We start from the raw sequence: 57,217 nt of genomic DNA on the forward strand, positions 1-57,217 counted from the left end.
TTCATCCACTGTCGTGGTGACCGAGATTGGAACCACCATGCGCACGCTGTTTCCCGCAAAGGACGCTGTTACGCCCGGAGAAACATTCGCACCAGTAATATCAGTCACAGTGTCATTCCCGGCATTAGAGACAACATCGGATGGATATTTGACGAAGAAATTTTTGATTGTCCCTTTGTCATTGATGGCGACGTTGAACTCAACAGTCGCACCCCTTGCGATCGGGTTTGAAACCGAACGAAGGTTTGTACCAAAACAAGTATTCGTAATATTTACCGTGATAGAGTTCTGTGCGGCTCGAGTCACTTGCCCCGAAAGCACAACCCCTTGGAAACCGGCCGTGCCACCCACGCCCGAGTTGACGGCTGCGGGTTCTTGTTCCGCGTGTGCGTAAACCCCGATGCCGAATAAAAGTGGCAGTGGTAGCCATCTTCTAAGAAACATACAAGCCCCCTTGTTTTCCCCTTAACGTGCCCTATTATTTACCCACATCTTGTGGACGAATAATTTGGTAATAAATCAAAGAATCCCGTGCGTTGTTTCTAGAGAAGACAACTCTAGTTACATCGGCTGCGAACAATTGACCCTTAGAAAACGTATTATTCATATAAACAGAACGCAAAAGATTGACTGTCTTCGTTTTCGGGTCTCTCTCTAAATAATACTTGATAATATTCACGGCTTTCAAGCGCACAAGAGGAGCAGCGCCCCCCATCGGCGGTATATCCCTTAAGAACTTATCTTCATCGTTGATTGTCTCATTCGGATACAAGGGATGAGTCTTATTTAAGAAACCTGTGAGGTTGAAGGGGGTCAGTCTTGATTCCCCCGGCGCGTTTACAATTCCCACGAAAATCGGAGAGCGGGCTGGCACATTGTAGTTGGGTCCTGTCGGAGTCATCTCGCGAACAGCTGCTGGAGAGTCCAACATCAAAATCGTCCCTACCTGCCAAAATCCCGGATTGGATTTTAAAACTTCATTTCCTTTGTTCAAAGACCGGAAGATTAAAGCCGCCTCTTGATTCGCACTTGCCGGAAGAGCCCCTAGATCGTAAGCCAAGGCCGGCGTGTACATCATCGTTCCCAACTTGTCGTTGGAAGTCATAAAGACAAACTCATTGCGACGACCAAACTCCAACGTCAGCTTTCTTGGAGCATCGAACTCTTGGTCTCCACCAGAATCCGAGACATAGTCGAAGAAACGAAAGCCTGTATCGTCGGGAATCAACACATTATTGAAAGAAGGTTCAGAGTATTTAAGGTCTTTAAGAATCATACGCTCAGCGATGATGTTATCAACCTTATCTTCGATCTCATTGGTGATTTGATCTTTGGTCTTTGCAGTAAAAACAAAGAAAGAAGCCGCAACCATCCCCATGATCCCGAGGAGGGCCACACCGACAACCATTTCTGCTAATGAGAAACCTTTTTGATTCAACTTCATTGTGAGTTCACCACAAACTGATAATCTTGAAAGCCATAGTTGGCTGGATTGCTAGGAAGACTTCCGTCACCTTGAGCCTGCGACCAATCTTTATGACTCATTCTTACCGTTACTAAATACAATCCCTTAAATTCTGGTGATGCCTGCACCACGAAGCCATATCGTCCCGGACATTCAGAGCATTCTTTAGCTGGCAAAATCTTGCCGTTTCCCCAGGCCATAGGAAGCTTGTCTAAAGCCAGAGCCTCGCTGCGCGATTTATCGGAAGTGGAATAGTTGATCTGGTACATACGAACATTCGGACGGATATTCTCAATCACATCATTGATCTGCTTGTACAAAGAGTTCTTTGTACCACTTTCTTTGGCGACCTTACGCATGTTGATAGTTCCTGAAATAAAGAACGAACCAACTAACGTAATCATGGCCATTCCAAGCAGCGATTCTAAGATCGAAATACCTTTTTGGTTCTTGAGTTGCGACATCATATGCCGGACTCCCGCGAAATTTCTAATACATAAAAATGAACAAGACGGTTCTTACAAGTCGTCGCTGTTCCAGTCGAACTTGAAAGACCACAGTCCGGGTCTACCGAAGTCCAACGGAACGGATCGGCCTTCGAACGAAGAGCAATCGAGTTACAGCGATAAAGATTTGCCACATTCAACATCGAAGGATAAGGGTGCCATACTGGATAACGAGCAATCGTCGAACAATCCTGCCCGTTCACACCTTTAAGCACACGTGCTTGGCGCAACTCATAAGTGGACATCGGATGATAAATCGTACTCCAACGAATTCCTTCGTTGTAGGCGGTTTCGTCGATTTCGATACCATTGGTCACAATAAAGCTCCCAATAATTCGAAGAGCTGAATTGCGTGGTTCAATCACCAACTTCTCGCACGTAAAGAAGCCCGTTACGAAATTCGCTGTGTTCTTAATAATACAGCGACGAGCCATGGACTTTACGATGAATTCAACTTTTGAAAAACTTCCCGACTTGTACGAGTTATTACCATCCAAAACAAGGTCAGCCCGCTCTTCATACTTGTCTGTGAACGACCAAGAGAATTTTGAATTCGGCGCGAACGACAGTCCCCAGTCACTCAATCCGAAGGCTGAGTTTTCTGGAGTTTTACAAATTATGTCGTAGTTTTTATAAGCGTTTTCATTCGGAAGTTCCCCACGCCATTGACCATATTGGTCACCAAGATACTGAGAACCTTTAATCGCCGTACCTTCACGACTGAACTGCAAAGTACCTACGTTATTATTGGACCACGGTCTTAAAGAATACTTCTTATAATAAGAGACGTCATACGCCTCAAGACGCATGTTCAGAGGAAGCGGATTGCCGTTACTATCAAGCAGCATCTCTTCATTTTCGAAAGACACTTCAAGATCGCGGAATGAAGCATTCCCCGTGCTGGGGGAGTTCGGATTGTTAGGATCTTGAGGATATTTTAAAGTGATATGGACTTTGGGTTGAATACCTTCTTTAGACTCAACCGCCGCCAACTGTCTTTCATAAGTCGTAATTTGCTCGGTGGCGCGAGCGAGATCCATATTTTTAAGCTCTTTCGCGCGATTGAGCTCACGAATCTGTCTTTTGATGTCTTCGATACGATCTTCAAGGCGAGCTACCCTGTCTCGATCTTTTTTATCACGCGCTTCACGTAAATTATCCTCAGCTTGCTCAAGATCTCTGTTGGCGCGAGCCAACGCATTTTCAATGTCTCTGAGATCCTGATCCAGTCTTTCTTTGGCAAATTGAGCGTCTGCTAATTTACGTTTGATAGTGTCTTTTAAGCCAGAAAGATCAATTTTCGGCTCTAACGTCACTGTTCCGTTATCTGGAATCTCACCCAAAACGACAACGGACTGACCGAAGCTCATAGTGAACTTCGCTACAGCGGCTTCTTTTTTTGTCAGGTTAAATGCATTCAGAATACCGCGGATTGCATTCGGCGCATCGACTTCACCCGTTTGCGGATTGAATCGGTTTTTGTCCGTCATACCCAGACGGTACTGATGTTTACTGCCTGTATTTCGTAAAATTTGACCACGCAGCTGACTGTTGATCGTGCTTTTCAAATCATATTTTGAAAGATTGTACTCGACACATTTTTTTAAATCCGAAGGATCCACCGTATCGCCGCTGGTCTGAAAGCCGGAAAGAAAGTCTAAACCGATGTCGCGCGCGCCATCCAATTCGACCCCTTTTTGAAAGCCACCAAACTGGCGGATGTTCGCCCAGAACTGATCTGAGTCGGCTCCCGCGCTTCGAGGTTGAAACTCGGCGTTCCTACGAAGCACCGGGCCTTCACCTAAAATGATCTTATCTTTGAATGTTACTGGCGTATAAACTGTATCAACGCCCTTTTCGTCAGACTCTAAATCAGGTGCCGCTGGTAAGCGAACCGCTCCATTTACAAACACCGGACTTTCAAAAATAAGTCCTGGAAATCTTAAACGATCATTTCTAGAAGAAAATTGTTTTAGGGCTGCATCCCCTTTTGCTTCAGGGACACCGGATCTATTCTCTTTATCTAAGTGAAGATCACCAGCCACGAGCAAAGCAAAGCTTCCCACTTCGCGAGGATATACGCCGATTTTTGAAGTCGTCGTTAATTCACTGCCGCCGACCAGAATCGGTTTCCCTGAACCATCCAACAAACTGATTTTGACCGTAAGATAAAGCTCACGGCCATATTCAGGAATAACGCCACGATTATCACGAGCAATGTCGATGCGAATCGCTTCCGTCTTATACCCCTTCAACTCAGACACAATTTTGTAAACAGGATGAAGAGCACTGAAAGTTTTTAAGTTGATCGTCTCGCCAAATCGAATCAAGGGAGCTTTTTCTGGATTTGTAACACCGGCCAAACGCAAAAAGTTCACCGTCTCGGACTTCATCAACATACGCTCGATAGAGCGCGGATGCGCAAGCACTCCGTTCATATTATCGCCGCATTTTTCCGGCATCCAGTCTTTAGAAAAACACCAACGCTGTTTGATACCAAACAACGTAAAGTCCATCATCGAATGCAACGCCAAGCGCGCGGTGATGATAGAAGCGGTCTTTGTAACTTGTTGACGATGTTTGATGACTTGAGGAGATAAGAAATAAAGCATAACGCCCACGACACCAACGGCGACGAGGGCTTGGACAAAGGCGCTGCCTTTGTTGTTCGGCTTCAAGATAGAACGTTCTAGCCAGAAGAGTGGTTTCATGGCGAATCTCCTATCTGTCCATATCGACACACAGGATATCAAACTTAAGATACAAAAGTCCGGTAGGTCCTCAGTTTTACCTGACTTTCACTCTTAGTGATTCACTATGAAACACTCCCCGTTTCGATTCGGGAATGCTACTTCGCTTTCCCTTGGTTGGCGACGGCTTCGATGGCCGCCTTCACTTCTTCAGGATCCCCGATGAATTCCTTCTTCAGGACCTTAAAGTTTGCGTCCAACTCATACATCATAGGAATACCCGTCGGCATATTCACTCCCATGATTTCATCGGGAGTCATACCTTCAAGATGTTGCATCAAGGCACGCAAGCTGTTCCCATGCGCCACGATCAGGACATTCTTTCCCGATTTGATCGTTGGAGCGATCGTGTTGTTCCACAAAGGTAAGAAACGCGCGACCGTGTCTTTCAAAGACTCTTGGCTTGGCAGAATTTTTGGGTCCACATCTTTATAACGCGGATCATGAGAAGGATGGCGAGGATCGTTCACATCCATTGCTGGAGGCGGAACATCATAACTACGTCTCCAAATTTTCACTTGGTCTTCACCATGACGAGCCGCGGTTTCAGCTTTGTTCAAGCCTTGCAGAGCTCCATAATGACGCTCATTCAAGCGCCAGTCTTTGTGTACTGGAAGCCACACTTGATCTACTTCATCTAATACGAAATTCAGAGTTTTGATCGCTCTTTTGAGCATGCTGGTGTAAGCGATATCAAAGCTAAAGCCTCTATCTTTGAGTGCTTTCCCGCCTTTTAGAGCTTCGGCTCGACCTTTTTCTGAAAGATCTACGTCTTGCCATCCGGTAAAACGGTTTTCCTGGTTCCACACACTCTCACCGTGTCGAATTAGAACTAACTTATACACAGTTTAAACTCCTTCAATTTACATAGAAAAAGAGCTATCATGGCAGGGCCTTCTTTTACATCAAAAGCTTGTGATATTGCCGCGCATTAAGGCGTGTCAAACTCCTAAGATTTTGAAAAATTAGCAGGCGTCTAAAACGTGGAGAAAACACCGTGAACAATAGCAGTGGCATCAATCGCGCCAACCTTGAATACATTGAACAGCTTTACGCAGATTTCAAATCCAATCCGGATTCGCTTGCCGTTGAGTGGAGAAGTTTTTTTGAGGGAGTCGAGTTTGCTCAAGAAGGCAAATTCGGAATGTCCGACAAAGAGCTCGCAGTTTTTCAATTGATCCAAGCCTATCGCGCTGAAGGCCACACAGAAGCGAACTTGAATCCTCTTTACGCTCCGAAAGAAAGCGAATTGCTTTCTTTGAAACGCTTCGGTTTGAGCGAAAAAGATTTGTCTGCAAAATTCCAAGTAGGCTCTTTGATCGGCAAACAAGGTGCAACACTTTCAGACATTATCGCGCAACTTAAAAAAATTTATTGCGGCACTTTGGCGTTGCAAGCCGCCGACGCTTCTCCCAAAGAAGTTCAATGGTTGCAAACAGAGTTTGAGTCCGCAAACGCCGGCAAACTTTCTTTGGATGACAAGAAAAACGCTTTGTCGTCTTTGACGAAGGCTGAGACTTTAGAAAAATTCGTGCACACACGTTACGTGGGTAAAAAACGTTTCTCTGTGGAAGGGGCAGATTCCATTCTTCCAATGATGGACACTTTGGTGAACAAAGGCACAGGCCTGCAAGTTCAAGAAGTTTTCGTCGGCATGGCTCACCGTGGTCGCGTGAATATTCTTGTGAACTTCTTCGGTAAAGGTGAAGAGTACGTTTTCGGTGACTTCAACGGACCGCTTGAATTAGCAGAACCGGTTGAAGGTTTTGATGGCGACGTGAAGTACCACTTAGGTTATGTCTCTGAAAAGAAAACAGCGAACGGCACTTGCAAAGTGACGATGGCTTACAACCCTTCTCACTTAGAAACCGTCAATGCTGTGGCGGTAGGTATGGCTCGTGCAGCTCAGGATGCTTTGGGTGACAACGCCCGTAAAAAAGTCGTTCCAGTTCTTATCCACGGTGATGCGGCTTTCGCGGGCCAAGGTATTGTGCAAGAAGTTTTGCAAATGGCGGGAGTCAAATCTCACACTGTCGGCGGAACTATTCACGTGATCTTGGACAACCAAGTTGGTTTCACAACAAATGGTTTTGATACTCGTTCTACTCGCTATGCTTCTGATGCGGCGAAAATGACTTTCACACCGGTTCTTCATGTGAACGGTGATGATGTTGAAAGTGCTGTGCGTGCGATGGACATCGCTCTTCGCTACCGTCAAGAATTCGGCAAAGACGTTGTTATCAACTTGATCTGTTACCGTAAGTACGGACACAACGAAGGTGACGAACCTGCTTTCACTCAACCGCAAATGTACGAGCTCATTAAAGCTCACCAGACAGTGCGTGAAATCTACGGCAAAAAACTTGTCGCTGAAGGCAGCTTAGATCAAAAATTTATTGACGATCTTTACCAAAAAGCGATGGATCGTTTGCAATCCATCTTTGAAGAAACAAAGAAAACAGCGCCGAAGCTTAAGAACTTCAAATTCGAGGGCCCTTGGAAAGGTCTTCGTCGCGCGACGGACGCGGACTTTGAAAAACCAGCTAATACAAAATTCGATATCAACACTCTGAAAAAGATCGGCGAAAAAATCGGTTCTTTCCCAGAGGGTTTCACTCCTCACCCTAAATTGATCAAACTTCTTGAGACCCGTAAAAATATGGGCGCAGGAAAAGATCCTATCGACTGGGGTATGGGTGAACTTCTTGCTTACGGAACTCTTCTTCACGAAGGTTCCAGCGTTCGTTTGACCGGTGAAGACTGCGTGCGCGGCACCTTCACTCATCGTCATGCGGGTATGTATGATTTCAAAACAGGCAAGGCGTACTTCCCGCTTGCCGATCTAAACCCGAAAGCCAACCTGCTTGTGGCTGAAAGTATTCTTTCAGAATACGGCGTACTTGGTTTTGAATATGGTTACTCAAACCAAGATCCTCGTTCCCTAGTTATGTGGGAAGCGCAATTCGGTGACTTCGTTAACGGAGCCCAAATTGTGATCGACCAATACATCGCGGCCGCCGAATCTAAATGGCAACAAATGAGCGGTCTTGTGATGCTTCTGCCTCACGGATACGAAGGTCAAGGACCAGAGCACTCTTCGGCTCGTCTCGAGCGTTTCTTGCAACTGGCAGCGCAAAACAATTTGCAAGTGTGCAACTTAACGACTCCAGCGCAGATCTATCATGCTCTTCGCCGTCAAATGCACCGTGATTTCCGCAAACCACTTGTCGTGATGTCACCGAAGTCATTACTTCGTCACCCGCGTGCGGTTTCAACTTTGGAAGAGTTGGCAAATGGTCAATTCCAAGAAGTGATTGCGGATACTGTTGATAAATCCAAAGTGGATACAGTGGTGTTTGTTTCCGGCAAACTTTACTACGAGTTGTTAGAAGAAAGAGAAAAAACGAAGAAGGACAATATCGCTTTGGTTCGACTAGAGCAGATCTATCCTTTCCCTGCAAAACAAGTCACTGAAGTTTTAAAGTCTTATCCAAAGGCAAAAACTTTGATCTGGGCCCAAGAAGAACCTAAAAACATGGGTGCTTTCCAGAATGTGTACTTCAAGTTTGTCGATGTGGTTGGCAAAGCCGGCATGAAGCTGGGCTTTGAATATGCGGGCCGTCCAGAGAGATCTTCTCCGGCGACGGGCTCTACATACCGTCACGCGATTGAGCAGGCTGAAATTATTAAATCCATTTTTGGCGCCTAAGGCGCAGTTTAGGACTTTGTAAATGAAACAAGAGATTAAAGTTCCTACGGTTGGGGAATCCATCACAGAAGCAACCATCGGTAGCTGGACAAAAAAATCCGGCGACTTTGTAAAACGCAACGATGTTTTAATGCTGCTTGAAACAGACAAAGCCAGTGTTGAAGTTGTCGCTGAAAATGACGGTGTCTTGACTATTCTTCCAGGCAGCGAAGCGGGAGCCGTGGTAAAAATCGGTGCGACTGTAGCTACTTTGGATACTGATGCAAAACCAGCGGCGGGCGCTGCGGCGGCAGAGCCTGCGAAAGCAGAAGCGGCTCCAGCACAAACTCAAGCGGCTCCTCAACAAGCAGCTTCCACAGGTAAAGATGCGTCGGCGCACCTTTCCCCTGCAGTACAAAGAATTGTGACTGAAAAAAATCTAGATCCTTCTTCTGTTCAAGGAACTGGTAAAGACGGTCGTTTGACGAAGGGTGATGTTCTTGATGTACAACCTCAAGCGAAAGCCGCTCCGGCAGCAGCCCCTGCGAAGTCCGCAGCTCCGCAAATTTCAGCGGCTGATGTAATGGCTGCTCGTGGTCCTTCAAAACAAGGTGATAAAAAACTTGTGGCGATGACGACGATCCGCAAACGTATCGCTGAAAAACTAAAAGAAGCACAAAACACGGCCGCGCTTTTGACGACTTTCAACGAAATCGACATGACGAAAGTGATGGAGCTTCGTGCGAAGTACAAAGACAAGTTCAAAGAGAAATACGGCTTGAACTTGGGCTTTAACGGCTTCTTCGTAAAAGCAGCGGTTGAAGCATTGAAGGCCTACCCTGCCGTGAATGCATGGATCACAGGCTCTGATATCGAATACCACAATTACTACAACATCGGTATTGCAGTATCGACGGAAAAAGGCTTGATGGTTCCCAACGTGAAAGACGCTGACACTCTTTCATTAGCTGGAATTGAAATGGCCATCCGTGATTTGGCTACAAAAGGCCGTGATGGAAAAATCACTCCGAATGATTTAGGCGGTGGGACTTTCTCAATCACAAACGGTGGCGTGTTCGGATCTCTGCTTTCAACTCCGATCTTGAATTACCCACAGTCAGCTATCTTAGGACTTCACAAAATCCAAGACCGCCCTATGGCGATCGACGGAAAAGTAGAAATCCGCCCTATGATGTATGTGGCTTTAACGTACGACCACAGAATCATCGACGGGAAAGAAGCCGTCAGCTTCCTTGTAAAAATCAAGGAGCTTGTCGAAGATCCAGAAAGACTTCTACTAGAAGTATAATAAAAACCCAAAAAAAGGCCCGTATCAAACCGGGCCTTTTTTTTATTTACCAAAATTTGTTTATAGTTAGATAAAACAATATCCGATTTATCTGACATGAAGTCTCTTTTTCAATCTTCATTGTGTTTCTTCGCCCTGACTTGTGCAGGTTGCACTGGCGAACTATCAACGGCAACATACGGCTCGATTCAGAGTCTTTACGGAAATTGGACAACGGGTTGCAAAAGCGAAGGAACCGTCTTCGCAAAAATCAACGCTCTGATGAATGAGGACGCCACTTATAGGTTGGAAACCATCACTTACTCGGACCCGAACTGCACGACAAAGCTTTTAGCTCTTGATGAAACCGGCACGTTTCGAATCACTCGTATCACGAACACGAAGCTGGACCATTCCGGAGACCTTACTTGGATACTTTCTTTAGCGACGGTCAGGCCCCTCTCCGTTGATGCAGAAACTTCGCTTAACACATCCGCCTACTGTGGTTTCACGGACTGGCAGCTCAATATACCAAAGGACATCATGGGTCAGACCTGCGATGGAAAGACCATAGGATCCACAGGAAACAAAAACTATGACCTGTTCGATGTAGCAACGACAGACAATCCCTACATAGGACGCAAAACCGGCGATCTCAGATTCGGCTATAGATCCACCGATCGCGACGGAACTTCAGAATCCCGAAGACCCAACTCTTTAAACACCAACCTCATCTATCGAAAATAATAAGGCCATCAAATCGCCCCATAGACCTATGGCATAAAACAACAAATCGCTCCACAAGCAGCTATAGCCTCGTCTACAAAAAACAACAATAATCCCCCACCCAAAACCCAAAACACTAGGACCGTTCAAAAAGGTCCAGCCGCAAGGCGGAGGGCCCCTTCTGCCGCGGAGGCGTGCTAATAGCACGTCGGAGCAGAAGAAGGGACCCGACAACGCAGCCGGATGGGCCTTTTTCAACGGTCCGGGTAATGCGATGATTCTTTGGTGACCCTTCTGCTAGTATATCGTATAAAAGCTTTAAGTGCTTTTCACTAAAGGATGCTTCTATGAGCGAGACACAATTTGATCTAATCGTTATTGGTTCTGGACCCGGTGGATATGTAGGCGCGATTCGTGCCGCACAGTTGGGTTTAAAAACAGCTGTTATCGAAAAAGATAAAACTTTTGGTGGTACATGCTTAAACGTCGGTTGCATTCCTTCCAAAGCACTTCTTGAAAGTTCTGAACACTACGTGGCCGCTCAACATGATTTTGCTGCCCACGGTATTAAAGTTTCTAAAGTGGATTTAGATCTTCCAACAATGTTGGCTCGTAAAGACAAAGTCGTAAAACAAAATACGGAAGGAATTAACTTCCTGTTTAAGAAAAATAAAATCACTCCATTCACTGGCTTCGGTAAAATCGTCGCTCCGGGTAAAGTGGAAGTGAAAGCGGACGACGGCAACACGCAAGTTCTAACAACAAAGAACATCGTGATCGCGACAGGCTCTGCACCGGTTGAGCTTCCTTTCTTGAAATTCGATGAAAAACGCATCGTCTCTAACACGGGCGCCTTGGTTCTTTCACAAGTTCCAAAAACAATGATCGTTGTGGGCGGTGGTGTGATCGGTCTTGAACTTGGCTCTGTATGGCAGCGTTTGGGCGCTAAAGTAACAGTGATCGAATACGCCAATCGCCTTGGTGGAACAATGGACCAAGACTGCATGAATGTGCTTAAACGCGGTTTAGAAAAAGAAGGCATGAGCTTCCTTCTTTCGACTAAAGTGACAGCGTCAAAAGCATTGAATGACGGCATTGAAGTTACTTACGAATCTTTGACAGATGGTAAAACATCTTCCATGAAAGCCGACGTCGTTCTGGTCGCGACGGGCCGTAAACCATTCACAAACGGTGTGGGTTGCGAAGAAATGGGTATCCAAAAAGACCCTCAAGGTCGCATCGTCGTTGATAAACACTTCCAAACAAATGTTCCGGGAATCTATGCCATCGGTGACGTTATTGCGGGCCCAATGCTAGCGCATAAAGCGGAAGAAGAAGGCGTGGCTTTAGCAGAGATGCTAGCAGGTCATGCTGGACACGTGAATTACAACACAGTCCCTGGCGTCATCTACACGCACCCAGAAATCGCGGCTGTCGGATTGACAGAAGAGCAATTGAAAGAAAAAGGCATTGAATTCAACGTTGGTAAATTCCCATTCATGGCGAATGGCCGTGCCCGCGCGAAAGGCTTCACAGAGGGATTTGTAAAAATCATCGCTGACAAGAAAACAGATCGTATTTTGGGCGCGCACATGGTCGGACCAAGTGTTTCTGAGCTCATTCATGAAGTGGTTGTCTGTATGGAATTCGGCGGCAGCAGTGAAGACCTAGCTCGCTCTTTCCATGCGCATCCAACACTCAGTGAAGCGGTTCGCGAAGCCGCCTTGGGCGTAGAAAAACGCACAAGACAAATGTAATTTTTGAAGTTCTAAAAACTAAAAAGCCTTCAGAGATCCTGAAGGCTTTTTTTATTTTATCGGCAAAGTGACTGAAGCACATCCCAACCCGGTCGAACCGCGGGCTCAATCGGAGCCTCTTCCGCCGTCGGCTCAAACTGGCTGACCAGATCGTTTTCATATTTATAACAGTCGCGACGCTTGAAGTTTTTCTGTTGAGGCAGGCTTTCTAACACGCTCACCATTAAATCCATATGCGCTTCATCCAAGGCCCCTTGCGGAGCACTGTTATCGCGAAGAGTTTTGATTTGTCCAAGCACCCTATGAACAGAGCTGAAGCGCTCTTTATTATTACGTGCTTTGACGACTTCTTTTTGCAGAAGTTCGGCGTAGCTATCCACCTGCTGACGAAGACTGCGTTGGCTCTGAATGGGAACTTCTTGGCGGATCGCTGCCGAAGCATCCAAGACTAAAAGCCAAGTAAATGCCGCTAAAAAGATACTTTTCATGCTCGCCTCCAACATTTTTATCGTATGACTTCCCGTTTTTAGCAATCTCGACTGTGGGGAAAGCCTAAATGCTGATACTTTTTTAATTAAGAACGTTTGAGGAACCACAATGAAATGTCTATTTACCATCAGTATTATTCTTTTTTCACTTGCATCAGCCGCATCAAACAAAATGGATATGGCTTGCGTTACAGAGTTCCCATCTACAAGCTTCGTTGTCCGCGAAGCTGCAGACACTGTGATTGTTGAAATCTTCAATCACAATGGTCCGCAGTACCGTCCCGTCTATGACGGTATCGTCACTCCGAACGACCTCGGTACTATTGCAAAACGCGCGAACGTTGTCAGCAAACTTCCGACAATTTTACGCTTTGAATGGCCGAGAACGAAGTGTGAATACCACGGCCCATTAGTAAAATCCTGCATGGGAACGACTGACGAACAAGATGTGAACGGCTTCAAAGTCAGCGGTTGGTCTTTCACTTCCTCAGAAGTGACGGAAAAAACTTTCGCCGGAGATTTTAAGTCGCATAAAGTGTCTGCGCATTTCAGCGTCGATGGCAGCACGTATTCCGTGCCCATGACATATCAGGAACATGATTGCGAACCGAACAGATATTTTAGAAAAGACATTCTCCAATAGATTGGACCTTTAAAAACAAAAAAGCACGGTTCAGCACCGTGCTTTTTTTTTGCCGTAAGAGGATTCTACTTACAGATAAGATCCACGACTTGGAATGCCTTATCAACATAGGCCTCTTTTTGGCTCTTATCGTAAGACTTCATCATAGACGTCACTTCTTTTTTATACTCCGGGCACTTTTTAGCCTGAAATTCTTTTTTATCTGGCATGTAAGACAAAGACTCCATGAAAAGGCTCATGTTCAGTTCCTTTTCTTCGGATTGACGTGGGTTCTTTGCACGCAAATCACTTAAGTCTTTATAGCTTTTCAAGAAAGCATCGAAACGTTTGTTCACGTCTTTTTCTTTCTTTAACTCTGTTTCTAAAGCCGCTACTTTCTTATTGAACTCTGAAAACACATCCACTTTCGCCGCAGCAACCGGAGTTCCTGCGGTAAAAAGAGAAACAGAAATTAAAGCTCTAAGAATTTTTGTTCTGTGCATGTTCCTGCTCCTAAACCTTTATCCAACACACGTGCTTGCGCTTTCACTGCTGGGATATAAATAGAATCTTTGTAAGCAAACAAGTATTGCGCCAACGTCAAAGGCTTACCACCTTTAGAGATGACTTTTGCTCGCGCTTCACCTGCTTTGAATTTACCCTGACCCGGCTCGTACCAATAGTTCATATCGAAATCGGCTTTCGTGATCGGATACTTCTTCAACGTGGCAATACGGTACTTCAACCACTCGCGGAAGAACATCGCAGGGCGGCCCGGGCCTGAATTGTAAGCCATAACAAACAGCATCTCTTTGATGGTCTCTTTGTCAAAGCTATCAATACCTGCATCCTTCATCAACTGTTCAGCACCTTTGAAGTTCGGATCTTTAGTGTCTTTGGAACGAGCAAAGGCATTGTTCGCATTGCGTTTTGTCGCATGATAAAAGATTCCGTAATACACAAGGCTGCGCAATGGATTTGGCGGAGACGAAATCGCATGGCAGCGATTGGCGTCATCGGCTTTGATATCTTCCGCATTCTTCGGAACGGCGCCAGGAATCTTCATCAAGCGTTTGCAAGACTCTTTTTCGCTGTTCGTGATACGACCTTTGAAATTTGGATAGTTTTGCTGAACGTCGACAAGGGCTTGATCCGTGAATTGACCAATACCACCGTCATTCACCAGACCAAACGCGTTCACATGCAAACCACTTTCATTTGAAAGTTTGGGTGCAATGAATTTCGCAGGCACATCAAGACAGTCAGCCACATCAATCAAAGAGTTATAAACCAAGTTAACGTAATCTTCTGTCACACAGGCTTTGTGCCCGTAACGCACAGGCGTCCCTTCTGGGTCACTATCACATTTAGAGAACAAATGCGGATCATGCTTATAATCTTTTACGTCTTTCACTTCCCGCTGTTCTGTTGGACCTTTTGTACGATTGTAAGCAATGTCGGCTTCTCTTTTTTCTTCCGGAGTCAACGCGCGGTCCTTCCAGAAACGTCTCATGATATAAAGAGCGCACTTACGTGGAAGGACTTCCGCCGTTTTAGAATAGTCACGAGTTCCAGAAAACAATCCCTGTGGATCTGCCTTCTTGAAAGCTTCGAATTTGTCTTGAAGATAGTTACGGTCTTTGCCGCAATCTTCAGGCTTTTCAAAGCTCAAAATATTAGGTGTGCTGCCAAATTGACAGTTACAAGTCATGTCTTCTTGAGAAGCCGTCATCGTCGAAACGGACTGATTCGCCAAGTTGATTTTTTGAATGACTGTTTCTTCTGCTGAAGAAGCGAAATCGCTTCCGTCAGGTCGGTAATACAAGCCATACCAGCCGAAGACTGCAAAGCAAGTAAAACAACAAAACGTGTAAAGCCAGAAGGATGTCCTTGATTGCTTCACCCTACTCTCCTTTTTGATAGTGCATCAGCTTCTTATCTGTTTATTCAAAGCAAAACTAAAGGTACGAAAGTCCAGATGCTTCCACAATTCTTGAAGAGTTCTAATTTTGAGACGGTGAAATTTAGAAACTGTAAGAGATAGCCAGGACGGCGTTCGCCCCGCCTAAGAAATAAAAAAGACCGCGCATATCTTCGTCTTCGGATTGACTGGCGCTATAAATATTCACAGCCGCAATCAAAGCATGAGTTGCGACTCGAATCCACCGGCGATTTTCCCGCAATTCGTTTTGTTTCAAAAGATATCTTTGCAGCACTTCGTTCTTCTGCGCAAGCGAGAGCGATGAACCCTCTAACGCATAATAAAAAGACGAGGTCTCGCTTCCCGCCCAATAGTAGCTGGCACCGACACCGATCGCTGCCAGTCCCACATTCGATGTTATCGCAAAAAGTGTCTGACTGAAAATCTCTTCAGAGTGAAAGTATCCTACCGTTCCACCGACAGCCGCCACCGCGCCTGAAATCATGTAACTCAATCCTTTTACTTCCTGAGCTTTTTCTTCTTCTAAAACATGTTTACGAAATTCGTTCCATTGAACGGGACCGTCATAATGTCCGTCTTCAGAAAATGATTTCAATGGGCTTAAAAGAAGAATGAGCAAGAAGAGACTCAGCTTCATAGCGTGATCCCCATCTGGATAAAGACGCCTCGACTGACTTTTTCGCTCCAGTAGGTCAAACCGCTGGTGAAGTTTTTAAATGTTAAAAGAAAACCAGCCGAATGATCATACTCAGACACACTGGCCACCGCATGAAGAATACCCAACTCGTAAGCCGCCGCCACGCGAAAAGCATCCCGGGCATTTTCAGTTTCTGAATGCAGATGAAACTGCACACCCAATTCAAAAAGCCCCAATGGCACTAAAGGTTTCACAGAAGCGCCAAGAAGTCCTTCAGGTTTGATCGGATACTCTTCGGTTTTTCTATCCGAAAAGCCCCATTGACTTAGCATCGCTGAAATCTGAGGCTGCCAAGCTAAATCTTCCCAGGCATAAAGAAGGCCCGGTTCGACGTACACCAGTTCTTGTGTTTCTGAAGCAAGTATTTCTTGAGAGTTTCCGGCAAAAGCTTCGCTCAAAGCGAAATACTGTCCGATAAATCGCACATGCGTGTAGCGCACCTGAATACCCGCATAAAGATTCTCGTACAAATAAGTTCCCGCCTGTCCTTTCACGCTTTGCTCTTCGGCTATAAGCAAATCAATCATCGGCAAAGAAGGATTTTCCATACGCGATATGGCAACGATGCGATAAGGTTCAAAAGACACGCCCCATTTCGGAGCTTGAAAAGAAGCTTCAAAAGAAAACTCTCCTTCAATATTTTCTCGGCGAGAAAAGAACTTCGCAACGGCGGCTTCGTCCTCTTTGCCTTTCAAAAGATCTTCCGCTTCTTTGATGTACTCAAGATTGCTTCCCATGAAAATATCAGCATCGAATCGACGGGCGCGATCTTTGGCGATAGCGGCAGGATTGCACGGCAGACCTTTTTGAACGCTATCCATCGTGTAACAAGAACTGCCCAATGAACGCGCCAAAAAACGAGTCGATCCATCACGCAAGGTGGATGGCAGCGTATTTGCTGAAGCCAAACAAGAAATGAAAAATAAAAATAAGATCAGCCTTAGAAGCATACTGTCTCCCGCGGCCACGGCTTGGCTAAGGCTTCCGATTTTATTCTCTCAATGTCGTTTTGAAGCTGCTCACAATCTTTTTGTCTTTCAGGAAAGGATTTTTGCACATCCTTCACTAACAACTTCACAACATCTAAAATATTTAACGACCATGCAAAGAAGGGTCGTAACTCTTCGGTGCACACTTGACCTTGCGTGGTGATGAGATAGTTCCGCAGACCTTCGCTCACTAGGGACTTGATATACACAATTCTTAAGGTGGCGGAATACAACGCAGCTCCTGGCTCTGTGACGTCATGAAGAACTTGCAGCGCGCGCGATATATCTTCCCTAGGAGCGGAAGAAAGCTCTGGCACTTTTTCCCAATGCGCAGACATCTGGCGAAGCACATTTAAAAGTCCCGTTGTCGGTTCTGTAGTCTTCGAGTGCGCGATTTCTATCTGGGGAATTTCTTTGACGGCGACAAACGAATAAATCTTTTCGATCTTCACACCCGCCCGCGCAGCATAGGCAGATGCTAAAGCCAACTTCACATGATAGTGCGGGTCTTTTGCGGATAAGTCTGTGAAGTAGGAAACGGCCTCATCAGTGCGTCCGTCATCCAACAAAGAAAATCCCTTAGAAAGTGCTTTTTCTCGGGTCATGGGATCTTCTTTTGACTGGCACGACGAAAGTCCTAACAGTAGGACGAGTGCTAATTTAAGCGGGTTTCTATGCATAGGACACGGATGTTAACGCCTTGCATTGGAAAATTCGACAGGGCACGCGACGCAGTAAAAATTATTCATTGATCCTTACTTCGCCGCAATATACCCCTGCCACCGTGTAACACTTCTAAGGATGGTGTCATGTTTCGTCTACTATTAGTAACAACGACTTTTCTTGCTAGTTTTTCTGCGTCTGCGGCCGTTTGGACGTCCGTCAACGATTGGTCTTCTGCTTGGGAAGATCGTTATGCAGAATGGGTGCGCACTGAATGGCGCACGGACTTCTTCTCTCGTCGCACTTTACCCAATGGTCAAAGCAATCCTTATTATGGATTGAAAGTCGATTGTGCCGATACGGTTTATTCAATGCGTATTATCTTTGCGTATGAAAATCGTCTGCCTTTCGTCGCTCAAGATCCGACATCTTCAGGAAGAACGATCTCTAATAAGATGAGCCGTTGGGATGGTCAAAGCGAGACCAACCGCGTGCGCAATTTCTTGTGGTTCATCTATGAAACGATGAGCACTCGCTCTCTTCCGAATGACACTTACCCTGTCGCCATCAACCGCAATGTGATTCGCTCCGGTTCGTTGATTTTAACGACGAAGAAAAATCATCACTCTTGGACCGTGAAAGAGATCTTGCCTATCGGTGTGCCTCACCTAGTTTACAACTCTGTTGTGGGTGCAACGACGGGTTTGGGTTTGCAAGAACGTCAATCTTGGCCAAATCCTGAATGGGTTTTCGAGGGAGAATACGCAGCTTCCGGACACGCGGGCTTCCGCGCTTGGAGACCGGCTTCTGCTTTGAATATCCCCGTGTGGCAAGTTCCAGGTTACAGCGAAGAACAGTACCGCATTCCATTGAACAAATGGGTTCGTTACGTGCAAAATCGCTTGGCACTTCGTCAAGAAACGGACGATCAAATGGTCGCACGTATGTTGAAAACTATTTGCGTGGGCTTTACAGACCGCGTGAACTATGCGCGCGAAGGTATCGACTATATCAAAAAGAATCCGCGCTGCATGAACTACGCAACTTACGACAACTACTCGACGCCAAATCGTGATCAACGCATTTTTGACGACATGATGTCTTTGCGTCGCGCTTACCGCGAGATCTTGCAAATCAATGGTGGCAATCAACTGAGTGCGGCTTCTGTTCAGCAATTGAATAAGATCTTCCCATTCATCCAACAAAGTGCGGCTTACGAAGCTTCTAAAATGACATCTTTAGGTGTTAGCAGCGCCTCGGTTTGCGTTACTGAATATTACCCGGGACGCAAAATGGATTTGGCTGAGTTCAAGCGACGCATGTTTGCAGGCCTCATTTCCAATAATCCGCACGATGACCTCGAATATCGCTGGGGCGAAGCGCGTGGACCTTCGCAGCGTGCAAGATCATGTCAATCGTGGGATTCTTGGAGTCCGGATCTTTCAAATAACTAGATAGGAACTATGAAACCGATCACTCTTAAAGTATGGATTCTGTGGGCGCTGGTGTTATTCATCCTTGGCGTCCTTGCAGATTATTATTTCTTACACATTCTTTTTCACGAAAAACAAAACGGCAATGGAACGCACATCGAAGCGATGGGTACGCCAGCTGAAACGCCAGCGGCCCAACCGACTCCAGAGACGGGGGTTGACTCTTCATTTCTTGACCGCAACGCCAGCGACGAATCAGCAAACAGTTTGCCTCAACAGGACAACTTCCTAGCGTCTTTGAAAGCTTGTGCTCCTGAAATTGCAGCCCAAGCTATTGCAACACCCGAAGCTTTGCTTGAGTACTTGCAAAAAAGTGTAGGTGTAGCACGTGAAGAAATCGCCGTTGAGAATTATCATCTGACATTGAAAGACGGAACTCTTCGTCGCGTTCACGTGATTGCCGCTGACAACACGAACTCTGCGGATAAAAAAGAAATCCGCTATTTCAAATTGGATGCCGAAGGGTATCCCGAACGTCTTCCGCTGAAAAGCGATGAAACTGTCGAATCCTTGCTCGCTCAAGGAACCGTGACAAAGCATGAAGTGAAATCAAAGTTAGATCTTAAAGATGGATCGAGTGTCAGTCTTGAAATGCACGACCAGCGTGCCTTTGAATTCCAGTATGACAATCACGGAAAAGTACTTTCCTGCCGTCTGCGCGCCTGCCAATGTCCTTAGGACCTTCCTTGGTCTAGGACCGCATTAAGTTGCTGTCACAGTATTTCAAATCACAGCCCCTCTGATAGAGTAAATGTTAGAGGGTCTTTGATCTATGCCAAACTCGCAGTCCTTTTTACATTCTAGAAGCCTGTGGACTTACTATGTACTTTTCTTTTCAGGCTCGACCGTTTTGCTTTATCAAGCGTTTGGTTGGAATGTCTTTGGCGACTCGGTCAACTTCTTATGCCTGCTGTTTTTAATTCACGGATTTGCAGCGAAGAAATTCCTGCACATCATTGAAAATTCTTTGCTGGTAACACTGGGATACATTCTTCCCCTGCTCATTCGCAATTCACTGAAGCTTTCTTATTCCGAAGCGCCTTCGATGAAAGACTTTTTGCATTTAGGTTTGATCTCAACAGCGACGACCTTGGGATTTGGATTTGCGTTTTCGCTTCTGGGTTATGTTTTGCGTTGGGCCCGCCACAAAGTTCTTCGCTTATCTCGCGGCAAAATCAACACCCGCGCTTTGCAGGACGACTAATCTCCGGTCGTCCCACGCAGTTGCGCCTCTTCAAAGCGATTCTGTTCCTCCATTACGAGCTCTGACAGTTCCTTTTTAAGCGCATTGAATTCCGGCGATGCAGGATTACGGGGCCGCTGAATTCCCACATGAATATCACGCTTCACTGTTCCCGGGCGATAACTCATGACGATGATTCTATCCGCCAGATAAATAGACTCTTCAATCGAGTGCGTTACAAAGACGATGGTCTTTTTAAACTCGCTCCAAATTTTTAAAAGCTCATCTTGCAGACTTCGCCGAGTGAGGGCATCTAAGGCACCGAAAGGTTCATCCATCAGCATGATTGGTGAATCCAGAGCAAGGACTCTTGCGATGGCCACACGCTGCCTCATTCCTCCGGAAAGATCTTTGGGGAAACGTTTTTTGAAATCCGTTAGTTTTAAAATTCTTAAAAGATCATCCAACTTCTTGGTGATTTTATCTGGATTCTCTTTACGAATCTTAAGACCGAAGACGATGTTTTCTTCGACCGTCATCCAGGGAAAGAGCGCATATTCTTGAAAGACCATGCCGCGGTCCGGGCCGGGTTCGGCAATCAATTTTTGTTCGACTTTGATTTGTCCCTCGGTCGGTAACGAGAAGCCCGCAATCGCATTAAGCAGTGTGCTCTTACCGCAGCCGGAAGGACCGAGCAGGCACACAAACTCTCCGGGTTGGATATCGAAGGTGATATCTTTTAAGGCGACGACATCTCCACCATCACCTTTAAAGACTTTATGAACGTGCTCGATTTCAATGTGGGCCGCCTTGCTCATTCAAGCCCCCGATGCCAGCGTAGAAGATAATTATTTAGTTTGCTAACAGCAGAGTCGATGGCTAATCCCAAAAGACCGATAGAGAACATACCGGCGATAATTTTGTCAGACCAAAAGAATTCCCGAGCCTCCAAGATACGATAGCCTAGACCATTATTCACCGCGATCATTTCGGCCACGATCATACAGATAAATCCTGTTCCAATACCAATACGCACGCCGCTTAAGATGTAAGGCATCGCTGCTGGCAGGATGACTTTCATAAACATGACCCCCGGAGTAGCCCCCAGGTTTTTGGCAGCCCGAATATAAATGCTGTCCACCGCGCGCACCCCGACAATTGTATTCATCAAGACAGGAAAGAAAGCGCCCAGAGCAATCAGAAAGACAGCCGGCGGATCTCCAAGACCGAACCACAAAATCGCCAACGGAATATAAGCGATTGGCGGAATCGGTCTTAACACTTGAATCAAGGGATTCAGATAATCATACACGTGAGTGCTTGCCCCCATCATCAGACCCAATGGCAACGCTAAGCCGGCCCCAATTAAAAAACCCACCGCCACGCGGTAGGTGCTTGAGATCAAATCGCGAATGAGTTCTCCGGAAAACATCCAGGAGAAGTATGACTCTTTGGCGGGATCGTAAGGTTCATAGGGTAAGAGGTATTCATACCACTTGATAAGAACAGATGAGGGTGCTGGCAAGACCTGGGGATTCACCCATCCGGCACGCACCACCAACTCCCAAAGGGCGACGACCAAAAAAGGAACCCAAATACCCTTTAAAGATGAGGACCAATTCTTCAAAATGATCTCCTACTATTTAACACCGACGGCTTTTTTTGCATCCGCCAACAGATCTAACTTCACCCAGTCCGCCGCCTTCGGAGGGTTCTTCATACGACCCACTCCGTATTTTGCCATCATGTCCGTTGTGATCTGCATGTGTTCGACAGTTAAGTCGTAAGTGTAATCCGCATTATCCATGGCATCTTTGAAATCTTGCGAAGTGATTTGACCTTTGAACATTTTTTGAATGACAAACTTTTCGGCGATCTCGGGTTTATCTATGAAAAGTTTCGTCGCCTCGACAAAACACTTCATAAATCTTTCAGCTACGGGTCTTTTTTCTTTGTACATTTTTTCGGTCATCACCATAGTACGAATCGGCTCTCCCATCGCGGTGTCATAGGGCTTTAAAAGTTCCACGCCGAAGCCTTTGTTAATAGCTTGTGAAGACTGCGGTTCGCTTTGGGACATCGCCATGATATTTTTAGATTGAAGAGCTTGATTTAAATCTGCAAAAGCCATGAAGACAATTTGCACATCTTTACCGGGTTGATCGGACCACGTAAGATTGTGCTTAGCTAGTTCCGCATAAAGTAAGAGCTCTTGGGCTCCCCCGCGAGCGACTCCGACTTTTTTGCCTTTAAGATCTTTTACTGTTTTGATACCGGAATCTTTAGCGACCACAATACGGGCCCCTCCCTTAGAAAAACCCGCAACGGCAAAGACGGGTGCCCCCCCGGCTCTTCCCGCAATCGCGGCATCGGCCGCACTGGCCGCCACATCAATTTCACCGGCAATAATGGCTGGAACGATATCCAATCCCTTGGCGAAGACCCGCTCTTGGACATTTAAATTATACTTATGGCAATACTCGGAAAGATAACTGATAGCGCCGTAGTGAGCGAACTTAAGGTTACCAACCCGCACTAAGTCGGGAGCCGCTTTCGCATCTAAATTAAAGATGCTTAAGAGTAAGAGGAAGAAGAAACCCAAAATCAACTTCGAATTCTTACCGTTCTTCTTAACACCAAGATGTTGCATAAACGAGCCTCCGTGAAGTACGCCGTACTTTTGTTGTCGGATGCACCGTAAGCACGGCCATTTCAGTAAACGCTGCAATGACCCGACCCGCAATAAGTCTTATGACAGGCCTTTTCAATGTCGGCCTACAGATGTCATTTCTGAAACTTTGTTAAATGAAGGTCTTCCGTAATACTGCAGTAAACCAAGGAGTAGTCATGGCACAAAAAAGAAGATCGGCTACGGCGGCAGCAAAGAAGAAAACAGTTTCTCGTAAAAAAGCAAAATCCGCTTCTGCGAAAACTAAAAAAGCGCCAAAGCTAGCCCAAACAAAAATGGAAATGAAAAAAAGTCGCGCGACTCAAAAAGCCCCTCCCGCATCACCTAAGAAGTCTCGCGCTAAAGCCGGAGTTGAAACCACAATGGATTCTCCGCGCGAACCTGCACGTGAACTTGAAGAAGGTTTAACAGCGCAGCCAAAGATGAAACTTTCAAGAAAAGGAAGTGGCGATTTTCGCGAAAGACAAAGATCTGTTTCACAACCGAATGCTGTCAACCCCGCAGGAAGACGATAGTACTGACTAAAGATTGAAAGAAAAAGAGCCTTCTTATCAGAAGGCTCTTTCATATTTATAACCAAAGACTTTTCACACCGCGCTCTTCAGCGACTTCTTTTGCAAGCTCATAGCCCGCATCCAAGTGTCTGAATACGCCCATTGCTGGATCGGCAGTGAGAACGCGCTCTAAACGACGAGCCGCTTTTTCAGTTCCGTCGGCAACGATAACTTGTCCTGCGTGTTGACTGTATCCCATGCCCACGCCACCGCCGTGATGCAAGCTCACCCACGTTGCTCCGCAAGCTGTATTTACGAGGGCATTTAGAAGAGCCCAGTCACTCACGGCATCAGATCCATCTTTCATCGCTTCTGTTTCACGGTTTGGACTTGCGACAGAACCGCAATCCAAGTGATCACGACCAATCACGATCGGCGCTTTCACTTTTCCTTCCGCCACAAGCTGATTGAACATCAAGCCCGCTTTAGCGCGCTCGCCGTATTCAAGCCAGCAGATACGCGCCGGCAGACCTTGGAACGCAATACGCTCTTCAGCCATATCCAACCAACGAAGTAGATCCTTCTTGTGAGGGAAAAGCTTTCTCATCGCATCGTCTGTCACTTTGATATCGTTAGGATCGCCGGACAAAGCCACCCAGCGGAAAGGACCACTGCCTTTACAGAATAGAGGGCGGATGAATGCAGGTACGAATCCAGGATAATCAAAGGCATTCGTCACACCTGCTTCGTAAGCGCGCGCACGAAGGTTGTTACCGTAATCAAAAGTCACGGCCCCTTTAGCTTTCATTGCAAGCATACCGCGAACGTGTTTTGCCATTGAAGCATAAGCTGCGTCTAGATAAGCTTTTTGATCGCGCTCACGGAATTCCTTCGCTGTCTCGACCGTGTAACCTTCAGGAATATAACCCACCAATGGATCATGTGCTGAAGTTTGATCTGTCAAAAGATCCGGAGTGAAGCCTTTTTCAATCATTTGATGAATGACGGTCGCCATATTGCCCAGAAGAGCGATGGATTTTGCTTCACCAGATGCTGTGTATTTTTTCACGCGTGCTAAAGCATCATCAAGATCTGTAGCGACTTCGTCGACGTATTTTGTTTCAAGACGTTTTTGAATACGAGTTGGGTCAATTTCAACTGCCAAAACTGTGGCACCTGCAAAAACACCCGCAAGAGGTTGCGCTCCACCCATACCACCTAGGCCCGCTGTCAAAATCACACGGCCTTTGAGGTTTCCGCCAAAATGTTGGCGACCGGCTTCAACGAATGATTCGTAAGTTCCCTGGATAATACCTTGAGTTCCAATGTAGATCCACGAACCCGCCGTCATCTGACCGTACATCATCAGACCTTTTTTATCGAGTTCGTTAAAGTGTTCCCAAGTCGCCCACTTCGGTACAAGGTTCGAGTTTGCAAGAAGAACGCGTGGAGCATCTTCATGAGTTTTCAAGATTCCAATCGGCTTACCCGATTGAACCAAAAGCGTTTCGTCGTTTTCTAGATTTTTTAAAGCTTCAAGAATTTTATCAAAGCTTTCCCAGTTACGAGCGGCTTTACCAATACCGCCGTAAACAACCAGATCTTCCGGACGCTCTGCCACCACTGGATCCAAATTGTTTTGAATCATTCTGTAAGCAGCTTCTTGCAACCAGCCCTTACAAACCATTTTATTTCCTGTAGGAGCCTTTACAACACGAGACATTTTCCCTCCAAAAGGTGCCAAAATAAAAAATTAAATTACCATTCCATCGGACCGACGGCTTTTTCAGCCACGGTCACTAGCTCGTTTGAAAGCATCATCGCTTTAATAGCTTCGATGTCTTTGTAGAAGATACGATCTTCTTTAGCGTATGGAACTGTTTTACGAATGTGATCAAACACAGCCTTCACGGCCGCATTCGGTTGAAGTGGCGCTAACATGTCAATAGCCTGACATGCCGACAACAGCTCCATAGCAACAACATGTTCTGCGTTTCTTAGAATTTGCGCGAACTTTCTTGCGGCGATCGTGCCCATTGATACGTGGTCTTCTTTTTCCGCTGAAGTCGGGATGGAATCCACCGATGCAGGATGCGCCAAAACTTTATTTTCGCTGACCAAGGAAGCCGCCGCCACTTGCACAATCATGTGACCTGAGTTCAAACCACCGTTCGGAGTTAAGAACGCGGGAAGCTCACTCATCTGAGTTGAGATCATTTTAGAAATACGGCACTCACTGATGCTGGCTTGAGAAGAAATGGCGATACCGGCAAAGTCCATCGCATGCGCCACAGGCATTCCGTGGAAGTTGCCGCATGAAAGAACTTTATTTTCATCGGCGAATACCAACGGATTGTCTGTTGAAGAGTTGGCTTCAGTTTCCAAAACTTTAACAACATAACGAAGAGCATCTTTAGCGGCCCCATGAACTGCTGGCATACAACGAAGTGAATAAGCATCTTGTACGCGAGGGTCGTTGATGGAATGACTTTCAGAAATCTGGCTGGTCTCGCCCAAAATTTTCATCAGGTTGCGCGCTGTTTTCGCTTCGCCTGGATGAGGACGAGTGGCCGAGATCAAGGGATCAAAAGCTTTGCGTGTGCCACGAAGGCCTTCTAAAGACATCGCACCTGCGATATCCGCAAGCCACAATAAACGGCGTGCTTCCCACAATGAAAGAAGACCGACAGACGTCATCACCTGACAGCCGTTGATCATTGAAAGACCTTCTTTGGCTTTCAGCTCTAAAGGCTCGATGTTTTTTTCTTTTAACAATTCACGAACGTCGACGGCTTGACCGTCTTTACCCCACGCCAAACCTTCGCCGATGATTGTTAGTGCTAAGTGAGAAAGCGGAGCTAAGTCACCACTCGCCCCTACGGAGCCTTGTGAAGGCACTACCGGGATGATGTCGTTGTTGAGGAATTCAAGAATTTTATCTACGACCAGCGGGCGAATACCGCTGTGACCTTTAGCCAAAGCATTGGCACGAAGAACCATCATCGCACGCGTTTCTTTTTTCGTGAACGGAGTGCCGACACCCACTGAGTGTGAACGAATCAGATTTCTTTGCAATTGCTCAATTTCAGCGTCAGAGATACGAACGGAAGAAAAGGCACCAAAACCTGTGTTCACTCCGTACATCACTTCACCACTAGAAATGCGGCCCTCAATATAGGAACGAGATTTTTGCATCGCCGCTCTACCACTGGCTGCCAACTCCACCTTCATGCTAGGTGTGGTCGCGATTTGGTAAAGGTTTTCTAAAGTGATGTTTTCACCGTTAATTTGCATAGAACTGACTCCCTTAAAAACGAACCGCATCCTAGCGCAAGGACTCTAGTTTAGGTACTTTCTGTGTGGTTTGCGCCTTGCGTAATTTTGGGGCTTTTTTAGGCGGCGCCTAATGGCGTCGTCTTGGAACGTTTCTTTAAAAGGAAACAGAGTTCCTTTGCAAAGCTCGTCAAAATGAGTTTATCGCCGCCCTGGTCTTGGCTAGGCAATACGGGAGGATAGAGGAAGCTCGTGAATGTGCAAAGTACTCGCGCCTAGAAGGTGTTGGAAATAAAAAAAGGAGTTGGGTGACCAACTCCTTTTTAGTTTTGCTGTTAGATTTTTTATTAGAACTCAAGAGGCAAAGAAACGGAAAGAACGTATGAGTCGTTCTTGAAATCTGTCGCAAGATCGTTTCCGTCACGTTCTGTGAAAGTTTCGTTCAAATATTCAAGATTCAAAGACACGAATGGCAAGCCTGTAAAAGCCACGCCTACTTTGTAGTTCGAACCTTTCAATTTACCGGAATCATCCAACTTAATTTCATTCATAAAGCCGTAACCAACCCAAGCTCTAAGAAGAATTGGGAAGTCGATACCAACCACGCCATATGCCGTGCTTCTTTTTGCATCTTCATTAGCGCCTGCATCTGGCTTATACTCCGCACTCACACCCATGGAATAATCAAGACCCGCCCAAAACATGATCGGCGACTTGTAGGCCAAACGAAGCCCCAACTGAGTACCGTCAATTTTACCATCGTCATCTTTAGTTTTACCCATCTCATAGCCAAGATATGGCTCCACTAAAAGATCGGCGTGCGACACGCTTGTAAAGCCTAGAATCAAAGCAAAGACTGCCATGAGCTTTTTCATAAAATTCTCCTTTTGTAATCCAAAACACTTAGGATTCGTCTAAAATTTTGAAAGGACTCTTTACAGAGGTCAATGACACTTCCACTGCGTACACGACCTTCTAAGAGTTCTTCTGGTTGAAAAACCAGTCCAGGGGAAACGCTTATGTTACGAACCTTCAAGGATGACAAAGAGTTCTATGCCTCCCTGCCCAAAAAGCGTATTGGCGCGGGCGTACTGCTTTTCTATAAGGGGGATTTGTTGATAGTGCAGCCAACTTATAATCCGGGATGGATTTTGCCTGGAGGCACTGTCGAAGGTGAAGAATCTCCTCTGGAAGGTTTGCACCGTGAAGTGCGCGAAGAACTGTCGATCGCCATTGAGCCGCGTGATTTAGTATCCGTCGATTATATTTCCAATAAAGACGTCAAAGGTGAATACATCCAATTTCTTTTCACCGCCAAAGAGCTGACAGAGGTGCAAGCACAAAGCATCCGCTTAGACCCTTACGAGCTTCGCGATCATAAATTTGTCGATATTGAAAAAGCGCTAACACTTCTCACTCCTTCGGTTGCAAAACGTGTCGGGCATAGCCTGATTGCGATAGAAGAAAAGAAAGGCGCGGTTTACTTGGAAAACGGATCTCCGTTCGTGAATTTATAATCACGAATAATTGCGCCGATTTTTTTTACCTAGGAATTATTAATTTAGATTTTAGATTTAGTTAAAGACATTACTTTAAAGCAGCAATCGCCGTCTTATAGTCTTTACCGAAAACATAACTGCCAGCCACAAATACATCAGCTTCATGACAAAGTTTCGCAGTTTCGGCGTTGATGCCACCATCGACTTCAATCAAACAATTCAAATTCTTCGTTTTGATTTCCTGGCGCAGCTTCGAAATTTTTTCGATTTGGTCGTGCATGAAAGACTGACCACCAAAACCAGGTTCTACCGTCATCACTAGTACAAGATCACACAATGGCAAAAGCGGAAGAACAGTCGCTAACGAAGTTTTAGGTCGCAAAGTGATGCCAGGTTTAGCACCCAATTCACGAATGCGGCGAAGAACCGCAACAGGATCTTTGGTAGCTTCCACGTGAATGGTTAAATAATCACTGCCCGCCTTAATAAAATCTTCGACGTAGCGCTCGGGCTCTTCGATCATCAAGTGAACATCCAGGGGAAGTGGAGACACTTTCTTCAAAGACTTAACAACCGGAATACCGATCGTGATATTGGGAACAAAGCGCCCGTCCATCACATCCACGTGAATCCAGTCTGCCCCCGCTTCGGCAACGGCCTTGATTTCTTTTTCAAGATTCGCAAAATCCGCTGACAAAATAGAGGGAGCGACCATCTTAGACACCGAGCTTGTCTCCTACTTTAAGATCGTGACCTTTTAAGAAGTCTGCCACCTTCATGCGGTTGCGAGACTCTGGCTGAACTTCGTATAACTTTAAAATGCCATCACCTGTCGCCACAGACAAGTGATCCGCGTTGACTGTCGTGATGCTTCCCGGCTCTGCACTCACCGGTCCACTAACGGGAACCGCTTTATGCAATTTCAACTTTTTACCTTGAAGCAAAGTGAAAACTCCAGGCCCGTAAACGAAACCACGAATTTTCCCGTCAATCGCTTTTGCAGAAAGATTCCAGTCCACCTGCGATTCATGCTTTTCAATTTTTTTAGCAATGGTGACTTGCGACTCATCTTGCGGCGTCGGCGCTAAGTTGCCACGCACATAATCCATCAGCTCCACACGCAAAAGATCCGCACCCAACTCTGCAAGTTTATCGTGAAGCTCTAAAGCGTTCATTTCGGGAGTGATCTTCACGCGACGAATGCCGATGATGTCTCCGGCATCGAGCTTCTTCACCATCTTTTGTAGAGTCACGCCACTTTCAAGATCGCCCGCTTCAATCGCACGTTGAATGGGAGCCGCTCCCCGCCATCGCGGCAAAACAGATCCGTGAACATTCACGCAGCCAAAACGAAAAGAATCTAAAAAACTTTGTGTCAGAATTTGCCCGAAGGCGACGACAACACCAACTTCTGCTCCCCAGCTAGCAATTTCTGCAACGGCAGCAGCGTCCGCTTTTAAGGACTCAGGAGAAATAACTTTTAAATTATGTTCTTGAGCTAAAACCTTCACCGGGCTTGGTGTCAGTTGCAATTTACGTCCTGCGGGACGATCAGGTTGAGTGACAACTCCGACGACCTCAAAGTGCTCATCTCTCAGAAGAGCTTGCAAAGAGGTCACGGCAAATTCAGGGGTTCCAAGAAAACAGACGCGGACCTTACTCACACTTCCAACTTTTCTTTTCCAGATGACGGAGCATCCCCCTCTTTGTCTTTATCTTTCACAGGGTAGCCGTACTTTTTGATTTGGTTTTTGATCTTATTGCCTTTAACGAAGCTCAAGTGATCGACGAAAAGAGTTCCCTCTAAGTGATCCAGCTCGTGCTGCATACAGATCGCAAGAAGACCATCGGTTTTTACGATGAACTCTTTGCCATTCAAATCAAAAGCTTTCATTTCGATATAGTTATAGCGCTCCACAGTTTCGTAGTAACCAGGGATAGACAAGCAACCTTCGTCGAAAGTTGTTTTGCCTTCGCCTTTAACGATTTCGGGATTGATTAGAATCAACGGTTGAGGAACGGCTTTTTCAAGATCCGTCATGTCTTCGTACTTATAACGACGACCTTTATCATCTTTAGGGCGAGTGTCGATAACAACCATACGCACCAACTCACCCACTTGCGGAGCCGCAAGTCCGATGCCGTTCGCGTCGTACATAGTTTCGATCATATCCTCGGAAAGCTTTTTTAGCTCAGGACCAAATTCCGTGACAGGTTTAGAAACTTCACGCAATTTCGGATCTGGGAATGTGAGGATTTTCATGATCATAGGAACCTCCGAGAGGCCCCCATTATATCAGCGTTTCAGCCTTTTGAGAAGGACCAAGGCCACGACCGTCATGACAATGTTGGGCATCCATGAAGCCACATAAGGAGGCAAAGTCCCATGCTGCCCTAAAGTGATTCCCGACGAATAAAACACGTAATAGGCGAAAACCAGCCCTAAGCAAATCCCGACATTCAGCATTGTACCACCCGAACGAGCTCGTCCGACGCTGAAAGGGATGCCTAAAAGACACATGACGAGGCCGGCAAAGGCAAAGCTGACCTTGGCGTGATAGTCGACCTCATAGGCCACTGTATCCAGGCCCGCGTTTTTGTTCTTTTCGATAAAGTGCTTTAGCTCCGCCTGCGACATCATATCGGCCGTCTGACCCGCGCTTTGCAGGTCTTTGGAGTCCTCGGCCATAACAATGTTTTTCTTTTTAAACTGTGTCGTTAAAGGAAAACTGGAGTTCTTGGTAAAGACCGTGACGGCACCGTTTTCAAGTAGCCACTGCGAGCCTTGAATGATGACTTCGCGAGATGTGATCATCTGCACCAGATCCCAAGCATCGTTGAAGAAGTACATCGTCAAACCTTGAGCGCGGTCCCCTTTGGCATTCAAAGTCTGAATGTTGAAGATCGAGTTCTTAGAGCGGTACCAGATCTTATCAGTTTTGATCGTCGAAAAACGATGCGGCTCTTTTTTCAGATCATAATAAAGAATGTAGTTCTTTTCTTTCGTCGCTTTTGGAATCAAGCGATCCGAGGCGTAATAACCCAGAACAGAAATAAAGCTGACGCAGATAAGGATCGGCGCGGAAATACGCAGAAGACTCATTCCACTCGCAAATAACGCGACGAGTTCATTCGCCTTATTCAAACTTGAAAGCGTCAAGATTGTGCCCAACAAACAGGCAACCGGAAGAAGCTTCGAAATGATTTCAGGGAGCGAATACAGATAGTAATTTAAGAGCGCCGAGGGAGCCACATTCTTATAATTCACCATCGTAGACATGGCGTCGACAGCGGTGAAGATCGTCGAAAACACCAAAAGACCACCCAGGAAATATCCCCAAAACAGCCATGTTGTGTATCTGTCGATTCTGTTCACTTGACTACTCCCGGTTTTCCTATTCTACTTTCCATATGGCTTTACGCGTCTTGCTTGCAGATGAGAGTTCCACAATCAAAAAAGTAATGCAACTGGCATTGTCTGACTTCGGTGTCGAAGTGAAGGCCGTTCCCGTGGGACTTGATGTATTAGCCGTCACCAAAAGCTTCAAACCCGATATTGTATTTGCCGACGTACTTTTGACAAAGCGTTCAGGTTACGAAGTTTGTTCTGATCTTAAGAACGATTCTGAAACAGCTCACATCCCGGTTGTGTTGATGTGGAGCGGTTTCATGGAGATCGACGAAGCCAAAGCCACTCAATGCCAAGCCGATCGTCGCTTGGAAAAGCCTTTTGATGCGGATCTTTTGCGCTCGATTGTCACTGATTTGGTGCAAAAGACCAAGTCCAATCCTATCAGCAATTTCTTGGCTTTTCCGGATATGCCTGAGTTTGAAGAAGCGCCTTCAGCCCCTCAAGAACAGCAGGTTGCGGAAGTTACGGCTTCAAAAAGCGGCAATATCTATGCAATTCCTGAAGCCGGTGAAAATGAGTTCGATCATATTCCTGAAATTGAAAATCCCGATGTGAATCCTTTGGAGTTGAACGACGAAGAATTTTCTTCGGTTCCATTGACGAATCCAAAAATGGCGGATGAGCATGACGAAGGTGGTTGGGCTCATCAAGATTTGACGAAATTTAAAATCAATTTGCCTGAGACTGAAAATAACGATTTTGCCTCTAAGTTTGTCATCCCGCAGGATGACGAATTATCGCAAGCGCATATTGAAGTCGCTGGTGATTTTGAAGAAATCAGCTTTGAAAAGCCTGCGGCACAGACAAAGACGAAGATTCCTTTAGAGTCCGACTCTTTCATTAACAAAGTTGAAAAATCAGTGAAAGAGCAGATGATGGAAACATTGTCGAAAGGGCCACAAAAAGCGGCACCTTCTAATGCTCAGCCCAATTCTCAATCCAAAGTAGACTTAAACGGCAATATGATGGAAAAGGTTATTCGTGAGGAAGCTCGCGAAGTGATTGAGTCTATTTGCTGGAAAGTTCTTCCTGAAATCGCGGAAAGAATCATCCGCGAAGAGATCAATAAAATCCTCCGCGAAACAGAGAAATCTATTTAAGCATCAGCCTTTATAAAAGCCTGGTGCTTTTGAAAGAGGTCGATTGCTATGACATTGTTGGAGCTCATCCGCGCTGCCATCAAAGAAGACATGCCTCAAGGCGATGTCACTACCGAATCTTTAGCACTTAAACCACGCATGGGCCGTGCTCGCCTGAAAGCCAAGGAAGACATTGTTCTTTCTGGAGCCATGGCTTTTGAACAATCCATGCAAGCCTTAGAACCCAGCGCCCGCGTGAAGTGGCACTTTGAAGAAGGTGACGAGATTTTAAAAAATCAGATCATCTGCACTATCGAAGGCGACTTAGTACAAATTCTTAAAGCCGAGCGTGTAGCTTTGAATTTCTTGGGACATCTTTCTGGTATTGCTACTCACACTCGTCGTTTCGTGAAACAAATTGCCGGAACTAAGACTAAAATCCTGGATACTCGAAAAACGACACCGGCTTTCCGTGAACTGGAAAAGCGCGCGGTCGTTCATGGGGGTGGTGTGAATCACCGCATGAATTTAAGTACTGCGATTCTTATCAAAGACAATCACATCTCTGTGATGGGTGGAATCACAGCGGCGGTGAATCGCGTGCGTGAACACTCTCAGCTTCCCATCGAAGTGGAAGCTCGCACTTTGGAAGAAGTGAAAGAGGCTGTCGGTCTGAACGTTCAACGCCTTCTCTTAGACAACATGGATAACGAGACTTTGAAAAAAGCTTTAACAATGATCCCTGCCGAAGTTGAAACGGAAGCTAGCGGAAACATGAATCTAGAGCGCGTTCGCTCTGTCGCAGAAATCGGTGTGAACTTTATTTCCGTCGGTGCTTTGACTCACTCTGCACCTTGCGCGGACGTGAGCCTTATCTTCCACTGGGAGGACTAATGGATACTCCTTTAGCTGACATCCGTATTGGGCAAGTGACATCACAGTGGGCGGAAAGCAATCACTTGTATGTCTCTTACAAAACACAACAAGACAGCACAAATTCTCTCGCTAAAGAAGAAGCCTTTGAAGAAAGTCTTTTGGAAGAGTCTTTGTGTCTTTACGTGACGGACCATCAAACTGCTGGACGTGGCCGCGGTAAAAACACGTGGCTGGATGCCCATCACGGAAGTGCGTTGCTAAGTTCGTGGTCTTTTCTTTTGGGAATCAAACCGCAACCGACGACTTCTTGCTTGGTGGGGCTCGCCGTCTACCGCGCTTGTTCGACAACGTGGCCTTTTTTACCTTGGAACTTGAAAGCTCCGAATGACATTTACATCGGAGACAAAAAGGTCGCGGGCATTCTTTTAGAAAGTCTGGTTCAAGGAAGCGACGTCCGTTTGATCATTGGCCTGGGCTTTAATGTCACTGCTTCTCCTGAAGAGGTTGAAACCGCAACAAGCCTGATTGAATCTTTACCGCAGGGCGCTCCCCTATTGGGTCAAGACTACATGGCCTTCTTGGACCGTTTGTTATTTGAATTAACAGATGCGGTTTCTCACTGTGATGAAGCTTTAAGTCCGACAGATCAATTGTCCTTGTTGACGGCTTTGAATCAACATCCTTTGTTGAAAGAAAAGTACACCGGCATGGAGGCTGATGGCAGCCTGCTTATTGGCGATAAAAAAATCAATTGGACGACTCTTTAGGAGGAAATCATGGCTTTGACATTCACTCCGTTCCCCGATTTAGGAAATGCTTGTCCAGAGTTTAAGCTTCCGGCAACGGATGGGAAAACTTATGCCTTAAAAGATTTCCCGACGGGACATCCTTTGGTTGTGATGTTCATCTGCAATCACTGCCCCTATGTTCAAGCCATTGAAGACCGTCTGATTCAACTGGGTCAGGATTTGAAAAAACAAAACGTATCCGTTGTTGCTATTTGCTCTAACGACGCGAAATCCCATCCTGAAGACTCTTTTGAGAATCTAAAAAAACGTGCGGAAGAAAAATCTTACCCGTTTGTTTATCTTTACGATGAGTCTCAAGAAGTCGCTCACAAGTTCGGCGCGGTCTGTACACCGGACTTCTTTGTATATGATAAAAATCACAAGCTTGCGTACCGCGGTCGCCTGGATGACTCTTGGAAAGATGCTAGCAAAGTGACAAAGCGCGAACTTTACGAAGCCGTGCAAACCTTAATAAAAGATCAAAAAGTTTCTGAAGAACAAACGGCCTCTATGGGCTGCTCAATCAAATGGATATAACAGCATGAAGTATATTTTATTTTTCATTCTAGTCGCGATGGTTTCATTCGGTCTTTTCCTTTCCAACTATTTGGGAGCTTGGAAAGGCGTCGACATCTCTGAATCACAGCAAGGTCCTTTTAAAACCGTGTACCTTGAGCATGTAGGCCCCTATCACAAAGTAAATAAAGTGATCGAAAAAGTGGAAAAATTCATGGCTTCACAAGGCGCACCTTGTGGTCGCACTTTCGGTGAATACATGGATGATCCACAAACAACAGAGGAAGCACGCCTTCGCTCTAAAGTGGGTTGCATCGTTGCTGAAGTTCCAGCAAACCTACCTGAAGACTTCAAATCCGGCGAAATCCCAGCCCGCAAATACGTTGTGGCCGTCTTCACAGGTTCTCCCGGCATTGGCCCTATGAAAGTCTACCCTCGTGTGAACGACTACATGCTAAAACAAAACCTAAAACAAACTGAAGCCGTCGTTGAAATCTACGAGATCCACTCGATCACTGAGAAAAACGCCATGACAACGACGTACCTATTCCCAGTCCAATAGGTACCTGCTTCCCTTCGTGTTAAAAAAAAAGAGGAGCGATAAGCTCCTCTTTTTTTTTAAAGTGCCTGCTTCTTTTTTGTACTGCTCTGCACGACAAAAAAGAAGCAGGCACCTTTTAGTTGATTTCGTATTCGGCGGTGACTTCTACGCGGACTTTGATTTGGCCGGAAGCTACGTCTGTGGATGCGGCTTCGGCGATGGCTTTATTGAAAGTGGCATAGAACGGTTGCGGTGGTGATTGGGATTGGTTGCTGGTGATTTTACCAACGGCTTTGATTTTAACTCCTGCCGCTTTGGCGATTTCTTCGGCTTTTACTTTGGCGGCGCGGACGGCGTCCCCCAGAGCAGCTGTTTCGACCTGCATTCTTTTGTCTGAATCCCAAGTTAATGATGCAACGTTCACTCCGGAAGTCTGAGTTTTCTTATCAGACACAATTGCGTCCAAGAAGTTTCCAGCGTCATCAATTTTACGCAAAGTCACTTGCAGGCTTTGAGTCACTCGGAAGCCCGTCATTCTGTTTTGCTGAGTTTTTTGATCGTACTCGTATTCAGGATTCAAACTGTAGTTGTCCGTTTGAACGTCTTCTTTCTTGATTTTGAAATCTTCAAAAACCTTCTTTACATTCTTGAACTGGCTAGCGGCCATTTGCTGGGCTTGTTTTGCTGCTGGAGCTTTTGCCCACACGCTGATAGAGATGTTTACAAGATTCGGGTCTAAGCCTCGCTCGGCCACGCCGTTGACCACAATCAAGTTGTCTGCGTGAGCCGCAGACGCCACTAAAGTAAGTGCTATAAGAGCACAGCTTAAAATCTTACTCATAAATTCCCCTTTCCATGGGTTACCTCAAAATTCTAATCCAGGCCCTAGGTAAGGTAAACTTCTTCGCGAGGTCCAACGCATTGATTCTAATATTGCGCTTCATTCGGCTTTGTTTTGATAATAGAGCCCTAGAGGAGTTCATTCATGAAAAAGTTAATTTTAATCGGGACAGCAGTGGCGATGATTGCTACGGGCTGTGCAACAGCGAACGAAAATCCAAACACAGCAAAAGGTGCTGGTATCGGTGCCGGTGTGGGCGCTGTTGTGGGAGCCGTGATTGGTCACCAAACAGGTCGTCGCAATGAAGGTGCGTTGATCGGTGCGGCCTTGGGTGCAGGTCTTGGCGGAGCTGTTGGTCACCGTTTGGATAAGCAACAAAAAGAATTGGCGAAAATCGCGGAGACAAAAAGAACAGAGCAGGGTCTTATCACAAAACTTAAAAGTGATATCTTGTTCGACACTGGTAAAGCAGACCTAAAACCGCAAGCCAAAGAAAACATCAATCAATTGGCGGCGATCATGAAGAAGTATCCAGAGAATGTTCTGACAGTTCGCGGTTACACAGACGATACAGGCAGCCAAATGGTGAACAACCCGTTGTCTCAACAACGTGCAGAAGCTGTTCGCAATCAGCTTGTAGCATCAGGCGTTCCTGCAAACACAGCAACAGCAGTGGGCATGGGTGCGGCTAACCCGGTTGATCCAGGAAAAACAAAAGAAGCTCGCGCTAAAAACCGCCGTGTAGAAATCGAAATCACGGTGGATGAATCTAAAGTTCCTAAGAACGCGCAAAAATAATTTGTTTTAGAAAAGACAAAATAAAAAGGCATCCCGAGGGATGCCTTTTTTTATTTCATGAGATTGCGGGCGATTTCTAAGAAGCGCGCCTCTGTCACTTCCGGCGGCCACGGGATGATAGGGAACTCAAAAGGCTCATCCTCCCCGATATTCCAAGAAGCTAAATCCTTTGTGATCAGGTCGCGAACCTCAGTTGCTAGCAAACGACGATCGATCTGTTTTACGACTTTGGGAAGTGGGAATTCCAAATTGAATTTCTGCGAGATCGCCCAGTGAATACGCGACTCTATAATTTCAAAATCAGGTAGAAGCGCTTTTACCGGAGACACCAAATCCCCGACATAAGCTTCAGTCGCATCATGAAACAACATGTGCAACGCGATCTCTTTCGTTGGAGAAACCTCTGCACCTAAGCAAGAGTGCTGACCCACGCTATAGAAAAAACGTGTGTGTCCATTAAAGCGCGCCTGACGAGCTAATGCACAAGCAATGTCTTCCATACGCACTGCTGCTGGGTCTGGATCCAAGATATTAAAACGTGTCCCGGAAAGAGTGATCACCCAGGATTTTTTGATGATTTCAGGTCTATTCAGCTTTTCGGTAAGTTCAGGCATCGCAATATTCATGAACGAAGTCCTTACCCGAAAGGGTTCCGTGTTGCATGAGTTTTCTCGTGATTCAAAGCATCATTTTGGCCTCAAATGAAATCTGTTGGATCAGTCATAAAACAAAAACCGGTGTTCCTGTGTTGAGAACTTTCAAGCAACAGAAATAAAACCATCATCACAACTTTTAAAGGAGATCGTATGAAAAAAATCATCGCACTATTTTTAGGAATTCTTTCTACATCGGCGATTGCTCACGCTTACTCTGCTGATATGTCATGGGACGAAATCAACCGTTCAAAATACCTTCACCCGAAGGCCCCTACAGTGTACATGGGTCGCTCTATTGACTACATGTTCGTTTGCCAAGATGGCGATCGTTTGCGCACACAAAAGCCTGTGGACATCACAGAGACTCGCAGCTATGGCGGTGACCGCATGGAAGTTGTGGTCGTTGGACGTGAATATCTATCAACTCCAATCAGTTATGTTCACACCGTGGAAGACTGCTTCTGGAATACAAATCAACGTATTTGCAAAGACGTCGACGTCTATGGCTCATATCCCTTGACCGTGACGATCCCGGTTTACAAGCGTATTTCAAACCGCAACGTAGAACGTGAAGAGCTTCTATTTAGAAAATCTTACACGGTTCCTTCGTGTAACGACGTGGTACAGCCGCACTAGGATTTCAATTACTTCTCAACTAGAGAAGCCCCTGCTTCTCTAGTTGTGATTTTCAGTTGGAAAACTTATTTAGACGCCATGCAAAGACGTGATTTTTTAAAGACGACAGCGACATTGGCGGCCCTTTCTTCTCTTCCAACGAAAACCTTGGCTCAAGGTTCTTCTTGGGTATCCAAAAACCTGACTGACGATTGGCCTATTGCACGCCTTTCTGACAACGAATCTTCAAGCCTCGATTTTAATGGCGACAACATCGATCGCCCGCACGACATTCTTTGGAATATCGACGGCTACATCGAAAAACAAGGTGGCGAACCGAAAGTCTCTGAAGAGTTGGACGTCGTTGTCGTCGGTGGCGGTATTGGTGGCCTTGCCAGCGCCTACTATCTTCGTCATAAAAAAATCGCCCTTCTTGAACAGGATTATCGCTTGGGTGGCAACACCAAGGGAGAAATGTACAAAGATGCGATCTACAGCATTGGTGCGGCTTACTTGGCTGAACCCGATGCCGAATCTCAATTAGGCATTTTACTGCGTGAGCTGGATATTCACGATAAGGCCCGTCGTGAGACGGGTGATGAAACCACCGTGTTCTATAATAAAAAATTCGCGCGTCCTTTCTGGGAAGGCGCCAGTGCGGATGCTCACGCCGACTTTAAAAAGTTCCACGCACGCTTAAAGCAGATCTTCAATGAAGCAGACTTTGGTTTCGAAAGTGATTTCGCCAAAGAATATGACCAAATGACGGCGGAAGAGTGGGTCGATAAAGAATTCCCAAATATTCATCCGCATATCAAAGAGTACATGCAGCTTTACGGCTGGAGTTCTTTCTGTGGCTCTATCGATGAACTTTCTGCTTTTCAATATTTGGGTTTCATCAGTTCTGAGACCGGAGCGCTTTTAGCGTATCCAGGTGGGAACTCTTATGTTGCGCAAAAGATGGCGATCCAAATTCGCAAAGATGCCGGCAAAGAATCCTTGCGCTCTGGCTGCATGGTTTTAAGAGTGAAGGCTGAAGGCGGCGGAGCAACGGTGCTTTATGTTGACGGCATGGGCGTATTAAAGAAAATCAAAGCAAATCATGTTGTCATGGCTTGCCCTAAGTTTGTCGCTCGTCGTTTGCTTCCGCAAATGCCAAAGCAACAAGATACAACGATTGATCTTCTTCCCTACCGTGCTTACTTGGTCGGAAACATCATCACGAAAAAGCCGATTCAAAGTCCAAGCTATGAGCTTTACTGTTTAACAGGAAAAATGCCTCCTTCGCCGACGGCAATGAAGCGCGGCGATCGAAGCTTCACCGACATTTGTTTTGGAACTTGGGCTCAAGAAGAAAAAACTCAGCACAGTGTTCTGACTTTGTATCAAGGCATTGCTTACGATGGTGCTCGTCAGTTCTTGTTCAACCCAGCCTCCCATGACAAATACAAAGCGAAGTATCTTACTGATATTGAGCCCGTTCTTAATGCCTTGGGTTTATCACAAAACGACATTCACGGTGTGCGCATGACTCGCTGGGGACATGCTCTTCCGGTCGCGGCTAAAGGTCTTCTTGCTGCAAGAACAGCACAGATTGCCTCTGCATCTATTCACGACGTGATTCACTTCGCGAACCAAGATAACTGGATGACTCCTTGCTTTGAAGCGGCTCACCAAGCAGCGATTGAAGTTTCCTCGCTTATTAAATAAAAAACTTCTGTCTTAATTTGAGAATGAAGACAGAAAATCCTTAAGCTCACAGGCAATAAATCGATAAAGAACTTATGCGGTTTATTGCCTTTTTGTTTTTATTCATCTTTGCGAGCGGCACCCTTTGGGCGAATGGAAAAGCCTACCTAGACCTTGAAGACGGTCAGATTGTTTCCGTATTCAATCAACCCGGAATGAACTGGAAAAACTGTGCGGGCGATGCCAAATGTAAATCTGTCGCGTGGCCCGATAGCTCGGCCCAAATCGAAGTTGTTTCTCCCGTCAAAAAAATGAAGGTTGAAGATCCGTACACCGGTAAACTTGAAATGGAAGAATACGTTCAGGTGAAGTACCGCTATAAGCGCACGGTGAATGGCAAAGTCTATACGCAAGAAGGTCAGGGTTGGATTGACGCCGCTTATGTGACTAATGCTAAAAAGAGTTCTTTCTATGGAACGGCCGCGGCTGAAAAAGAAGAATGTCCTCCGGGCGCAAAAACTCCGGCTAAAGATATACAAAAAAGTTTAGAACCTTTGCAAAAGTCTTTATCAAATCACTCGGTCACAGATACGGCGAAAGCTCTGTCGCCGTACGTTGGCGCTTGCGTGATCAATCCTAAAAATCCGCCATCGCCGTATGCGGGCGGAAATCCCTACGATGCTTACGTGCTTCCGGCTTTAAAAAAGCAAGGTGTACCGAAAATTAAAAGAGAAGATGGCACCCTCATGACCCAACAAGATTTGATCGAGGTCGATGCCCTGGCGCGCACCCTTTATGCAGAGATGGCTCGTTGTTACAAACATGGTCTTCACTACCCGATGACAGTGGCAAAAATTTCCATCAATCGTGCTGAAGCATCACAGCGTAAAGCCGAATTTATTAAAGGCGATCATGCCGCTATTAAAACTCCTTTGGCAAAAGTTGTGACATCTCCTTCTCAATTTTCACTGTGGCTTAAAAAGATTGATGGTAAAGACAATCCAAGTCTGCGCCACGGTCTTTGCCCGCCATCAAGTAAGGACAAGGCCTTCTGGACCGGCGCCAAACCTCCGCCTTTTGAGCAGGATATCTGGGAAAATACGATGAGGATTGCGACTGAAGCCGTTTTATTCCCGAAAAAATTTAATGCACGTACTAAGCAAGTAAAGCAGTTTCATTACACGTCCGGGATGGATGGATTCTATGGAATGAAACAAGTCTTCCCTTGGATTGAAGAACGCAAAGTTTCTAAAAATGCTTGTGTACAGGTCTGGGACGACAAAGTAAAATCCTAAGCATGAACAATTCGACATCCAATTTTGTGTTCTTAATGGATTGTGCTGATTTTTCTGAAGCGCAAGTTGTGAAATCTTTTTTGGAATCTCAAGGATTTCATCCGCGTGTGCGCGATGAACAAACCCGCACCGTGGCTCCCCATCTGGGACAACTTCTGGGAAAACTGACTCTGGAAATTCCCGAACACGAATATATGGAAGCCTCTTTAGAGCTAGAACGAAGAGAGCCGCCGAGAATTCAAATCGTTCATGAGAATGATCTGGAAACAACTCAAGCTATGGCCAAGAAGGCTCTTTGGAATGCGATTCTAGGCTGTATTTTTATTCCTCTTCTTTGCAACTTCTATTCGATGGTGTTGGGTTATAGAGTCCTGCGCCAGGAAGTACCTTTGACTAAGACCAGTCGCAATCGCCTGCTCTGGGCCATCGTGTTTAACTCTTTTGCCTTCTACGTTTGGCTGACAATTGGTCCAAAATATTTCTTTAAAAATTATTAGCTCACGTTTTTAATCCTGTTTTTCAGCACGACGTGATTAATAGGATCCCTTTTCAGTTATGCTGAAAGCATGAAAAACATTCTGCCAGGCTTATTATTTTTTTTAGCGCTGGCTCTCTCTGCTAAGGGCCAGTCGCATGTCGTCGTCGGTCACGATTTTGATCCCTTTTATTATAGTGATGCCGGTCCGGGAATTCAGGGAGCCTGCTACGACATCCTCAAAAAACTCTGCGAATCCAACGAAGAAAGCTGCAAATTTAAAATCGCACCTTTACGTAACATGTTACGCATGTTGAAAGAAGGAGAAGCCGATATTGGCTGCCCACTGGGTCCTTCTCCTCAAAGAGGACGCGTTTACTACTATTCAGAAAAGGTCTTCGACACTCGCTATTCTTTTTTTGCGCGCCCCGCTGTTGCTAAAAAAATCAAAGACTATGATTCTTTGAGCCACCTGAAAGTCGGCGTCTTTTCCCCTTCTATGACGGAAGTGAGCCTGCAACAAGTTCACGAATACGTAGATAAGAAATTCAAAATTTATCCTGAAAAAACCGTGATCAACACCTTAAGAAAAGTTGAAAACAACAGCTATGACCTCGCCTACGCCAATGCCGATGTCGCTAAGACCTGGATTAAAAAAAATCGCAGCAAACTTGTCGAAGTGACAGGGCTGGGTGAGCCTACGGAATACTCGATTGTTTTTTCTCGCAAGAAATTTTCTGCCTTGGAATTTCAGAAATTTCAAACGAAGTTGCGCGAACTGCAACACACTCATGCGCTTGATGAGATCGCCGCCAAACACGGTTTAAAAATTTCATTGAGTGAAGAACCAAATGAAGCAAGATCCAACGGAGGTTCCAGAAGAACTCCGGCGACTAAAAATCCTTAGTAGTACTTGTCTAAAAAGCGGAAGTATTGGTCCTTAAAGACATCCAAGTCCATACGGTTTCCTTGAGAGTCCTGCATTTCAGGTATACTCAGAACAATCTTATCTTTGACTTTCTTATATTCCAAAAACTTGGTGAAAAGCACTTGCGCATCTTCGCCACTTTGTTCGGAAAAGTACGGCACGAAGAAACTTTCAATCTCTGCTTTATCGGGCAGAAAACCTTCGACCATATTTAACTGATTCACGAAAACGCGGGGGCAATAAAAAAGCTTTAAGCGCTGACAGCGCACCCGTTGAATGAAGTTATGAAAATTGCGAATACCTAAAGAATTGATCGCCTGCAGATCTTTAAGGTCAATGCTTAAATCGAAATTAGGATTCACTTCAACCCCATCAAGGGCCGAAGAGTACTCATTCAAACTGCCTTTAAGCAGGATGGTCGTACATTTGTCGCTAACACTGAAAGAAAGTTGCAGAGCCATTAGGTTCCTTTGAGTTCACCTATTATGCTCTGAACTTTCCTAAAAACAAAGTCCAGGGGTCACCGCTTCACGAAAAAATTAGCAGCGCGGTCCTTCTCCACAACTCAGAACGTCAGCTTCTTTGATTTTGAGGAGATTTTTAATACGCTCTTCGTTGGTAAAATGTGTTGCCGAGTCGCCTTCGTGCGCGTCGGGGATATGACATAACCAGTTCATAGCCAAGGAAATCCTGTCTTGCTTTGTCTTCACATCTGTCACGGCTTTTAAGTGAGCCATTAGAATACGCCCTGCGGTCATATCGGCCATAGCTTCTCGCTCGCGAGTTTCAAAGTATTTAGCGTCACGCTCAGGCATTGCGTTGCGAAGACACTTCGATGCCTCGACATCTTGAACGTCGACGCGCGTCTGGAACTGAAGTTGATGATACATCTCGTGAGCCAGCAGCATCACTAATGAAGTGATACGATCTTCTTTGTCTTTACCAGCCAGTTTAAGTAATTGCCCAGGGCAGATTAAAATCACACCCGCGGAAGCTCCCGGAAGTAATGACGAGTGCGCTCTTAAACCTAGACCATCCCCCTCACAATTGCTGGTCGCAAGAATGGTCATCGCGTTTTTGCCTGGATAAGTCGTTTCAATAATTTGGGAGATGGACATCACATCTGTGGAATTGATCACACTGATCTGATGCTTTTTCTCATCATCCGAAAGTGTGCTTGCCTGAATATGTTCAGCGTAAAGCTTCTGCACAAGTGCTTTGGTTTCTTGGATGTCTTTGTCATAGTCGTAGATCATACGATAGGCCGCGTCTGATAAATGTAAAAAGCGCAGTTCTTCTTTGTACAGTTTCCCTGCTTGAAACTCTTCACGGGTTCCTTTGAATTCCGCCGACAACTGCGGAAATTCTTTTTTAAGCTGAGTCAGGGCTTTTTCGCGACCTTCTTTACGAATCGTTTCCGCGATCGGTGCTTCTTGAATGGCACAGACGGTTTCTTTCGGCTTTTCGCAAAGATTCGTTGCTATTTTCTTTTCGTTTTTAGGAACGCCATCTTTGTGACTTGTCGCCGTCTGCCCTACTTGCGCGCCGGCATTTTTTTGACGCATTTTCGCTGCGTATTCGGAATCCTTTTTCGCACAAGCGGCTAAGGTGAATACGGCTGAAATCACAGTGACTGTTAAGAATGCTTTTTTCATGGACTGCTCCTAAGTTCGACACCTGTCGGGCGAAAAAAGGCGCGCGCCCGTGCGAGCACCCTTTAGATCGACCTTCAGCTGTCGAAGATCTTAAAAGCAATTTAAAGACCAAATGAGCGTCTCAGCCTGAGACACTCAGAGATTATTCACCATCTACGGCAAAAACAATGAACTCTGTCAGTTCGGCTTTTGAAAAGTTATTATCGACCATGACTAAAAGGCTGCGACGGCCATCGGGAAGATTCGGCCCCCACGCCATGGCCTCAAAATTCTGAATGACCTTTTCACCGCGCACTTGAAGAAGATCTGTTTCAAAGTCGACGAGCTTCACTTTATCGACCGGCTGAAACGTCCCGGCTTCAAGTTTTGATGCCTCATGAACACTTTGAGCTTTTGATAAATCTGCCAAATAGATAGCAACTGTTTGCGCCCATTTTTTCGGGCCTAGAACACGCACGCCTCTTTCCATCACGAGCATTTTAGTTTCTGAAAGAGCGAGCATTTCAGAAACCCCTCTCATCACTTCTTTTCCTGCCGGAAGTTCATTGAAGGCGTCGATGTGATAAGCGTACTCAGCGATGGGCGCATACCCTTTATCTTTTTGATCTTCAAATTTCAGAATGCGAACGGTGTCGCCTTCCGCTTCTCTGCCATTTACAAGATCTTGAGTCAAAGCGGCTTCCGTCGTCGTGAAGACGTACTGACCGTCATTCCATGTCGTCAGGCTTTCAAAGGCCAGGTTTCCTTGAATGCCTTTAGTCTCGACGCCTGTCGCCTCTGGAAGAAACTTATCTGGCATTGGAAAATCAGATTTCCAAAGACCTTCAGGTGAAGTTCTAAAAATACGTGGCATCGCGCGAGGTTTTGCGTCGCTATTGCCTTCAGAGGAAAGAATTAAATCGCCTGAAGACAAGCGCACAAGTCCTTCTGGATCTAACATGGCTTTACGATCGCCATCCATAGGAAGTCCCGTCACAAAACGAACGGCTTTCGGTGTCAGCGTCACTTTTTTGTCGGAAGTGATTGTAAGATCAAATTCGTAAAAGCGTGGATCCCCGGCGCGACCCTTGTCATCAGAAAGAGCCGTCAAAGTTCCGTTATTAAAACTGATCGCAGATAGTCCCCCGATCGTTGTTTTTTGAAACTTTGTTCCAGTGGGAATAGATGTTTCAGCAAAGTATTCCAAGCTTAATGCCTGGGACTCTACACTGATCAAACTCAACACGAGTAAAGATAAAAGCAGCTTCATTCTAAAATTCCCCTCAATTCTTAAAGAAAGCGGCGCACAGTTTTTCAATCTCTTCTTTGTATTCCAGAACTTCAAGCCAACGCGCAGGAATGGCTTTCGGGCCATAATAAGCTCCGCATAAGACGCCCGCGACAGCTCCGCAAGAATCCGAATCATCGCCGCGATTGACAACCGCGACCAAAGCGTCTTCTAGCGAATCAAATTTCATAAAAGCCCACAATCCCGCACACAATGTATCTACACAGAATCCAGAAGTGGAAAGCTCGTTCCATTCGGTTTGCGGGATGAATTTCAGCTTTTCATAAATAAATGGACTGACCTTTTCGGCTTCATGCAAAGCGGTGGCGAAAATCTCTTCTTTGTTTTTTCCAGCAAGGACAGCTTTTATCGTGGGAACAAAAATCAAATCCGTATCGACACAGTGATGGTGCCCATGAGTCATCTTGGTTTGTGTGACCATGATTTCGTGCAAGCCCTGAATACTTTGAGCTTCATAGTTTCCCCGAGCATCTTCATTAAGAAGGGCTAGCGGTGCCACACGCATGATCGAACCATTACCTTGAAAATCATTGTTCACAAAACCACAATCTTTGAGCGGCAGACCGTCTTTAAGGTTTTGCAGTCCTTTGATTGTTGTGGTGCCAATATCCGGTGGATTACTAGCATACCATTTCAACATTTCTGATTTAAGAATATCCAACGAGATTTCTTGAGGACTCTTTAATGCGCGCAAAAGACATAGCATCAAATCCGTGTCATCCGTCGCTTCGCCGGCTTTCCAGTTGAATTTTCCACCGCCGACGATTTCAGTCTTCGTGTTCCAAGAGGCTTGCGGAGGCAAAAATTCCCACGGGGCTCCTAAAGAATCCCCTGCGTGCAAACCCCATAACATTCCTAGAACGCGCTCTTGAAAAGACAACATGCCACAAAGTCTTAGCGGCAAAGGGGGGGCTTGTCGACAATAAAAAAGCCCTCGTTTGTGACGAGGGCTTTCCCAATCAAATCTTAAAGATTTAAATTAAAGTCCGCGAATCAAGTTCAACGCACTTCCCGCGCGGAACCATTTCAACTGTTCTGCGTTGTAAGTGTGTTTCAACTCGATAACTTCAGAAGAACCATCCTTATGTTTAAGGATCATCTTCACGTTTTTACCTGGAGCAAGATCTTTAAGATCTACTAGGCTTACAAGGTCTTCTTCTTGGATCTTGTCGTAGTCTTTTGGATTTACGAAAGTCAAAGCTAATACACCTTGTTTTTTCAAGTTTGTTTCATGGATACGAGCGAAGGACTTCGTCACAACCGCAGTGGCACCCAAGAATCTTGGAGACATCGCTGCATGCTCACGAGAAGAACCTTCACCGTAGTTTTCGTCACCGATGATCACCCAGCCTTTGCCGGCTTTTTGGTATGAGCGCGCGACTTGAGCAAACTCAACACCTGTTTGACCTGTCATCAAGTTGCGACCTTTACCGATTTCACCTGTGAATGCGTTATCCGCACCCAACAACATGTTGTTAGAGATGTTGTCTAAGTGACCACGGTAGTTCAACCACTTACCGCCCGGAGAGATATGATCCGTTGTACACTTACCTTTAGCTTTTGCCAAAACGTAGTTATCAACGAAGTCTTTACCATCCCATTTCGTGAACGGAGAAAGAAGTTGCAGACGCTCTGAAGTCGGGCTGACAGCCACTTGCGCCTGAGCACCCGCTGGTTTTTGGTAACCTTCCGTATCAGGGATGAAACCTTGAGCTGGAAGTTCTGGAGCTACCGGAGCTTGCAACTTGATTTTACCTTTTGGTCCTTCAAGCTCATCTGTCGCTGGATTGAAATCCAAACGACCTGCAAGACCCAACGCCATCACGATCTCTGGAGAAGCGATGAACGCCAAAGTTTCTGGGTTCGCGTCGTTACGAGCGCGGAAGTTACGGTTGAAAGAAGTCACGATCGTGTTCTTCTCTCCCGATTTCACATCGTCACGTTTCCATTGACCGATACATGGACCGCAAGCGTTCGCAAGAACAGTGGCACCCACTTCGTTGAACGTCGTCATTTGACCGTCGCGCTCAATGGTCTTTTGGATTTGTGTTGAACCTGGAGAAACCAAGAACGGTTGATTCATTTTCACGCCGATATCCATAGCTTGTTTTGCTACGAAAGCCGCGCGACCGATATCTTCGTAAGAAGAGTTCGTGCAAGAACCGATCAAGGCTGAAGAGATTTTCGCTGTGTAACCTTTTTCTGCCACTTCTTTTTTAAGAGCAGAGATAGGGCGAGCCAAGTCTGGAGTGTGAGGACCTACAAGGTGTGGTTCCAAAGCAGACAAGTCGATTTCGTAAACTTCGTCGAAGTATTTACCAGGATTCGCAACAACGTCTGCATCCGCAGACAAGATGTCTTTGTGAGCATCAGCGATAGACGCCAATTGATCACGGCCTGTTGATTTCAAGTAAGCGCCCATGCGCTCGTCATACGGGAATACAGAACATGTCGCACCCAACTCGGCACCCATGTTTGTGATTGTCGCTTTACCTGTACAAGAGATGGAAGAAGTGCCTTCACCGAAGTACTCAACGATTTTATCCGTTCCACCTTTTACAGTCAGCATTCCGCAAAGTTTCAAGATCACGTCTTTCGCAGAAGCCCAACCGCCCAACTTACCTTTCAAGTGAACACCGATCAGTTTTGGATTTTTAACTTCCCAAGGAAGTCCCACCATCACGTCTGAAGCATCAGAACCACCCACGCCGACAGCACACATACCCAAACCACCCGCATTCGGAGTGTGAGAGTCTGTACCGATCATCAAGCCGCCTGGGAACGCGTAGTTTTCAAGGATCACTTGGTGAATGATACCGGCGCCGGGTCTCCAGAAGCCGATGTTGTAACGAGAAGATGTTGTCGCCAAGAATTCGAAAACTTCTTTGTTCGACATGTTGGAAGCCGCCATGTCAGCGTCTTTCCCTTTGTAAGCTTGGATCAAGTGATCGCAGTGAACTGTTGAAGGAACGGCCGCTTCATCTTTACCCGCAAGCATAAATTGCAACAAAGCCATTTGCGCTGTCGCATCTTGCATCGCTACACGGTCTGGTCTTAGAAGAAGAAAACTTTCTCCACGAACCAACTCTTGATTTTGTGGATCATCCAAGTGACCAAACAAGATTTTCTCCGCCAATGTCAAAGGGCGGTTCAAACGATTGCGAACTACAGCCAATCTTTCAGCTGTCTTCTTGTAAACGTTCTGTACCATTTCTGGTGACGTTTCGATTTTCGAAGCCATTGTTATTGCCTTTCTTTGAAGAACGCCCGATCATAATGAAAATCAGTTGAAAGCTCAACGAATCCGCGGCTTTGCGCGAGGCATAAATGGACTTAAGACTATTTAAGAACATCGTCATCCTAACGGGGGCTGGAATCTCGGCAGAGAGCGGGATTCGCACATTTCGCGACCAGGACGGCCTTTGGGAAGAGCACCGCATTGAAGACGTCGCCACACCTGAAGCTTTTGCTCGAGACCCCAAGTTGGTTCAGCGCTTCTATAACCTGAGACGGGCTCAACTGAAAGACCCGAAAATCCAGCCAAACCCGGCTCATCTCGCATTAGCTGAATTAGAACGCCTGTGGGAGGGGGACTTCCTGCTAGTCACCCAGAATGTCGACAACCTCCATCGCCGCGCCGGCTCTTCCCACTTACTCCACATGCATGGTCGCCTGGACAAGGTTTTCTGCCTCCATTGTGATGAGCACTACGAATGGAACGAAGATTTGGCGGTCGATCAAAGCTGCGAGGCCTGTGGGCGAAAAGGCGGCGTGCGCCCTGATATCGTGTGGTTTGGGGAAATGCCTCACCACATGGAAGAAATCTATGCGGCTTTAGACAAAGCTGATTACTTTATCTCCATCGGCACCAGTGGCAATGTGCATCCGGCAGCAGGCTTCGTGCGTTTGGCGTGGAAGGCGAAAAAGATTGAGATCAATTTGAAAGACACCGAGATCTCTCCCTCCTTTGATGCGCATTTCGTGGGACCCGCCTCGACGGAAGTTCCACGCTTTATTAAAGAACTGTTAGAGTAAAAATCTCCCGTTCCAGCAATTCCTAAGAGTGAAAACTGTCTGAAGTTTTGACTGTTTTTGGTAAAAAACTTCGAGCCCTGAATACGCATAGCTATTCTCATGTTTGTGCTTTAACTCTAGTGTCACTTTCAAAAGGTGGTTTTATGCTGCACAAAGCGGTTCTCGCTCTTTCGCTTCTTATGTCTTCGTCGGCCTTCGCCGAAGAGAATTCCTTTTGGCAGCTTCCCTCTTCAAGTCCCGACCACTACTGGCAAGTTCCCTTTGATCAATCCAAGGCGTACGAAGCCAATATGATCAAATCCCATCTGTATGTGCAGAAAGAAAGCTTGAACACGATTTTGAAAATTGATTTTGATGACTTCCGTGATGTCCCGGATCTTTTTAAAAGCTACTTGCCTGGAGAAAATTTTGATCGTCCTCGTAAAGTCAGCATCTATTTAGCTTTAACAAACGACTACAATGTGTTGAGCCCTGTTGGTGTTGAGGCTGAGACCGATGACAACGGCTACACGCACGGTTCAAAAATCGTGATCGGCGGATTCTTGCCGCAAGGTCACTACATGAGTTTTGAATACTCGTCGGACCTTTATACTCAACCGATCGATGGGACGGCTTACAAACTGCCTGATGGTGGCCGTTACGTCAGCCAGCATTTTACGAATGAAAACGTTCTTAAAATCGTTCTAGATAATATCGATAAAAACCGCGGTAAGACTTTTTACTGGAAAGCGGAAGCTGGATGGCAACAACTTAAATCCGACTCTTCAGGAGGATATCTTGAAGGCGCGACTCAACAGGCGAAGTTCCACGCGTTGATCAATAAAGCCCAGAATGGCAAAATGAAAACTCCCATCAACGTAGATAACGGCAAAGACACTCGCAATGGTGCGATCTTGGGATTGTACGTTGGTATCGCTAAAGAATATCTGATGGCGAAAAATATGTGTCGCGTGCGTGCGTTTGCCGAAAGCGGTGGTCGCGGCTCTACAATCAATGAAGCCAGCTACGTTGCAGCGAATGTTGGTGGTATTTTGTGGTGTCAAAGCTCTCCATCATCACTGACTTATCGTGCGGAGTTAGGTCATGAGTCCAAGCTTTATAACACAGGCTACGAAGGCACCGGCTATGCCGATATCTCGACAGGAAAAAACAACTGGAGAATCGGTTTTAGAATCATGCAAAAGCATGGAAAACTTTTGAACTATGTCGATTACAATCTTAAGAACATCAAAACTAATAAAATCGACATGATCTTTATGCTCTATTTCCGCTACGATTTTAGATAGTTCTGCAAAAGCACATCTGAAAATAAAAAAGGAGTCTTTCGACTCCTTTTTTTATTTCCAAATCTAAATAAGAATTAGAATCCAGAATAGCAACGGCTTGAAGTGATAGTTTGTGAAGCATCACGAACCATGTACAAGCAGCTGTCTTCAGCTCTGTGAAGTTGAACACGTGTGTGAGGAATTTCTTCGTACTCCCCGTTCACCAGTTCAATAGTGTGAGTGGGTGTTGCTTCCACATCCAGGATCATTGGGTGGTTGCACATTTCTTGGTAACCCCATTGAGTGTGCTTAGCTACTGTTTTGATCGCTGTTGTTAAACGTTCGTTGCGGATGTATTTATCGCAGCCCGCTGCCAATGCAGAAGACGCCGACAACACCATAACAAGTGCAAGTAAGATACGCATAAAAATGCCTCCGTTATTTAATTAGCGAAGGCATGTTTAGGTGTTTTTATCAGGAATGCCAACGACAAAGCCCTGACCTTTTCAAAACGAAAGCGCATTGAGAATGCCTAATAACCTGGCGCGCCAGCCTCGGTTTCGCGGTCCTTCTGCTTTTTAAACAAAGGCAGATATTCTTCGTAGCCCTCTTTTTCTAAATCCCGGACGGGAATGAATCTGAGCGCCGCCGAGTTTAAACAGTAACGCTTGCCTGTGGGAGCGGGCCCGTCATTAAAGATATGGCCTAAGTGACAGTCCGCAAGTTTGCTGCGCACTTCAATCCGTGGCACAGAAAGACTGCGGTCTACTTTCGTCGTGATATAGGATTCATCCAAAGGTTTGGTGAAACTAGGCCATCCGGTAGAAGAATCAAACTTATCTAGCGAGCTAAAAAGAGGTTCACCAGAAACGACATCGACGTAAATACCTTCTTCATGGTTGTCCCAGTATTTATTTAAAAACGGTCGCTCCGTGCCCTCCATCTGGGTGACTTCGTATTGTAAGGGATTGAGCTTGTGCTTCAATTCTGATGAAGTGGGTTTGTGGTAGTGAGAGAAATCTTTCATAACTCCTCCAATGTCTTTACACCCCTATTTTACTCTTATGGATTTGACGAAACACAGCTTTGCCTGCTGCCATGGGCTTTTTGTCTTGTTATTTCGCGAATTCTTAATAAGCTCGATTCTATGAAAACACTTCTTCTTGCCATGACATTTTTTTCCAACTTCGTCTTCGCAAACCCTGTCAACCCACAAGGTGAATTTCTGCGTTCGTGTTATGAAGACGACACGGACTTTTTGGCTTCGGTTCTAAATATTAAAAATTCAGATTGGACCTTCACGCACACAGGATATGAAGATGAAAGCTGTTCTAAGCCGTACATCATTTATGAAGAAAAGTTTGCGGCTACCATTGATGGTGTGAACTTGGATCTCCAAGCGACGCAAGCCTCCTACACCACTTTGACGGACACTGTGACAGAAGCGTTAAATATGATTGCCTACTGTGGGTTTCATGACTGGAAAACGGGAGAAAAGAAAATCGTCACGGACTTGATCTGCGATGACTATGCTCCTCCACGCACCGGCGAAACTCGATTCACGCTTTTGCAAATTTCCGAAGAAGGGGCGCAGCTTTCTTTAGGAAAAGAGTCTCACGGTCATAATGGAACTTCGGTCGACCGTCGACATACTGAATTAGACCCAAATTACTACATCAAAAATTAAATGGGATCTCTTAGAGAACATCATAAGTAATATACACCTTCTCGTCCTTCTAGCGATCCAAAAGTAGACAGCCTGATCAAGAGTTCTTAATAATATTCCGAAACGTTTGCATGAGATTTTTATTCCCTCTGAACGTTTTGATATGGGCTCTCATACCGGCTCTGCTATGGGCTGCGCCTAATACTTTGAATTATCAAGGGCGCATTCTGAAAGAGGATGGCACTCCTCTTTTATATAATAATGTCAGCTTTAGTTTTGAGATCACGAATGCGGCAGAGACTTGCATCATGTACCGTGAACAGGTGAACGGTGTAAACCTTTCTGCGACCAAAGGTGTTTTTGATATCTCCATTGGCAGTGGCACAAAAATCTATCCCACCACCGCTTTTCAACTGAGTGAGGCATTTCAAAGTGGTGTTTCTATAAATTGTGATGGCACCGCTCCGATCACGCCGACGGCGATCGAGACGCGCAAACTGCGTGTTCAATTTTTTGACGGATCTACCTGGAAGTCGATCACGCCTGCTTTAGAAATACACTCTGTCCCTTTTGCTTTCTCAGCAGCAAAATTAGAAGGCAAATCAGCCTCAGACTTTGTTATTAAAACAGGGCTTCCTATCTGCGGAGCAGGAACATTTCTGTCGTGGTCCGGATCTGCCTTGACGTGCGAAGGTGTGACGGGTTCTAACGGCGGAACCGTTACCAATGTGACTTCGACTAACTCTTATTTAAGTATCACTAACGGAACTTCGACTCCCGCATTGACCTTGATTGTCGGCACGACGGCGAACACGGTCGCCGCGGGGAATGATTCGCGCTTTACGGACTCACGAAATCCTACGGGCGCCGCAGGTGGTGATCTTGGTGGGACTTATCCAAGCCCTGATGTTGCCAAACTTCGTGGCGTGGCCGTGGCTTCGACAACACCTACAGTAACAAACAATCTTTTAAAATTTGATGGCACGGGTTGGACTCCGGGGTTTGTGACAATCTCAGATGTGCGATCGACCGCCGCCGGCAATACGACGTTCTTTCCAACGACCTGCACGACAGCGCAAACTTTGAATTGGGAATCGGCGACAGATAAATACATTTGCGCCGACATTGCAATTCCCGATTCTAAAATCACCTATGCTTCGCAAACAGCGAAAACATTTTTTGCAGCCCCCACCGCAGGCGGCGCTCCTAGTTTTCGCGCGATCGCTTCTTCGGACTTACCGACAACGGGTGCTGATGGTGTCTTGATTAATGGTGGAAATACATTTTCTGCAAATTCTTCCATTGGTTTAAAGGATGCTTTCAATCTTAGTCTACTAACAAATAATTCTCCCCGATTGAGCATCCTGGGCACGGGGCAAGTAGGAGTGCAAACTTCAACACCGCCAGCTCCATTAACTGTTCAGAACTCATTACTCGCCACAGCCTCGTCAACGGCCGCAGCACTCACGCCGACGCAGGTTTTAGTGAATGATGCCATCGATTTGCCGACGGGCCGACAAGCGAGTCTGTTAGTCCTTAGTCAACCTACACAAACTGCGAATGGCACGGGCCAATATAACGCCGCTGTCTTTGATATTAACTCCAACACGGGCGCATTCAATTTGCAGGGGACACGTGGCCTTATGGTCATCAATACAAAGAATGGGTCCGGCACCGTCAGCAACCAAGTCGGCGGCATTGTCGGAAGCCTCTTGAAAGAAGGTACAGCAACCAGTCAGGCCGGGTTTCAGGTGACGGCTTCGGCAAGCGCAAGCACAACTCTTGGAAACCAGTATGGAACAAGCTCTTCTGTGACAAATACATCTTCAGGGACCGTCACCGTTCAAACGGCTTATCAAGGCACCGCAGTCAATTCGAGTGGCTCAACGGTGACGAACCAACACGGACTTTTTGCAACCTCGGTCAACTCGGGAACGGCGGCGTCCCAATACGGAGTTTTATCAAAGACGACTCATGATGCCGGCAACACTTTGCCTACGCAGTATGGAACTTATACGGTGGCCTCTAATAATGGTTTAGGAACCATCACAAACGCTCACGGTAATTTCAATCAGGTCTTTAATGCAGGAGCGGGCACTACCACAAATGCTTACGGTACTTACAGTCAAATTTGGAATGACGGCACGGGAACGATTGACAAGGCCTATGGATATTACGCCGATGTCTACAATCCAAATGGTGGAACTATTGCCACTGGTTACGGATTGTATTTAGGTTCTGTCAGCGCCACCGCGAAATGGTCCATCTGGTCGAATGATGCCACTGCACCGTCGTATTTTGCAGGCAGGATCGGTATTGGAACCGCAACACCGACACACAATCTTCAAGTGGAAGGAACGGCGGGATTAAGTACGGGAACAGCTTGGACGAATACGTCAGACATTCGACTTAAAGATATTCAAGGAGATTACGAATACGGTTTGAATGAAATTTTAAAACTTCGTACCGTGCGTTTTACCTACAAGAAAGACAACCCTTTAAAGCTTTCTTCGAAGCATAAGATGACAGGCTTTATCGCTCAAGAAGTGCAAAAAGTAATTCCAGACGCCGTCAAGGTTCGTCCGGATGGGTATTTAGAGTTGAACGTCGATCCTATTCACTGGGCGACCGTCAATGCTGTTCAGGAACTCAATGGCAAATGCGAAATGTCTCAAGAGCAGGTGTCTGCACTAAAACGTGAAGTCGCTTCTTTGAAAGAAGAAAATACTTTGCTGAAGATGCGGCTTGAAAAACAGAATCAAGATTTAGAGATGATTAAAAAGAAATTGGGGCTTGCTGATTAAGCAAACCCCTTTTTTAGATTCTTATTTTACTTCTACGGCCGAGATCACGGAGCTTATAACTTTTTTTGCTTTCTCGACATTGGATTTCATGGTCGAAGGATCTTTTAATGATCCCAGCATTTCTTCCGGCGCAAAGCTCATGGTTTGAAAGATCTCAAAGTTCTTAGCGATCTCATCACCGTGATCGCGACGCAAACTTGGCGGCATCAAGCCTAGAAGTCTTTCAATTTCTTGGGAAGCTCCACCTTCACCAGCAACCTCACCCAAAACCATGTAGAAGATATTCGTCATCTCTACACCCACCTTGCGGTAGTCGTTTTTCCCAAGGGCACTGTCGACTTGCTTATAGCGTTTGTGAACAAGCTCTTTCAATGTACGCCGACGGCGTCCCCACCCGAAATCTCTTTGCGCTTTCACTAACAAACCCAAGCCCATTGCGCCATAGACAATCGCCCACAACCAAGGACGATAAAGAACGCTGGCCTCGGTCGAAGGTTCCCAATTCATCACCGGATCTGGCAGTTTATTTTCAACAACTGCCGGTTTCGTCGGTGTCTTTCCATCTGCTAAACGAGATGAGGAACCGACGGGCGCATTGGGATTATTCACGACTTTTAAAGTGATCGGCTGAGTCGTGCGCGTATAGTATTTACCCGATTGAGGATCAAACATACTGACACTCAAAGCAGGAATCACCATGTCGCCTTCTTGACGAGGAATGACTAAAACTTCAAATTCTTTATAGCTGCGACCGTTTTTAAAGAACTTCGATTCTGATTTAGTGTCGTATTGCTCAAGACCCGTCGGCCATGCAATCGCGGGAAGATCGATGACTTTCGCATTCCCTGCGCCTTCAAAGCGCACTTTCAGACTTACAGGTTGATTCACTGGAGCTGTTTGATTTTCAACGCTTGAGTGAACTTCAAACTGGCCGACAGCGCCTGTAAAATCTTGCGGACGTCCCTCCGTCGGAAGAGGTTTTACTTTGATGTCGACACGAGCCGAACTTTTTGTGTATTCGTAAGGCTTCCCGTAAAAACCACCGAACTGCGCTAAGGTTCTTACGCGAGATTTGATTTTATATTCATCAATCACCGCGCGACCTGGTTTGATCGGAAACAAAGCATGAGATGCCAGCAAAGCTTTCTTCCAAGCCACTCCGTTCACAACTTCTTCTGTGAATTGAATAGAGGGAACTTCTTCAATAATCTCTTTCCAGAAGCCTTTTAAGCTTGGGAATTTCAAACGGTCCAAAGTTTCCATCTGTCCGCGGGTATAAATATACCAGTTCACGGTGACTTGTTCGCCCTCATAAACTTCGGTCTTGTCCACTTCAACAGAAATAAAAAAGGCTTCGTTGGGATTCGTTGGTAGACTTCTAAAAGCCGCTTCCGGAAGTCCGGTGTTTGCGGATGGCCAATTCATATCATCAGGAACTTGACCCATCTGTTGCTGCAAAAGTCTTTGGCGTTGTCTTAAAAGCTGATTGAAGATTTCTTCATCGGCCTGATCCATAGCTTCAAACGGATCATCGAAACCAGGTTGTGTCGGACGCTTCTGCGGTCTTCCCGCCGAACCTTGCCCACTCACAGTGACAAGAATAGGTTTTGTGCGATGAACTTTTCCATCGACCACGACTTCAAAGGCATCCACACTTAATTGCCCTGTACGCTTCGGGCCCATCGTGTAATGAAACTCTTTACGTCTTTGTGTTTGAAATTGCATTCCTTGCGGAGTTCCGACAAGTTTCTGCGCCACCGCCGTGGACTGAGAACTATTTAAT

General features: G+C 46.0%; 55 protein-coding genes and 1 pseudogene (2 of these 56 cut by a window edge). 25 read left to right on the forward strand and 31 right to left on the reverse strand.

Annotated features, from left to right (window positions below; translation table 11 throughout):
- From ACLWBD_RS11960 to gpmA, 5 genes are all read right to left on the reverse strand, one after another.
- Nucleotides 1-444: the beginning of an EF-hand domain-containing protein gene (locus ACLWBD_RS11960; RefSeq protein ID WP_413568332.1), read on the reverse strand. Its footprint begins 699 nt before the window's first position; the window shows 444 of its 1,143 coding nt (coding positions 1-444); it begins with the start codon at nt 442-444; its stop codon lies beyond the left edge, outside the window.
- A 34-nt stretch (nt 445-478) separates the two neighbouring features.
- Complete coding sequence (locus tag ACLWBD_RS11965) at nt 479-1,444, reverse strand: Tfp pilus assembly protein FimT/FimU (protein ID WP_081112090.1); 966 nt, start codon at nt 1,442-1,444, stop codon at nt 479-481.
- Nucleotides 1,441-1,932, reverse strand: coding sequence for a hypothetical protein (locus tag ACLWBD_RS11970; protein WP_063243915.1), 492 nt, complete (start codon nt 1,930-1,932; stop codon nt 1,441-1,443). Before ACLWBD_RS11970 ends, ACLWBD_RS11965 begins: the two co-directional genes overlap by 4 nt.
- A complete protein-coding gene (locus ACLWBD_RS11975) occupies nt 1,929-4,682 on the reverse strand; it encodes a hypothetical protein (protein ID WP_413568333.1) in 2,754 nt (917 codons plus the stop codon). Before ACLWBD_RS11975 ends, ACLWBD_RS11970 begins: the two co-directional genes overlap by 4 nt.
- A gap of 137 nt (nt 4,683-4,819) precedes the next feature.
- The gene (gene gpmA / locus ACLWBD_RS11980) at nt 4,820-5,566 is read right to left on the reverse strand and encodes a 2,3-diphosphoglycerate-dependent phosphoglycerate mutase (RefSeq protein ID WP_063204622.1); all 747 of its coding nucleotides are present in this window, start codon (nt 5,564-5,566) and stop codon (nt 4,820-4,822) included.
- 152 nt (nt 5,567-5,718) lie between these two features.
- On the opposite strand from gpmA, the gene ACLWBD_RS11985 reads away from it, so the two are divergent.
- From ACLWBD_RS11985 to lpdA, 4 genes are all read left to right on the forward strand, one after another.
- Nucleotides 5,719-8,430: a 2-oxoglutarate dehydrogenase E1 component gene (locus tag ACLWBD_RS11985; protein ID WP_413568334.1), complete on the forward strand. Its 2,712-nt coding sequence runs from the start codon at nt 5,719-5,721 to the stop codon at nt 8,428-8,430.
- A 22-nt stretch (nt 8,431-8,452) separates the two neighbouring features.
- Nucleotides 8,453-9,718: a 2-oxoglutarate dehydrogenase complex dihydrolipoyllysine-residue succinyltransferase gene (gene odhB / locus ACLWBD_RS11990; RefSeq protein ID WP_413568335.1), complete on the forward strand. Its 1,266-nt coding sequence runs from the start codon at nt 8,453-8,455 to the stop codon at nt 9,716-9,718.
- A gap of 96 nt (nt 9,719-9,814) precedes the next feature.
- Nucleotides 9,815-10,444: a hypothetical protein gene (locus tag ACLWBD_RS11995; protein WP_413568336.1), complete on the forward strand. Its 630-nt coding sequence runs from the start codon at nt 9,815-9,817 to the stop codon at nt 10,442-10,444.
- 326 nt (nt 10,445-10,770) lie between these two features.
- Complete coding sequence (lpdA, locus tag ACLWBD_RS12000) at nt 10,771-12,180, forward strand: dihydrolipoyl dehydrogenase (RefSeq protein WP_063204626.1); 1,410 nt, start codon at nt 10,771-10,773, stop codon at nt 12,178-12,180.
- 56 nt (nt 12,181-12,236) lie between these two features.
- On the opposite strand, the gene ACLWBD_RS12005 is transcribed toward lpdA, so the two are convergent.
- Complete coding sequence (locus ACLWBD_RS12005; RefSeq protein ID WP_253696312.1) at nt 12,237-12,668, reverse strand: hypothetical protein; 432 nt, start codon at nt 12,666-12,668, stop codon at nt 12,237-12,239.
- Nucleotides 12,669-12,777: 109 nt separating this feature from the next.
- On the opposite strand from ACLWBD_RS12005, the gene ACLWBD_RS12010 reads away from it, so the two are divergent.
- Nucleotides 12,778-13,311, forward strand: a complete 534-nt coding sequence (locus ACLWBD_RS12010; RefSeq protein ID WP_373997898.1) for a hypothetical protein — start codon at nt 12,778-12,780, stop codon at nt 13,309-13,311.
- 65 nt (nt 13,312-13,376) lie between these two features.
- Here ACLWBD_RS12010 and ACLWBD_RS12015 read toward each other — a convergent pair whose 3' ends face one another.
- From ACLWBD_RS12015 to ACLWBD_RS12035, 5 genes are all read right to left on the reverse strand, one after another.
- Nucleotides 13,377-13,793: a hypothetical protein gene (locus tag ACLWBD_RS12015; protein ID WP_063204628.1), complete on the reverse strand. Its 417-nt coding sequence runs from the start codon at nt 13,791-13,793 to the stop codon at nt 13,377-13,379.
- The gene (locus ACLWBD_RS12020; protein ID WP_413568337.1) at nt 13,763-15,193 is read right to left on the reverse strand and encodes a hypothetical protein; all 1,431 of its coding nucleotides are present in this window, start codon (nt 15,191-15,193) and stop codon (nt 13,763-13,765) included. Before ACLWBD_RS12020 ends, ACLWBD_RS12015 begins: the two co-directional genes overlap by 31 nt.
- 121 nt (nt 15,194-15,314) lie before the next feature.
- Entirely contained in the window at nt 15,315-15,869 is a 555-nt protein-coding gene (locus ACLWBD_RS12025; RefSeq protein ID WP_413568338.1) for a hypothetical protein, read from the reverse strand.
- Complete coding sequence (locus ACLWBD_RS12030; protein WP_413568339.1) at nt 15,866-16,879, reverse strand: hypothetical protein; 1,014 nt, start codon at nt 16,877-16,879, stop codon at nt 15,866-15,868. The genes ACLWBD_RS12025 and ACLWBD_RS12030 overlap by 4 nt, the downstream gene beginning before the upstream one ends.
- The gene (locus tag ACLWBD_RS12035; RefSeq protein ID WP_413568340.1) at nt 16,870-17,523 is read right to left on the reverse strand and encodes a hypothetical protein; all 654 of its coding nucleotides are present in this window, start codon (nt 17,521-17,523) and stop codon (nt 16,870-16,872) included. Before ACLWBD_RS12035 ends, ACLWBD_RS12030 begins: the two co-directional genes overlap by 10 nt.
- Before the next feature lie 204 nt (nt 17,524-17,727).
- Here ACLWBD_RS12035 and ACLWBD_RS12040 point away from each other — a divergent pair, with 204 nt between their 5' ends.
- The 3 genes from ACLWBD_RS12040 (at nt 17,728) to ACLWBD_RS12050 (ending at nt 20,278) form a co-directional block, all read left to right on the forward strand.
- Nucleotides 17,728-19,035: a hypothetical protein gene (locus ACLWBD_RS12040; RefSeq protein ID WP_063204633.1), complete on the forward strand. Its 1,308-nt coding sequence runs from the start codon at nt 17,728-17,730 to the stop codon at nt 19,033-19,035.
- A gap of 9 nt (nt 19,036-19,044) precedes the next feature.
- Nucleotides 19,045-19,752: a hypothetical protein gene (locus ACLWBD_RS12045; protein WP_063204634.1), complete on the forward strand. Its 708-nt coding sequence runs from the start codon at nt 19,045-19,047 to the stop codon at nt 19,750-19,752.
- 94 nt (nt 19,753-19,846) lie between these two features.
- Nucleotides 19,847-20,278, forward strand: a complete 432-nt coding sequence (locus ACLWBD_RS12050; protein ID WP_413568341.1) for a hypothetical protein — start codon at nt 19,847-19,849, stop codon at nt 20,276-20,278.
- Here ACLWBD_RS12050 and ACLWBD_RS12055 read toward each other — a convergent pair.
- The 3 genes from ACLWBD_RS12055 to ACLWBD_RS12065 are packed head-to-tail and all read right to left on the reverse strand — an operon-like array spanning nt 20,275 to nt 22,907.
- Entirely contained in the window at nt 20,275-21,075 is an 801-nt protein-coding gene (locus ACLWBD_RS12055) for an ABC transporter ATP-binding protein (protein ID WP_413568342.1), read from the reverse strand. The two genes, ACLWBD_RS12050 and ACLWBD_RS12055, sit on opposite strands and share 4 nt — an antisense overlap.
- Nucleotides 21,072-21,890 (reverse strand): ABC transporter permease, encoded by an 819-nt coding sequence (locus tag ACLWBD_RS12060; protein WP_063204637.1) that lies wholly within the window; start codon nt 21,888-21,890, stop codon nt 21,072-21,074. The genes ACLWBD_RS12055 and ACLWBD_RS12060 overlap by 4 nt, the downstream gene beginning before the upstream one ends.
- A 6-nt stretch (nt 21,891-21,896) precedes the next feature.
- On the reverse strand, nt 21,897-22,907 hold the full coding sequence (locus ACLWBD_RS12065; RefSeq protein WP_063204638.1) for an ABC transporter substrate-binding protein: 1,011 nt from the start codon (nt 22,905-22,907) through the stop codon (nt 21,897-21,899).
- A 197-nt stretch (nt 22,908-23,104) separates the two neighbouring features.
- Here ACLWBD_RS12065 and ACLWBD_RS12070 point away from each other — a divergent pair, with 197 nt between their 5' ends.
- Nucleotides 23,105-23,461 (forward strand): hypothetical protein, encoded by a 357-nt coding sequence (locus ACLWBD_RS12070; RefSeq protein WP_413568343.1) that lies wholly within the window; start codon nt 23,105-23,107, stop codon nt 23,459-23,461.
- 55 nt (nt 23,462-23,516) lie between these two features.
- On the opposite strand, the gene hutU is transcribed toward ACLWBD_RS12070, so the two are convergent.
- From hutU to ACLWBD_RS12085, 3 genes are all read right to left on the reverse strand, one after another.
- Entirely contained in the window at nt 23,517-25,163 is a 1,647-nt protein-coding gene (gene hutU / locus ACLWBD_RS12075; protein WP_413568344.1) for a urocanate hydratase, read from the reverse strand.
- Between the two features lie 35 nt (nt 25,164-25,198).
- Nucleotides 25,199-26,734 carry a histidine ammonia-lyase gene (hutH, locus tag ACLWBD_RS12080; protein ID WP_063204641.1) on the reverse strand — a complete coding sequence of 512 codons (1,536 nt, stop codon included), beginning with the start codon at nt 26,732-26,734 and terminating at the stop codon, nt 25,199-25,201.
- Nucleotides 26,735-27,060: 326 nt separating this feature from the next.
- Nucleotides 27,061-27,588 (reverse strand): outer membrane beta-barrel protein, encoded by a 528-nt coding sequence (locus tag ACLWBD_RS12085; RefSeq protein WP_413568345.1) that lies wholly within the window; start codon nt 27,586-27,588, stop codon nt 27,061-27,063.
- Between the two features lie 144 nt (nt 27,589-27,732).
- Here ACLWBD_RS12085 and ACLWBD_RS12090 point away from each other — a divergent pair, with 144 nt between their 5' ends.
- Nucleotides 27,733-28,230 (forward strand): NUDIX domain-containing protein, encoded by a 498-nt coding sequence (locus tag ACLWBD_RS12090; protein WP_413568346.1) that lies wholly within the window; start codon nt 27,733-27,735, stop codon nt 28,228-28,230.
- Nucleotides 28,231-28,300: 70 nt separating this feature from the next.
- Here ACLWBD_RS12090 and rpe read toward each other — a convergent pair whose 3' ends face one another.
- The 4 genes from rpe to lptG are packed head-to-tail and all read right to left on the reverse strand — an operon-like array spanning nt 28,301 to nt 31,588.
- On the reverse strand, nt 28,301-28,927 hold the full coding sequence (gene rpe / locus ACLWBD_RS12095) for a ribulose-phosphate 3-epimerase (protein WP_413570736.1): 627 nt from the start codon (nt 28,925-28,927) through the stop codon (nt 28,301-28,303).
- 1 nt (nt 28,928) lies between these two features.
- Nucleotides 28,929-29,876 carry a methionyl-tRNA formyltransferase gene (gene fmt, locus ACLWBD_RS12100; RefSeq protein WP_413568347.1) on the reverse strand — a complete coding sequence of 316 codons (948 nt, stop codon included), beginning with the start codon at nt 29,874-29,876 and terminating at the stop codon, nt 28,929-28,931.
- Nucleotides 29,873-30,481: a peptide deformylase gene (gene def, locus ACLWBD_RS12105; protein ID WP_413568348.1), complete on the reverse strand. Its 609-nt coding sequence runs from the start codon at nt 30,479-30,481 to the stop codon at nt 29,873-29,875. Before def ends, fmt begins: the two co-directional genes overlap by 4 nt.
- A 27-nt stretch (nt 30,482-30,508) precedes the next feature.
- On the reverse strand, nt 30,509-31,588 hold the full coding sequence (gene lptG / locus ACLWBD_RS12110; protein WP_413568349.1) for an LPS export ABC transporter permease LptG: 1,080 nt from the start codon (nt 31,586-31,588) through the stop codon (nt 30,509-30,511).
- Between the two features lie 35 nt (nt 31,589-31,623).
- Between lptG and ACLWBD_RS12115 the strand changes: the two genes are divergently transcribed.
- Genes ACLWBD_RS12115 through ACLWBD_RS12135 form a run of 5 tightly spaced genes read left to right on the forward strand, consistent with a single transcriptional unit; the run spans nt 31,624 to nt 35,445 of the window.
- Nucleotides 31,624-32,724 carry a response regulator gene (locus ACLWBD_RS12115; protein ID WP_413568350.1) on the forward strand — a complete coding sequence of 367 codons (1,101 nt, stop codon included), beginning with the start codon at nt 31,624-31,626 and terminating at the stop codon, nt 32,722-32,724.
- Nucleotides 32,725-32,772: 48 nt separating this feature from the next.
- Nucleotides 32,773-33,597: a carboxylating nicotinate-nucleotide diphosphorylase gene (nadC, locus tag ACLWBD_RS12120; RefSeq protein WP_063204648.1), complete on the forward strand. Its 825-nt coding sequence runs from the start codon at nt 32,773-32,775 to the stop codon at nt 33,595-33,597.
- A complete protein-coding gene (locus tag ACLWBD_RS12125) occupies nt 33,597-34,346 on the forward strand; it encodes a biotin--[acetyl-CoA-carboxylase] ligase (protein WP_063204649.1) in 750 nt (249 codons plus the stop codon). The genes nadC and ACLWBD_RS12125 overlap by 1 nt, the downstream gene beginning before the upstream one ends.
- Before the next feature lie 9 nt (nt 34,347-34,355).
- Nucleotides 34,356-34,904 carry a thioredoxin family protein gene (locus tag ACLWBD_RS12130; protein WP_413568351.1) on the forward strand — a complete coding sequence of 183 codons (549 nt, stop codon included), beginning with the start codon at nt 34,356-34,358 and terminating at the stop codon, nt 34,902-34,904.
- Nucleotides 34,905-34,908: 4 nt separating this feature from the next.
- On the forward strand, nt 34,909-35,445 hold the full coding sequence (locus ACLWBD_RS12135) for an AraC family transcriptional regulator (protein WP_063204651.1): 537 nt from the start codon (nt 34,909-34,911) through the stop codon (nt 35,443-35,445).
- 115 nt (nt 35,446-35,560) lie between these two features.
- Here ACLWBD_RS12135 and ACLWBD_RS12140 read toward each other — a convergent pair whose 3' ends face one another.
- Entirely contained in the window at nt 35,561-36,265 is a 705-nt protein-coding gene (locus ACLWBD_RS12140; RefSeq protein WP_063204652.1) for an SIMPL domain-containing protein, read from the reverse strand.
- Nucleotides 36,266-36,409: 144 nt separating this feature from the next.
- On the opposite strand from ACLWBD_RS12140, the gene ACLWBD_RS12145 reads away from it, so the two are divergent.
- Nucleotides 36,410-37,063: an OmpA family protein gene (locus tag ACLWBD_RS12145; protein ID WP_063204653.1), complete on the forward strand. Its 654-nt coding sequence runs from the start codon at nt 36,410-36,412 to the stop codon at nt 37,061-37,063.
- 50 nt (nt 37,064-37,113) lie between these two features.
- Here ACLWBD_RS12145 and ACLWBD_RS12150 read toward each other — a convergent pair whose 3' ends face one another.
- Nucleotides 37,114-37,689 carry a hypothetical protein gene (locus tag ACLWBD_RS12150; protein WP_063204654.1) on the reverse strand — a complete coding sequence of 192 codons (576 nt, stop codon included), beginning with the start codon at nt 37,687-37,689 and terminating at the stop codon, nt 37,114-37,116.
- A gap of 180 nt (nt 37,690-37,869) precedes the next feature.
- Here ACLWBD_RS12150 and ACLWBD_RS12155 point away from each other — a divergent pair, with 180 nt between their 5' ends.
- The 5 genes from ACLWBD_RS12155 (at nt 37,870) to ACLWBD_RS12175 (ending at nt 42,700) form a co-directional block, all read left to right on the forward strand.
- The gene (locus ACLWBD_RS12155) at nt 37,870-38,355 is read left to right on the forward strand and encodes a hypothetical protein (RefSeq protein ID WP_063204655.1); all 486 of its coding nucleotides are present in this window, start codon (nt 37,870-37,872) and stop codon (nt 38,353-38,355) included.
- Between the two features lie 78 nt (nt 38,356-38,433).
- Nucleotides 38,434-40,044: an FAD-dependent oxidoreductase gene (locus ACLWBD_RS12160; RefSeq protein ID WP_063206515.1), complete on the forward strand. Its 1,611-nt coding sequence runs from the start codon at nt 38,434-38,436 to the stop codon at nt 40,042-40,044.
- 74 nt (nt 40,045-40,118) lie between these two features.
- The gene (locus tag ACLWBD_RS12165) at nt 40,119-41,318 is read left to right on the forward strand and encodes a hypothetical protein (protein WP_413568353.1); all 1,200 of its coding nucleotides are present in this window, start codon (nt 40,119-40,121) and stop codon (nt 41,316-41,318) included.
- 2 nt (nt 41,319-41,320) lie between these two features.
- Entirely contained in the window at nt 41,321-41,815 is a 495-nt protein-coding gene (locus tag ACLWBD_RS12170; protein ID WP_063204657.1) for a hypothetical protein, read from the forward strand.
- A gap of 69 nt (nt 41,816-41,884) precedes the next feature.
- Nucleotides 41,885-42,700: a substrate-binding periplasmic protein gene (locus ACLWBD_RS12175; protein ID WP_413568354.1), complete on the forward strand. Its 816-nt coding sequence runs from the start codon at nt 41,885-41,887 to the stop codon at nt 42,698-42,700.
- Here ACLWBD_RS12175 and ACLWBD_RS12180 read toward each other — a convergent pair.
- The 5 genes from ACLWBD_RS12180 to ACLWBD_RS12200 form a co-directional block, all read right to left on the reverse strand.
- Nucleotides 42,697-43,182 carry a hypothetical protein gene (locus ACLWBD_RS12180; protein ID WP_413568355.1) on the reverse strand — a complete coding sequence of 162 codons (486 nt, stop codon included), beginning with the start codon at nt 43,180-43,182 and terminating at the stop codon, nt 42,697-42,699. The two genes, ACLWBD_RS12175 and ACLWBD_RS12180, sit on opposite strands and share 4 nt — an antisense overlap.
- 78 nt (nt 43,183-43,260) lie before the next feature.
- Nucleotides 43,261-44,376, reverse strand: a complete 1,116-nt coding sequence (locus ACLWBD_RS12185; protein WP_413568356.1) for a hypothetical protein — start codon at nt 44,374-44,376, stop codon at nt 43,261-43,263.
- Nucleotides 44,377-44,518: 142 nt separating this feature from the next.
- Nucleotides 44,519-45,625: an esterase-like activity of phytase family protein gene (locus tag ACLWBD_RS12190; protein ID WP_063204661.1), complete on the reverse strand. Its 1,107-nt coding sequence runs from the start codon at nt 45,623-45,625 to the stop codon at nt 44,519-44,521.
- A gap of 13 nt (nt 45,626-45,638) precedes the next feature.
- On the reverse strand, nt 45,639-46,547 hold the full coding sequence (locus ACLWBD_RS12195; protein WP_413568357.1) for an ADP-ribosylglycohydrolase family protein: 909 nt from the start codon (nt 46,545-46,547) through the stop codon (nt 45,639-45,641).
- 96 nt (nt 46,548-46,643) lie between these two features.
- Complete coding sequence (locus ACLWBD_RS12200; RefSeq protein WP_413568358.1) at nt 46,644-48,905, reverse strand: aconitate hydratase; 2,262 nt, start codon at nt 48,903-48,905, stop codon at nt 46,644-46,646.
- 86 nt (nt 48,906-48,991) lie between these two features.
- On the opposite strand from ACLWBD_RS12200, the gene cobB reads away from it, so the two are divergent.
- Nucleotides 48,992-49,699, forward strand: coding sequence for a Sir2 family NAD+-dependent deacetylase (gene cobB, locus ACLWBD_RS12205; RefSeq protein WP_413568359.1), 708 nt, complete (start codon nt 48,992-48,994; stop codon nt 49,697-49,699).
- Between the two features lie 143 nt (nt 49,700-49,842).
- Nucleotides 49,843-50,985, forward strand: a complete 1,143-nt coding sequence (locus tag ACLWBD_RS12210; RefSeq protein WP_413568360.1) for a hypothetical protein — start codon at nt 49,843-49,845, stop codon at nt 50,983-50,985.
- Nucleotides 50,986-51,059: 74 nt separating this feature from the next.
- Here the strand turns inward: ACLWBD_RS12210 and ACLWBD_RS12215 are convergent, their stop codons facing one another.
- Both ACLWBD_RS12215 and msrB read right to left on the reverse strand, forming a co-directional pair.
- Nucleotides 51,060-51,389, reverse strand: coding sequence for a hypothetical protein (locus tag ACLWBD_RS12215; protein ID WP_063204666.1), 330 nt, complete (start codon nt 51,387-51,389; stop codon nt 51,060-51,062).
- 107 nt (nt 51,390-51,496) lie between these two features.
- Nucleotides 51,497-51,973 (reverse strand): annotated as a pseudogene (msrB, locus tag ACLWBD_RS12220) (peptide-methionine (R)-S-oxide reductase MsrB); the annotation flags it as partial.
- A gap of 138 nt (nt 51,974-52,111) precedes the next feature.
- On the opposite strand from msrB, the gene ACLWBD_RS12225 reads away from it, so the two are divergent.
- Both ACLWBD_RS12225 and ACLWBD_RS12230 read left to right on the forward strand, forming a co-directional pair.
- Entirely contained in the window at nt 52,112-52,651 is a 540-nt protein-coding gene (locus ACLWBD_RS12225; protein WP_413568361.1) for a hypothetical protein, read from the forward strand.
- Nucleotides 52,652-52,761: 110 nt separating this feature from the next.
- A complete protein-coding gene (locus ACLWBD_RS12230) occupies nt 52,762-55,434 on the forward strand; it encodes a tail fiber domain-containing protein (protein WP_413568362.1) in 2,673 nt (890 codons plus the stop codon).
- A 21-nt stretch (nt 55,435-55,455) separates the two neighbouring features.
- On the opposite strand, the gene ACLWBD_RS12235 is transcribed toward ACLWBD_RS12230, so the two are convergent.
- Nucleotides 55,456-57,217, reverse strand: partial view of a BatD family protein gene (locus ACLWBD_RS12235; protein WP_413568363.1) — the 3' portion only. It continues 203 nt past the right edge of the window; only the last 1,762 of its 1,965 coding nucleotides appear in the window; the start codon falls outside the window, past its right edge; the stop codon is at nt 55,456-55,458.

The sequence above is a fragment of the Bdellovibrio sp. HCB117 genome, from assembly GCF_047305915.1.
Classification (GTDB): Bacteria; Bdellovibrionota; Bdellovibrionia; order Bdellovibrionales; family Bdellovibrionaceae; genus Bdellovibrio; species Bdellovibrio bacteriovorus_B.

Excerpts from the sequence above, each read along its gene's own strand:
- ACLWBD_RS12195 (WP_413568357.1), bottom strand. The coding sequence starts at position 46,547 with ATGTTGTCTTTTCAAGAGCGCGTTCTAGGAATGTTATGGGGTTTGCAC.
- ACLWBD_RS12125 (WP_063204649.1), top strand. The coding sequence starts at position 33,597 with ATGGATACTCCTTTAGCTGACATCCGTATTGGGCAAGTGACATCACAG.
- ACLWBD_RS11975 (WP_413568333.1), bottom strand. The coding sequence starts at position 4,682 with ATGAAACCACTCTTCTGGCTAGAACGTTCTATCTTGAAGCCGAACAAC.
- nadC (WP_063204648.1), top strand. The coding sequence starts at position 32,773 with ATGACATTGTTGGAGCTCATCCGCGCTGCCATCAAAGAAGACATGCCT.
- ACLWBD_RS12215 (WP_063204666.1), bottom strand. The coding sequence starts at position 51,389 with ATGCGTATCTTACTTGCACTTGTTATGGTGTTGTCGGCGTCTTCTGCA.
- def (WP_413568348.1), bottom strand. The coding sequence starts at position 30,481 with ATGATCATGAAAATCCTCACATTCCCAGATCCGAAATTGCGTGAAGTT.
- hutH (WP_063204641.1), bottom strand. The coding sequence starts at position 26,734 with ATGCAAATTAACGGTGAAAACATCACTTTAGAAAACCTTTACCAAATC.
- ACLWBD_RS12055 (WP_413568342.1), bottom strand. The coding sequence starts at position 21,075 with ATGAGCAAGGCGGCCCACATTGAAATCGAGCACGTTCATAAAGTCTTT.
- ACLWBD_RS12050 (WP_413568341.1), top strand. The coding sequence starts at position 19,847 with ATGCCAAACTCGCAGTCCTTTTTACATTCTAGAAGCCTGTGGACTTAC.
- ACLWBD_RS12150 (WP_063204654.1), bottom strand. The coding sequence starts at position 37,689 with ATGAATATTGCGATGCCTGAACTTACCGAAAAGCTGAATAGACCTGAA.
- ACLWBD_RS12200 (WP_413568358.1), bottom strand. The coding sequence starts at position 48,905 with ATGGCTTCGAAAATCGAAACGTCACCAGAAATGGTACAGAACGTTTAC.
- ACLWBD_RS12185 (WP_413568356.1), bottom strand. The coding sequence starts at position 44,376 with ATGAAAAAAGCATTCTTAACAGTCACTGTGATTTCAGCCGTATTCACC.
- ACLWBD_RS12005 (WP_253696312.1), bottom strand. The coding sequence starts at position 12,668 with ATGAAAAGTATCTTTTTAGCGGCATTTACTTGGCTTTTAGTCTTGGAT.
- ACLWBD_RS12190 (WP_063204661.1), bottom strand. The coding sequence starts at position 45,625 with ATGAAGCTGCTTTTATCTTTACTCGTGTTGAGTTTGATCAGTGTAGAG.
- ACLWBD_RS12090 (WP_413568346.1), top strand. The coding sequence starts at position 27,733 with ATGTTACGAACCTTCAAGGATGACAAAGAGTTCTATGCCTCCCTGCCC.
- ACLWBD_RS12165 (WP_413568353.1), top strand. The coding sequence starts at position 40,119 with ATGCGGTTTATTGCCTTTTTGTTTTTATTCATCTTTGCGAGCGGCACC.
- ACLWBD_RS12070 (WP_413568343.1), top strand. The coding sequence starts at position 23,105 with ATGGCACAAAAAAGAAGATCGGCTACGGCGGCAGCAAAGAAGAAAACA.
- ACLWBD_RS11995 (WP_413568336.1), top strand. The coding sequence starts at position 9,815 with ATGAAGTCTCTTTTTCAATCTTCATTGTGTTTCTTCGCCCTGACTTGT.
- hutU (WP_413568344.1), bottom strand. The coding sequence starts at position 25,163 with ATGTCTCGTGTTGTAAAGGCTCCTACAGGAAATAAAATGGTTTGTAAG.
- ACLWBD_RS12135 (WP_063204651.1), top strand. The coding sequence starts at position 34,909 with ATGAAGTATATTTTATTTTTCATTCTAGTCGCGATGGTTTCATTCGGT.
- ACLWBD_RS12170 (WP_063204657.1), top strand. The coding sequence starts at position 41,321 with ATGAACAATTCGACATCCAATTTTGTGTTCTTAATGGATTGTGCTGAT.
- cobB (WP_413568359.1), top strand. The coding sequence starts at position 48,992 with ATGGACTTAAGACTATTTAAGAACATCGTCATCCTAACGGGGGCTGGA.
- rpe (WP_413570736.1), bottom strand. The coding sequence starts at position 28,927 with ATGGTCGCTCCCTCTATTTTGTCAGCGGATTTTGCGAATCTTGAAAAA.
- ACLWBD_RS12130 (WP_413568351.1), top strand. The coding sequence starts at position 34,356 with ATGGCTTTGACATTCACTCCGTTCCCCGATTTAGGAAATGCTTGTCCA.
- lpdA (WP_063204626.1), top strand. The coding sequence starts at position 10,771 with ATGAGCGAGACACAATTTGATCTAATCGTTATTGGTTCTGGACCCGGT.
- ACLWBD_RS12145 (WP_063204653.1), top strand. The coding sequence starts at position 36,410 with ATGAAAAAGTTAATTTTAATCGGGACAGCAGTGGCGATGATTGCTACG.
- ACLWBD_RS12085 (WP_413568345.1), bottom strand. The coding sequence starts at position 27,588 with ATGAAAAAGCTCATGGCAGTCTTTGCTTTGATTCTAGGCTTTACAAGC.
- ACLWBD_RS12035 (WP_413568340.1), bottom strand. The coding sequence starts at position 17,523 with ATGACCCGAGAAAAAGCACTTTCTAAGGGATTTTCTTTGTTGGATGAC.
- ACLWBD_RS12010 (WP_373997898.1), top strand. The coding sequence starts at position 12,778 with ATGAAATGTCTATTTACCATCAGTATTATTCTTTTTTCACTTGCATCA.
- ACLWBD_RS12175 (WP_413568354.1), top strand. The coding sequence starts at position 41,885 with ATGAAAAACATTCTGCCAGGCTTATTATTTTTTTTAGCGCTGGCTCTC.
- ACLWBD_RS12140 (WP_063204652.1), bottom strand. The coding sequence starts at position 36,265 with ATGAGTAAGATTTTAAGCTGTGCTCTTATAGCACTTACTTTAGTGGCG.
- ACLWBD_RS12210 (WP_413568360.1), top strand. The coding sequence starts at position 49,843 with ATGCTGCACAAAGCGGTTCTCGCTCTTTCGCTTCTTATGTCTTCGTCG.
- ACLWBD_RS12015 (WP_063204628.1), bottom strand. The coding sequence starts at position 13,793 with ATGCACAGAACAAAAATTCTTAGAGCTTTAATTTCTGTTTCTCTTTTT.
- ACLWBD_RS12045 (WP_063204634.1), top strand. The coding sequence starts at position 19,045 with ATGAAACCGATCACTCTTAAAGTATGGATTCTGTGGGCGCTGGTGTTA.
- ACLWBD_RS12040 (WP_063204633.1), top strand. The coding sequence starts at position 17,728 with ATGTTTCGTCTACTATTAGTAACAACGACTTTTCTTGCTAGTTTTTCT.
- ACLWBD_RS12180 (WP_413568355.1), bottom strand. The coding sequence starts at position 43,182 with ATGGCTCTGCAACTTTCTTTCAGTGTTAGCGACAAATGTACGACCATC.
- ACLWBD_RS12225 (WP_413568361.1), top strand. The coding sequence starts at position 52,112 with ATGAAAACACTTCTTCTTGCCATGACATTTTTTTCCAACTTCGTCTTC.
- ACLWBD_RS12025 (WP_413568338.1), bottom strand. The coding sequence starts at position 15,869 with ATGAAGCTGAGTCTCTTCTTGCTCATTCTTCTTTTAAGCCCATTGAAA.
- ACLWBD_RS12160 (WP_063206515.1), top strand. The coding sequence starts at position 38,434 with ATGCAAAGACGTGATTTTTTAAAGACGACAGCGACATTGGCGGCCCTT.
- ACLWBD_RS11970 (WP_063243915.1), bottom strand. The coding sequence starts at position 1,932 with ATGATGTCGCAACTCAAGAACCAAAAAGGTATTTCGATCTTAGAATCG.
- ACLWBD_RS12030 (WP_413568339.1), bottom strand. The coding sequence starts at position 16,879 with ATGCTTCTAAGGCTGATCTTATTTTTATTTTTCATTTCTTGTTTGGCT.
- ACLWBD_RS12230 (WP_413568362.1), top strand. The coding sequence starts at position 52,762 with ATGAGATTTTTATTCCCTCTGAACGTTTTGATATGGGCTCTCATACCG.
- odhB (WP_413568335.1), top strand. The coding sequence starts at position 8,453 with ATGAAACAAGAGATTAAAGTTCCTACGGTTGGGGAATCCATCACAGAA.
- ACLWBD_RS12115 (WP_413568350.1), top strand. The coding sequence starts at position 31,624 with ATGGCTTTACGCGTCTTGCTTGCAGATGAGAGTTCCACAATCAAAAAA.
- ACLWBD_RS12155 (WP_063204655.1), top strand. The coding sequence starts at position 37,870 with ATGAAAAAAATCATCGCACTATTTTTAGGAATTCTTTCTACATCGGCG.
- ACLWBD_RS12065 (WP_063204638.1), bottom strand. The coding sequence starts at position 22,907 with ATGCAACATCTTGGTGTTAAGAAGAACGGTAAGAATTCGAAGTTGATT.
- ACLWBD_RS11965 (WP_081112090.1), bottom strand. The coding sequence starts at position 1,444 with ATGAAGTTGAATCAAAAAGGTTTCTCATTAGCAGAAATGGTTGTCGGT.